Raw genomic sequence first — 54,065 nt, 5'->3', positions numbered from 1 at the left:
TGGTCTGCTTCGTGGCAGCTGGCTTCGGAATCCTCGGGCTCGGTGCCGCCATGCTGTTCACCGTCTTAGGCCAAGACGCCGCCCAGCTGGGATCCTTGCCTGTCGGCATGGGGCTGATCGGTTTGCTCGGGGTCTTCGCGCTTTCTGCCGGGTTGCTGGCCAGGGCCCTGCCCAGGGCAGAGCAAGAGGCCCTCGACGCCTGAGAGGCGATCGAGGGCCGCCTTGCCAGCCGGACTTAGCGGCCTACCGCCTTGGCGACCAGCGCGGCAAGCTTTTCCTCCAGCTGCTCATCAAGCGCGGTAATGGCGAATGACGTGGGCCAGAGCGTGCCCTCATCGAGCTGCGCGACATCGTTGAACCCGAAGGTCAGGTAGCGGGTGCCGAACTTCTTGGCATCCTGCATGAAGCACAAGATCTTGCCGTCCAGGGCGTAGGCGGGCATGCCGTACCAGGTTTTCGGTTCCAGTCCAGGAGCCGTGGAGGTGACGATCCGGTGCAGCTTCTCGGCGAGAACCTTATCGTTCCCCTCGAAGGAAGCAATCTTCTCTTCAACTTCCCTGCGCGCCTGCTCGGCCTTCTCGGCCTTGGTCATGCGCTTCTTCGGAGCTCGCACCTCGGCTGCGCGCTCTTTCATCGCGGCCTTCTCAGCGGCCGAAAAACCCTCTTGTTCCGTACTGCTCATGCTTCGGCTCCCTATGCTGATTGGTTGATGCGGACCATATTTCCCGAAGGGTCGCGGAATGCGCAATCGCGCGGACCCCACGGCTGGTCCATCGGCTCCTGCAGGACTTCAGCGCCCGAGGCGCTCACGGTCTCGAACACCTGATCCAGGTCGGTAGTGGAAAGCACCAGCGGACCGATGGTTCCCTTGGCTACCAGCTCGGCCAGGGTCTGCGCATCGGCGTCGGAGCGGCCGGCGCCCGGAGCCGAAAGCACCAAGCTGGTGCCGGTGCCATCGGAGCCCGCAAGCGAGACCCAGCGGAAGCCGCCGTTGGCGACATCTGAAATTACCGTGAAGCCCAGCGCATCGCGGTAGAACGCGAGCGCCTCATCTACATCGAGCACGGTCAACGGGACATGATTGATTGAAATATTTGCCATGGCTCCAGCCTAGGCAGTGCCGCGCAGCGCGCGCTTCTTCAAAACTGCTCAGAATCTCTCGGGACGCAAAAGGATCTTGGCAATGCAGGCAGGGATCTGCTCCGTGGCAGAATGATCCCGTTCCCGGTAGGCGGACGGGGTTTCCCCCACCACTTCGGTGAAGCGTGTGCTGAAGGACCCCAGCGAAGTCCAGCCCACTTGCATGCAGGCATCAGTGACCGAGACTGACGCGCGCAGCAGATGCATGGCACGCTCAATGCGGCGGGTAAGCAAATAGGAATGCGGCGTCTCGCCATAGGCCCGCTTGAACTCCCTGGAAAAGTGCGCAGGAGACATGGACGCCCGCTGGGCCAATGCCGGCACATCCAAAGGCTCGGCATAGTTCCGATCCATCAGGTCCTTGGCACGGCGCAAATGCGCCAGTGCCTTCAGCGCTTCGGCATCCACTGGCTAACCTCGATTCCTGGCCCGCAGCACCAGGATTGCACCGAGCGCAGTCGAGCACAGGTAGATCCCGATGACCGCGATCCAGCCCGCGGTGAATCCACCGGCCGATCCCACCAGCAGGCCCATGGCCAGCGGCCCGACGGTGAATCCGCCGAACTGGCCTGCCGAGACGATTCCGCTGGCGCTGCCCAAGCGGCTTGCCGGGATCGCACGTAACAGGCCCGCCATGAGCACCACCGAAACTCCCAGGGCCGAGGCGCCATGCAGGGCAACCGCCAGCCAGAGCAGCGTCACCGAATGCATTTGCTGGGCCAGCAGGAAGCTGGCTCCGCCCGCAGTGGCCAGCGATGCCAGCAGCAGCAGGAGCTTGGGCGCTGAAACCCCGCGGGCCATCATCTGCCCCCAGCCGACGCGGGCACTGACCCCAATGACTCCGGCCACCGCAGCGGTCAGGCCGCCGGCCACCAAGGAGAAATCCAGTTCGCGGACCGCAAAGAGCGCCAGATAGACATTGGTTGCCTGTACGCCGACGCCGTTGATGAAACCGAACAGGGCCAGCGCGAAAATGACGAACTTCGTCGAGGGGGCTGCCGCGGCGATCGGCTTGTCCGCATCCGTCTTCGGCTTTTTCGGTGCAGGCACGCTGAGCATGGGGGTGGCGCGGACTACTCGTACGGCGATGAGCGCGAGCACTGCGGCGAGCACGGCGCCAGCCAGCGACGCGCCATGCCAGCCGATGAACGCCGCCAGCAACGGGAACCCCACGCTGCCTACGAGCTGTGAAACCTGCACGCCTGACTGCTTGATGCCGGTCCAGGTGATGCGCTGGGCGCTGGGGACGCGCTGGGCAAGAATGCGGTTGGTGACCCCGTTGGGGAATGATTGCGCGAAGCCGGCCAGCCCGGATGCCACCAGCAGCAGGACGTAGCCGGCGGGAATTGCCGCCAAGCCCAGAGCCACCGCTGTGGTGCCGAAAATCAGCAGCATCAGCCTGGTATCCGGTTGCCTGTCCGAGAACTTCCCGAAGACGGCGTTGCCCAGTGCAGCGCAGCCAAAGCAGGCCGTTGCCAGCAGGCCGAACTGGGATTCGGTGATTCCCAAATCCCTGATGACCAGGTCGCTGGTGGCGCTCAACCCGTAATTAAGCAGGGGAGCGATGCCCACTGCGGAGAGCAGGATGGCAAGCAACCCGAATCCGGGGCGTGCTGTTCTAGCTGGCATCCTCATCCTTGCTCCCGGGGCTTCAATGTTCAAGCTTATTGTGGCAGTTCTGCGTGCAGGATGTTCCTTCCATGACATATCCAGCGACTTCTTCGATTCTGCAAACTGGGAGGCATAGGATCTAAACGTGAACTCTTTTACCGTCCGCTCAGCCAAAACCAGTGATGTCAACGCAATCCGCAATCTTGTGCGTCCGCTGGCCGAGGAACGAATCCTGCTGGATAAGGAAGCGGTCACCTACTACGAGTCCATCCAGGAATTCCTGGTAGCCGAGGATCCGGAGGGCAACGTTGTCGGCTGCGGAGGGCTGCACGTCATCTGGGAAGACATCGCCGAAATCCGCACCCTCGCCACCTCCGATATGGTCCGCGGCATGGGGGTCGGGCACCTTTTGCTGGGAGAACTGCTCAAACGCGCCAAGGCTGTCGGGGTGTCGCGTGTTTTCTGCCTGACCTTCGAAGTTGCATTCTTCGAACGCCAAGGCTTCAAGGTGATGGCTGACCAGAGCGCCGTGGATCCCGCGGTGTACCAGGAGATCCTGCTCTCCCGGGATGAAGGCGTCGCTGAATTCTTGGACCTTGCACGGGTGAAGCCGAATACCCTGGGCAATACCCGCATGATCATTACGCTGGACTGATATTCCTACTCCATCCGGTCATAGCGGGCGCGGAACATCAGGAAGACCGCGTAGCAAACCAGGCCAGCACCGATGGCAATCAAGGCAACGGGCCCGAAGGGCTGGTCCTGGATGGCCTTCAACGCGCCATCGATGCCGCTGGCCTCTTCCGGGTCGCGCTGCACCGTGGCCACGATGAACAACAGGCCAACTGCACCCAGGACGGCGCCCTTTGCCGGGTAGCCGAGCATGCCTGAGAACTTCACCGCGCGGGAAACCTCCTTGTTTCCAGAACCCCGCAGATCCTCCAGGAACTTCTTGGCGGCTCCCTTGTAGATGTAATAGCCGGCCATGACCAGCATGCCGAGTCCGATGGCGATCAGCAAGGCCCGGCCAAGGCCTGTCTGCATCAGTTCGCCGCTGAAGCTGCTGGCGGTCTTTCCCGAATCGCTGGGATTCCCCGCGGCGAATCGTCCAAAGGTGAATCCGACAGCCAAGAACGATATCGAAGTAGCCGCGGACTTGAGCCTTTCCTTCAGCTTCTTCTCGGGCAAGAAGGCCTGCGCCATGGACCACAGGCCCAGCAGCAGGGCGCCGATTGCGCAGATCCACAGCAGAACCATGCCGAAGGGCTGGTTTGCCAGTGCGCCCATGGCTCCGCCCTGGTCGGCTTCCGCCTTGCGGCCGGCGGCGACAACAACTGCAAGGACTCCCAAGGTCGCATGGAGAATCCCGTTGGCGACGAATCCCAAGCGGGCGGCGCCCTCGAACCATGGATGCTCGGCTACGTGGCGAACCGTGCCGGCAGGGTCAACTGAAGCGTTCATGGGCTAAGCATAGGTACGCGCTGGCAGAGAAAGCCAGCAGGTACCCGCGTGTTCTTTGCCGGTCTCAGGAAGGCAGGCGGATGCCGTTATCCTCGGCGATCGCCAGGCCATCTTTCAGCAGCCCGGCCAGCGCGCGTTCACGCTGGTCCAGCGGAGACTGCAACCGTGCAAGTGCCACATATCCTGCGTGCGATTCCTGGGCCAGATCGGCCAGGAATGACTGCTGCGGCACCGCCTCCTCATGTTCGCGCAGAATCGCCATGATGGCCCCGCGGACCTGGCGATCGGTACCCTTCCAAGCTTGGCCTTTCGGGGTGTAGTGCGGTGCCGGCTGCCCGCCGGCAACCCATGCGCACTGCTCGAACACCGGGCATTGCCCGCACTTCGGGCTGCGTGCAGTGCATACCAGCGCGCCGAGCTCCATCACGGAGACATTCCACAGATTCGCCGTCCGGTCATCTTCGGGCTGGACTTCCCTGGCCCGGGCGAACTCGCTGGCGCGCGGGCTTGGTTCGGGCAATGCCATGCCGCCAAAGAGCCGGGCATGCACGCGGCGGATATTCGTGTCCACGACGACGGTGCGCTCGCCGAAGGCGAAGCAGGCAATGGCGGCTGCGGTGTAGCCGCCGATGCCGGGCAAGGCCAACAGCTGCGCTTCGGTGCGCGGGACTTCGCCGTTGTATTCGGTGGTGATCTCCACGGCGGCGGCATGCAAGCGCTGCGCGCGCCGTGGATAGCCAAGCCGTCCCCAGGCTTTCAAAGCCTCGGACAGCGGTTCCGCGGCCAGATCCTGCGGCCGCGGCCAGCGGCGCATCCATTCTTCCCACACCGGCAGGACACGAACCACGGGGGTCTGCTGGAGCATGAACTCGCTGACCATGACTTCCCATCCGCTCACGCCAGGACGGCGCCAAGGCAGGTCGCGGGCGTTCTCTAGGTACCAGTCGTTGATGGTGTCGTGGATTTGCTGCACCCCACCACTCTAGGCCAGCGCACGGAAGACCCGGAATCCGAGGGAAAGCAGTGGGGAACGCGATGCACCTCGGATCCTACGCCATTACCGGGTTCGGGCGGTGCAATGAATTAGCCTTAATCCATGAGCAACGCATCAGGGGGGAAACCATCGGCCAGCGTCTACCGGCGCCGGCGGATTACCGTGGCAGTACTTGCCCTGGTGCTCATCGGCCTGATCGTCTGGGGCGTCGTTGCCCTGGTGGGGGTCTTTGCCCCCGATGAGCAGGAAACTGCGGGCAATGAACCGACCGCCCAGCAGACACAGCCGGTCCCTTCGCCATCGTCCGAACCGGAAGAGGATGAAGATTCGGGCAAGATGTGCAGCGGCGACGAGATCGAGGTTACCGCGACGACCGATGCGAAAAGCTACGCCTCGGACAAGAAGCCGACATTGATTCTCGGCATCGAGAATGTCTCCAAGCGCGAATGCGAGGTGAACGTCGGAAGCACGCAGCAGGAGTTCCTGGTTTCCAGCGGTTCTGACCGCATCTTCTCCACCGTCGACTGCCTCGAGAATGCAGAGGACGTAATCCTGGCCTTCAAGCCCGGGCAGAAGGAGAACTCGCGCTTCACCTGGAACCGCGAGCGTTCGGCTCCCGGCTGCAAAGCTGTCAGCGTGCAGCCGCGTCCGGGAACCTACAAGTTCACCGCGGCTGTCGGCGACTTCGTCTCCGAGCCGGTGACCTTCACCCTGGAGTGAGCGCCTAGATGTAGCGGTCCAGCAGCGAGGACTCGGCCATACGTGCGAGCCCTTCACGGATGGAGCGTGCACGCTGCTCGCCGACGCCTTCAATTTCCATAAGCTGGCTGGTGGACGCGGACATGAGCAGCTGCAAGTTGTCGAACGCCGCCACCAGGCGATCCCCGACCACCTTGGGAACCGTGCGGATTTGCGAGAGCAGGCGATATCCCTTGGGGGTCAGCTGGTCGTCCTGGCCAATGCTGGAGTGCGGGAACAGGATCTTGGTCAGCCCGTCGAGCTCGACCAGCTGCGCGTCGGACACTTCATGCAGCGTCTCCAAGGCGTGCTCGATATCCAGCTCCTGGCCCTCGGCGTCGGAGTAGTCCCGCAGCAGCAGCTCGTTATCTGCCTGGATGCCGGAGAGCAATTCGGCATGCTGGGCTGCCAGCAGGCGCCCGTCGATGCCCAGCTCCAGCACGTAGCGGGAGATTTCCTCGCTGGTGCGGCGCAGCATCTCGGTGCGCTGCAGCACTGCCAGCACCTCCCGCGCAGTGGCGACATCCTCGATCTCCGCCGCTGACAGGGCGCTGGTGACCTGGTCCAAGCGGTGGCGGTAGCGTTCCAGGGTGGCAATGGCCTGGTTGCCGCGGGCCAGCAGGCGCTCGGCAGGTTCGAGCACATGGCGCTCGCCGTCGGCATAGAGGGTGATGGTCTGCATTGACTGCGACACCGAAATCGTCGGGAACCCGGATTGCGCGGCCACGCGTTCCGCGGTGCGGTGGCGGGTGCCGGATTCCTGGGTTTCAATCTGCGCATCCGGCATCAGCTGCACGCCTGCCTGCAGGATCTGGCGGCCGGTTCCGTCCAGGATGATCGCACCGTCCATCTTGGCCAGTTCGCGGATGCGGGTCGGCGTGTATTCGGTGTTGATCCGGAAGCCGCCGGAGCTGATCGACTCGACGAGCTTGTCGTGGCCGAGCACGATGAGGGCTCCGGTGCGGCCGCGCTGGATCCGCTCCAGGCCCTGGGCGAGTTCGGTACCCGGGGCAATCTGGGCCAGAACGGCAAGGAATCCGGGGGTGGGGTGCGCTTTCAACTGGCGTCCTTTCGGCGGGCGGCAATAATCAAGTTTATCGCGTTGGCTTCTGCCGCTGGTTGAAGGCGATATCCAGGGCCTGGGCGATATTCTCCACCTGGAACACGCGGATGCCCTCGGGGATGTTCTTCAACGGTTCCGGGGTAGCCGGGGCCATTGCGAAGGAGAATCCCAGGCGCTGGGCTTCGGTGATGCGCCGCGAGATCTCGGGCACTTGCCTCACCTCGCCGGCCAAGCCGACCTCGCCGAAGGCCACGAAGTCCTGCGGCAGCGGGAACTCGTTCATCGACGAGGCCAGGGCCAGCGCGCAGGCCAGATCCGATGCCGGTTCGGCGATCTTGACGCCGCCCACCGTGGCGATATAGGAGTCCATGGACGACAGATCCATATGCGCGCGGGCCTGCAGCACCGCCACGACCATCTGCGCCCGTGCCGCATCCAGGCCGCTGGTGGCCCTGCGGGCGGCCGGGGCATTGCTGCGGGAGAGCAGGGTCTGCACCTCAGCGACCAGCGGCCGGCGGCCTTCGAGGGTGACGGTGATGCAGGTGCCCGGAACCGGGTTGCGGGTTCTCGTGACGAACAGCTTGGAAGGATCGGTCAGCGATTCAATGCCGTCCTCATTAAGGTCGAAGCAGCCCACCTCATCGGTGGCGCCATAGCGGTTCTTCAGCGCGCGCAGGATGCGCAGCCGCGAATGCTTCTCGCCATCGAATTGGCAGACCACATCCACCAGGTGCTCGAGCAGCCGCGGGCCGGCGACCGACCCTTCCTTGGTGACGTGGCCGACCATGATGGTGGACATGGCCCGGGTCTTGGCCGCGTTGATGATCGACGCGGCGACTTCGCGCACCTGGGACACGCCGCCGGCCGCGCCGTCCACCTCTGCCGAGGAGAAGGTCTGCACCGAGTCCAGGATCAGCAGCTGCGGATCGATCTCCTGGATCTGCCCCAGCGCCAGGGCCAGGTCGGTTTCGGCGGCCAGGAACAGCGTATCGGCGATGGCGTTGATGCGTTCGGCGCGGGACTTGACCTGCGCGGCCGATTCCTCGCCGGTCAGGTAGAGCACGCGCAGGCCGGTCTGCGCCGCTTTCGCTGCGACGTCCAGGAGCAGCGTGGACTTGCCTACGCCGGGTTCTCCGGCGAGCAGGATCGCGGCTGCCGGGACCAGTCCGCCACCGAGCACGCGGTCCAGCTCGGACACCCCGCTGGGGCGGAAGGCGGCTTCGGAGCCGTCGATCTGCGCGATCGGCTTCGCCGGGTGGGCGACTTTGGCCGCGGCCACGGTGCGGGCGGAAACGACACCCACTTCTTCGACGGTGCCCCAGGCCTGGCATTCGCCGCAGCGGCCCACCCATTTGATCGTGGTCCATCCGCATTCGGAGCATTTGAACGATGCGCTGGATTTGCTGCGGGTGGAAGTTTTGGCCATGGCTCAATGCTATCGAGCCATGCGGACATTTTTGTTCAGGAGAGCTTGGGCAGCACTTCGATGGCTTCCTCGTGCACGCGGCCGGCTGCCTCGAGCAGATCCACCACCATCGGGCGCAGCAGCAGGACAAGGCCTTCGCCCTGGAGCCCTTCGACTCCCAGTGCGCGCGGATCCAGCTGGGCGGCGACTCCTTCCAGCTGCTGCTGGGCGGACTTCTCGTATTTGCGCTGGCCCGCCACCGTGGTCTCGCGCACCGAGTGCGCCAAGGTGTTGACCGCCTCGGACAGCTCGCGCATCAGCGGAGCCAGGGTTTGCGCGCCTTCCGGGGTCAGTGCGCTGTTACTGAGCACGGAAGCCAGCCGCCGGGCGAAAACCCGCGTGTTGCGGGCGGCCCAGTCGTAGTGGTTGAAGCGCTTGGACAGCCGGTTCAGCTCGTGGCGGTGGCGCCGCCCGGCGGGGGAAATCGTGGCGATTTCCTTGGACGCGCTGAAGGCGGCTGGCAGCTTGTCCAGATGCTTCTGGGTGCCGCGTGCCTTGATCAGCGCGTGGAATGCGGAGCGCCGGTCATCGTCGCGGATGGCCCAGGAGCATTCCAAAAGCGCTTCGGAAAGCTCCTTGAACAAATCCGATAATGCGGAAACCGGACTGCGCCTCGGGTCGGTAGGCCAGAAAATAATGACCAGCAGGGCGAGCAGGGAACCGGTCAGGGCATCGATGGAACGGGCAAATGGGCCGTCGGCGCTGATCGGCAGCAGCACCACCAGTGCCGATTGCATACCCAGCTGGGTGGAGAAGATTGCACCTGAATCCAGGTAGCGGGCTATGACCAGGCTGAGCGACATCACCAGCGCGGCCTGCCAGATACCCTGCCCGAACCAGTGCATGAGGGTATCGCCCAGGGCCACGCCCAGGGTGCATCCCAGGGCGACCTCGGCGGTTTTGCGCACCGTGGTGGAGGCGCCGAAGCCCAGCGAAACCAGCGCGCTGGTGGCCGCGAAAATCGGCTGGGAGTGCCCCCAGATGCTTTCGGCGATCCAGAATGCGCCAATGGCGCCCAGGGTCATGCGCAGGATTCTGGGCAGGGAATTGCGCGAGCGTATCAGCCCGGCGCGATTGCGCTGCGCCAAGAATCCGAATAGTTGCGCTGGCATGCGCTTTACTTTCCGCCCAGTTGCCATGGCTTCAGTCTTCCATGGGTTGGGCGGGCGGCGGCAGAAGCTGCCGGGATATTGCGCTGGTGAGCAGGATCACCTGCCTGTGGACAAGTTGTTAACCTTCTGTTCACCTTCGCCGGGGGAGCTGGTTACTTTCGATCTTTAACGTCGTAGATGAAGCGGAGAGAAGCCGCTGAAAGTTTTACATCGATCTACCAACATGGGGAGTAAATCTCGTGAAGCTCAACCGCTTTGGCAGCGCAGCTGCCGTTCTTTCCGTCGCAGCACTCGCACTGACCGCCTGCGGCTCGGATAACCCAACCGCCGCTGCCGGTTCCGAAGGCGCAGAGACCTCTGCTGCATCCGGTGTCACCGGTACCCTGACTGGCATCGGCGCATCCAGCCAGAACTCGGCCATGGAAGCATGGGCCACCGGCTTCAAGGCTGCCAACCCGGACGCCAACGTGCAGTACTCGCCAGACGGCTCCGGCGCAGGCCGCGAAGCATTCCTGGCAGGCGGCGCGCAGTTCGCCGGCTCGGATGCCTACCTGAAGGAAGACGAGGCCGCCAAGGCCAAGGAAGTTTGCGGCCCAGAAGGCGCATTCAACATCCCGGCTTACGTCTCGCCGATCGCGATCGCCTTCAACCTCGAAGGCGTTGAAGAGATCAACATGGACGCAGCCACCATCGCCAAGGTGTTCAAGAAGGAAATCACCAAGTGGAACGATGAGGCAATTGCCAAGCAGAACCCGGACGTGGAGCTGCCTGATACCGCAATCACCGTTGTGCACCGCAACGACGAGTCCGGCACCACCGAGAACTTCGTCGAGTACCTGAAGGCCGCAGCCGCCGATGTCTGGACCTACGATGTCTCCGGCGACTGGCCAAGCGACATCCAGTCGGAAAACGCCAAGGGCACCTCCGGCGTGGTTTCGACCACCACTTCGACCAACGGCGCCATCACCTACGCTGACTTCTCCGCAGTGGGCAACCTGTCCACCGTGAACGTCAAGGTTGGCGATGAGTACACCAAGATCTCCGCCGAGGCAGCTGCCAAGGCCCTCGAGACCGCAACCCCGGTTGAAGGTGCGGCCGAGAACGACCTGGCCCTGGATCTGGAGCGCGACACCACCGAAGCGGGCACTTACCCAATCGTCCTGGTTTCGTACCACATCTTCTGCAGCAGCTACAAGGACCAGGCAACCGCTGATCTGGTCAAGGCCTTCGGCAACTACGTCATCTCCGAAGACGGCCAGAAGACCGCCCAGGCTTCGGCAGGCAACGCCCCAATCTCGGCATCCATCGCCGAGAAGGCCAAGAAGTCGATCGACGGCATCACCGTCGCCGAGTAGTACCCCGCCGGGCAACCGGCAACAGGTGCGGGTGGCCGAACTCAACCACCCGCACCAGCAGTACCCCTCCACCCCCGCAGTGAAAACTGCATCACCCCCGTTTCGTAAAGGCTCTAGCCATGACTACCAATGCTTTGACAAGCAAGTCATCGACTTCCGGCCGCGCTGGTGACAAGGTCTTCTCCGGCGCCGCACTGGCTGCCGGTGTCCTGATCCTGATCACGCTCTTCGCGGTCGCGGTCTTCTTGCTGATCCAAGCCCTGCCGACGTTCTTAGCCGATCCGGCTGAGATTTCCGGTGGCGAAGGATTCTTCGCCTACATCTGGCCGATTGTCATCGGCACCGTTATCGCAGCGGCTATCGCGCTGCTGATCGCCACCCCGATCGGCATCGGCGTGGCACTATTCATCTCGCACTTCGCTCCACGCAAGGTCGCAGGCCCGCTGGGCTACCTGATCGACCTGCTCGCCGCGATCCCCTCGGTGATCTACGGCGCGTGGGGCTACATGGTGCTCGCTCCGGCTCTGGTTCCAGGCTACGAATGGCTGGCCAAGAACCTGGGTTTCATCCCGCTCTTCGAAGGCCCGGCCAGCCAGACCGGCAAGACCATGCTCACCGCCGGCATCGTGCTGGCAGTGATGGTGCTGCCGATCATCACCTCGCTGAGCCGCGAAATCTTCCTGCAGACTCCGAAGCTGCACGAAGAGGCCGCTCTCGCCCTGGGTGCAACCCGCTGGGAAATGATCACCACCGCGGTGATCCCCTTCGCCCGCCCGGGCATTATCTCCGCCGTCATGCTGGGCCTGGGCCGCGCCCTGGGCGAAACCATGGCCGTCGCGCTGGTGCTGTCCACCGGCAACCTGATCCCGTCGCTGATCAAGACCGGCAACCAGACGATCGCCGCGGAAATCGCCTTGAACTTCCCTGAGGCCTTCGGCCTGCGCCTGGCAGAGCTGATCGCCGCCGGCCTGGTCCTGTTCCTGATCACTCTGGTCGTGAACATGATCGCTCGTGGAATCATCGCCCGCCACAAGGAATTCTCGGGAGCCAACTGATGAGCACCATGACAACCAACCAGAACAGCACCTCGGGCAACCTGACTCCTCCGGTGCGCAAGCGCAACTCCCTGGCCAAGGGCAAGCTGCCGAAATGGGCCATCTGGGCCATCGCCGCAGGCTCCATTATCATCGGGGCGGCAGCGTCCACGCTGACCGGCTTCAACGTGGCCTCCTTCGCCATCTACTCCGCGATCATTTTCCTGGTGGCCGCCTCGGTAATCACCACCGTTGCCGAAGGCAAGCGCCGCGGCAAGAACGCGATGTGGACCTACCTGATCTACGCCGCCTTCATCGTGGCAGTGATCCCGCTGGTATCCGTGCTCTACACGGTGCTGGAAAAGGGCATGCCGGGCATGAACAGCCACTTCCTGTTCAGCTCCATGAACGGCGTGACCGGCGCGGTGGACAACGAAACCGTCGCCAACGGCACCCCGGTGGTCGGCGGCGCGTACCACGCGGTGATGGGCACCTTGCTGATCACCCTGTGGGCTACCCTGATCTCCGTTCCGGTTGGCATGCTGACCGCTGTCTACCTGGTGGAATACGGCCAGGGCAAGGCGCTGTCCAAGGCGATCACCTTCTTCGTCGACGTGATGACCGGCATTCCCTCGATCGTCGCCGGCCTGTTCGCGGCGGCATTCTTCGGCATGATCCTGGGCCCGAACGCCCGCATGGGCATTGTCGCAGCGGTCGCGTTGAGCGTGCTGATGATCCCGACGGTGGTCCGCTCCACCGAGGAAATGCTCAAGATCGTCCCGAACGAGCTGCGCGAGGCATCCTACGCACTGGGCGTGCGCCGCTGGCGCACCATCTTGAAGGTGGTCATCCCGACCGCGATCTCCGGCATCGCCTCCGGTGTCACCCTGGCCATCGCCCGCGTGATCGGCGAGACCGCACCGATCCTGGTCACCGCCGGCATCGCAAGCAACATCAACCTGAACGTCTTCGCGAACTGGATGTCCACGCTGCCGACCTTCATCTACTACCAGATCCTGACCCCGACCAGCCCGACGAACATCGACCCGTCGGTGCAGCGCGCCTGGGCCGCAGCCCTGCTGCTGATCCTCATGGTGATGGCGTTGAACCTCCTCGCCCGCCTGGTCGCTTCGATCTTCGCCCCAAAGAAGGGCCGTTGAGCCTAGGCTCCGGTCCGGACAAACCCAAACTTTTTCAAGGATTACATCATGGCAAAACGCATCGACGTCAATGACCTGAACGTCTACTACTCCAAGTTCCTCGCCGTTGAAGGCGTCTCGATCAACATCGAGCCGAAGTCGGTTACCGCATTCATCGGCCCATCGGGTTGCGGCAAGTCCACCTTCCTGCGCACCCTGAACCGCATGCACGAGGTCATCCCCGGAGGCCGCGTCGAGGGCCAGGTCCTGCTGGACGGCGACGACCTGTACGGCGCGGGCGTGGACCCGGTGACCGTGCGCAGCCAGATCGGCATGGTCTTCCAGCGCCCCAACCCGTTCCCGACCATGTCCATCAAGGACAACGTGCTGGCCGGCGTGAAGCTGAACGGCAAGAAGATCTCCAAGTCCGACGCCGACGCGCTGGTGGAGAAGTCGCTGCGCGGCGCAAACCTCTGGAATGAGGTCAAGGACCGCCTGGACAAGCCGGGCTCGGGCCTTTCCGGCGGCCAGCAGCAGCGCCTGTGCATTGCCCGCACCATTGCGGTCAAGCCCGACGTGATCCTGATGGACGAGCCGTGCTCGGCACTGGACCCGATATCCACCCTGGCCATCGAGGACCTGATCAACGAGCTGAAGAACGACTACACCGTGGTGATCGTGACCCACAACATGCAGCAGGCCGCCCGCGTGAGCGACAAGACCGCATTCTTCAACATCGCCGGCACCGGCAAGCCGGGCAAGCTCATCGAGTACAACGACACCGCAGCCATCTTCTCCAACCCGGAGCAGAAGGCCACCGAGGATTACGTCTCCGGACGCTTCGGATAAAGATTTCGGCTACCGCCGCTCCTTGAGCGGATGGTAGACGGACCGGAAGGGGGGTCTTCCGGGGATCCTGGAGGGGATCACCGCCAGCGGCGCACCGATTGCGGTGCGCCGCTGCACTTTAACCATTCACGTAAAGCTCCCTTGACTGTAAAGCGACCTTGTCAGTAAAGTGAGGTTTACATTTATCGGAAAGGGGGCAGTGGTGGATTCAAAAGAGTCAGTTGGCCAAAGCAAATGGGGTCGTTCGCGATTCGGCGGATCGACAGCCCTGCTGATCATCCTGTCACTGCTCGGGGGGCTGGTGCTCTGCGCTGCCATGGCGCTGATCTGGTGGACATTCGGCCCCGAAGCCGATCAGCAGCGCAAGATGCTGTCCGGACTGGTCTTTGCACTGCTGATGCTGCCCGCTGCGTCCGCCTTGTGCTGGGTATTCATGCTGGACAGGGATACTCTGGCCGGAGCCGTGCGGGATCCGGAATCATCCATCGAGGGAAAATGGTACGAAAAGGCGGCTTTCGGAGCATTTCATGATCTGATCGCCCTGTGCGGATTGGGCGCCATGGCGCTGGGTTTGCTGCGCATTGACGTAGAACCGGTGATGCTGCTTGTCGGGGTCGTTCTGCTGGCTGCCGTAGACGTGCTCGTGCGCTACCTGGTGATCAAGAAGGTGGAAGGCTGATGCACAAGCGCGATTCCGATTCCCGCGCCGTAGCATCGGCCCGCTCGCGCTTTGTGCAACCGAGTAAGCGAGCCGAAAGCTAATGGAGAACAATCTCAGTGAATACCGCAGGGAACGCGGGTTCTCCCAGCAGGCATTGGCGGACCTGCTCGGCGTCTCGCGCCAAACTGTCATCTCGCTCGAAAAGGGCCGCTACGATCCGTCCTTGCCGCTGGCCTTCAAGCTATCTGCGGTCTTCGGCTGCAGGATCGAAGACCTCTTCGTTCCGGGCGAAAACTAGGCGTTGCCCAGCAGCGGATGCACCGCCAGCGTGAGGATCGCGCCGCAGGCAACGCAGACCACCGGGGTCAGCACCCAGTGCAGCAGCACCTTGGTGACATTGCGCCACACCACCGATTCGAAAGCCTGGTTATTGCCGGCGCCGACGATGCCGCTGGTGACCGCCTGCGTGGTGGACAGCGGCAGGTGCAGGACCAGCGAGCCGAGGAACAGCATGGCCGCGGCCACGCCTTGGGCGATCATGCCGCGCAGCGGATCGAAGTTCACCAGCCGGCGGCCGAGCGTGTAGGTGATGCGCCATCCGCCTAGGAGCACGCCGAGGCCCAGCGCCGTGCCGGCGGCCAGCTGGATGGCCCAGGTCACGGGTCCCGGGTCCATCGCATGCCCGGTGATCAGCACCAGTGCGATCATCGCGCCGGTGCGCTGGCCATCTTGCAGCCCCAGCCCCAGCGCTACCGCACAGGCGGCAATGGCTTGGCCTGCGCGCGAGCCGTTGTTGACCGAACCCGAGGAATTATGGCGCATCAGCCAGGTCGCCGGAATCACCAGCACGTAGGACAGCAGGTAGGCAATCACCGGGGTGATCAGCAACGGCAGAAGCACCGAGCCGAGCAGCAGCCCCCAGGCACCGGACATCGGCAGGTCGCCCATGAAGGCCGAGGCGCCGCTGGCGCCCACCAGTCCGGAGAACAACGCGTGGGTGGAACTGACCGGCAAGCCGCGCCACCAGCAATACAGTCCCCAGGCGCCGGCGGTCAGCAGGCCGCAGATCAGCAGCTTCAAGCCGACGACGCCATCGGGGACGTTGAAGTTCAGCTTGTCCACCAGCGCCACGCTCAGCCCCGAGGTGGCTAGGGTGCCGAGGAAGGCGAATACTGCCGCCACGGAGACCGCTATGGCCGGGCGCAGCGCCCTGGTGCGCACCGAGGCCGCAACCGCGGTGGAGGCATCCCTGAAGCCGTTGAGCACGCCATAGCCCAGCGTGAGGACGATCGCGATTCCGGTGAGGACCGAAAGGATGGTCATGTCCCTAGGACTCCTTCACCAGCACGCGACCGAGGTGGTCGGCAAACTGGCGCAGGGTGTTGGCCGTGAGCATCAGGTGGTCGGCCACGCGCTGGTGGCGGTGGATCGTGCCTGCCTTGGCGAACTTCGAGATCTCGTTGACCCACACCAGGTGGGTGCGCGCCGCGCGCTTGGAGAACTGCAGCATCTGCAGCCAGTTGTCTTCCAGGTCATCGAGGTTGTGCAGGCGCTGGACCGAATCGGAGGCCAGTTCGGCCAGCTGCGAAATGAGTTCAAGCTGCTCCGAGGAACGCTCGGAGAGCGGGGTGGAGCCAACGGTCATGATCAGCTCGCCGGTGCCGCGCAGGTGTTCCATGGTCTCGTGCAGCAAACGCGAGAGGGTGTACATGTCTTCGCGGGGAAGCGGACTGATATAGCTGGTGCGCAGGTGGGTGAGCACCGCGTGCACCAGGTCGGAGGCCTCGGCTTCCGCGGCAGCCAAATCCCGCAGCTGATCTGCACGGGTGTCGGGTGAGCCGATCATCTCGGCGACATTGGCAACGGAGGTGCGAATGGTCGTGGCCAACCCGCACAGCAACTCGATGCCGCGCGAGGCGGAGGGAAAGATCTGGAACTTCACTTTTCGGCGCACCATTCGATTCGACTGTTATTGGTACCAACGCAGAACAGTTTACGACGCGGAAGTTAACGCCGGGTACGTGATGGTGCCGGACTGGGAACGCCTCTCGGCGGAAGGCCGCTCGAAGCGGCAGAATTTTGGAGCCCGGGGTTACCAGCAGCCCGGCACCGTTATCTAGTGTTCTCGCCTGACCGGTGCGCTGTCAACCGCCAGGGCGGTGCTCGTGCGGTTTATCACGCTACCGGCGCAGGCTCTTTTCGGCTCCGCTCAAGCAGAGCAGTGCGCAGCAGAACCAGATCGCGCCAGCGGGACCCAACCCAGCAGCGACAGTACTTGAGATAATCGGCAAAGCTACTTGTCCGACCCGGTTTCCCATGAGCCTGACGGCTAATGCCGCGCCGCGGTCCACCGCCGGCACCGACGTGGAAATCATCGTCATGGTCATCGGCTGGCCCAGGCCCAGGAAGAAGCCGCCGACCAGCAGCGCCACCCCGGCAGCCCAGAGCGAATCGATGAACACCGGCGCCAGGGCGATGGCAACGCCCGAAGCCCACAAGCTGGTGACCAGCAGGTGGTTGCGTTCGAAGTGGGCCGAGAGCTTCGGGATGAACAGCCGCGAAATAACCGAAGCGAAACCTCGAATGGCCAAAAGCACACCAACATCTTCCGGTGTGACGCCATGTTTCTCCGCCACCAGCGGCAAAAATGCGGTGAGGATGTCCAGCATCGCCAGCAGGGTCATCGAAGCGAACATGTGCGAGGCCATGCCCTTGATGCGCAGGACCGAGGGAATGGAGGCCTTGGACTTCGGCGGCCGGGTCTGCGACGCCGTTTTGGAGATCTTCGGTTGCCAGCTCGGAAGCAGGAAGGGGACAGCCAGCAGCGAGCACCCGGCGGCAATCCACAGCGACAGGCTGATATCGGCAACACGCTCGGCGGAGAGCGCGTCGGTGCCGGAGCCGAGCACCATTCCGCCGATCAGCGGCCCGATGAATTGCCCAGCGGCATAGGCGGCAGTGAACCAGCCGAAGCCCTTGTCCAGATCGCTGTCGGGGAAGAACCGGGCAATGGACGATTGCCCGCCAATGGTGAACATCAAATGCCCAAGCCCCAGCACGGCACTGGACAGGGCAACGGTCAGCGCATTCGGCGAGAAATTGATGCCGATGCCGCCAGCGGCCAGGAGGGCGACGCCGGCAACCATCAGGAAGCGGATCCTGCGGATGCGCGAACTGACCCGGCCCAGCATCATCGCGGTGAACAACGGAAGGATTGCATAGGCGGCAGTCACCACGCCGACGGTAAACGCGCCGGAGCCAAAGGAGATGAGCTTGTAAGTGGTGACCGGCCGGATGAGGTTCAGCGCCGTTTGGGACAGCAGCGCCGTTGCGATCAAGATCAGCAACCAGCGTACGAGTCCTGAAGAGTCGGTCCTCGATGCGGCGCCCACACCCACCTGCCTAGAATTGAGGGGTAACTTCCTCAATCCATCCTAATGGCGCGGGAGCGCCTTTCAGTCCAATGCGTCCTGGCGCCACAACCGGGCGCAGACTTCCAGATCAGCGGCCGTAGCCGTCAGCGCCTTGGCCTGCTGCGTCAGCTTCGTTCCCCGGTCGCTGTTGGAGAAATCTGCGGCATCGGCATGCTCGGTCATGCCCAGGGCCACGACCCGGCAATAGGCGGCAGTGCGTTCCAGGGCGTGGGCGAAGTCTCCGTTGAAGGCGCCGGAGAGAATCGACCCGGTCATCTTCTTCATTTCTTCGGCGGTCGGCGGTTCGGCCACCCCGGCGACGATGCGTTCGACCTGGGCACGGTGGGCTCCGGCCTGGAACCGTGCCGCGTGCACTTCCGGCTTGCCCATGGTGGCCGCGCGTACCGCATACAGGCGCCACAGCGCGCCGGGCAGGGAGTGGGCGGGAGCTTCGCTCCACAGCTCAGCGAGCACCTCCAAGCCCTCTTCCTCGGCAACGGCGATCAGCCGGCGTGAAACTTCGGGGTCGTTGTTGGCAATGCCTCGTTGCACGAAAGCCTGGGCAGACAGATGAGCGGCCTCGGAGACGCGCGCCGGGTCAGCGCCTCCTTCATAGGGCTCGAAATCTGCCGGGGCGAAGGGGCGTGGCTTGTGATGGCGGAACCCCGCATCCTGGGCTACTTTTGATCCTGCACGTGCACCTCTCATGCGCTCCAGAATACTCGCTGAACCTGAGTTCTCAGCCAACAAGGTGATTTAGCTTGCAAACCCCAAGATCAAGCGGGAATTACGGGATGCCACGGTGCGGAATACGCCGATTAATGATCATGCCGGTCCATCAGGTAGTATGGATTTTGGCCTTGTGCCGTGCGCCTTTAGCTCAGCTGGTAGAGCACTGGACTTTTAATCCATTGGTCGCGGGTTCGATCCCCGCAGGGCGCACAGAGTGAACCGGACCCGGCTTGCAGACGCAAGCCGGGTCCGGTTTTTCAATTCATTGTCCAGCATGGAACCGCCGGGCTGCCCCTCCTGCTAAACGTAGCGCTCCAGGAATTTGATGATGCGCTCCATCACCAATGCGCGGGCTTCCGGGTCATGCGAGCGCAGCGAGCTGTCGGTGAACAGGTGCTTGTCGCCAGGGTAGGTGAACAGCTCGGCGAGCCCTGCGCCCTCATTGCTGACGAAGCGTTGCGCTGCTTCCAGATCGCCTTCCTTCGCGAAGAACGGATCCTGGTCCATGCCGTGGATCTGCACCGGCACGCCTTCCGGCCACGGCCCGAAGCTCCACTCGGCTTCCAAGTCCACAAAGGATTCCAGCAGGACCGCGGCGACGGCGCCGGGGCGTTGCTGCGCGCACTGCTGGGCCAGCGCGGCACCCCACGAAGTGCCGATGTATACCAGCTCTTCGGGCAGCTTGGCGAAGAGCTTGTCGACGCGTTCCTGGATCTTGTCCTCGGTCATCTTGCCCGCCATGCGCATGCCCGTGTCGAAATCCTTGGGCAGCTTGCCGGCGTACAGGTCCACCGGGTGCACCGTGTGGCCGGCCGCGCGCAATTCAGCGGCCATCTGCTGCACCCCAGGGGTCAGGCCCTGGACGTGATGGAAAAGAACGATCGTAGCCATGGGTGCTCCTATTGGTTGCTAGCGTTCGTCGACCAGGTTCTCAATGCGCCGCGGCAGGTGCTCAATGGCCACGTCCCAGCCGGGCATCTGGCTATTGATTTCCACGCTGTAACCCTCAACCAGCATGAATTCTGCGCAGGTGAGCGCCTCCTGGCCGGAACCCGTTTCATAGATGAAGGCTCGTTTGATGTCCTGCCAGAGCAGGGTCGCGGACTGGTCGATCACGAGGCCGGTGTTGACGACTTCGACGGTGCGCTGGGGATAGGACATGTTCAACTTGCTTTCGGGGTCCTCGGCGGTGTGCTTTGAACAAGTCTAGACCGGCAGCGCACCGCCGTGGGGTTATCGAACCGGATCCGGATAGGATTTCGCCAAGGTTCCCCCGGGACCGGTTTCCAGCAAATAGTCCAGATCCAGCTGCGACAGGAAATGCTGATCGTGGCTGACTACCAGCAACGCACCCTTGTAGGCACCGAGCGCCTCGCTGAGCTGGCGCACGCTGTCCACATCCAGATTATTCGTGGGCTCGTCGAGGATCAGCAGCTGCGGTGTGGGTTCCGCGAGCAGCAGCGTCGCCAGGTAGACCCTGAAGCGCTCGCCGCCCGAGAGCGCCGCCAAGGGACGGTCGGCGCTGGCCCCGCGCAGCAGCAGCCGGGCAAGCATCTGGCGCACGTCGTTCGCGGTTGCCGTTGGAGCCACCGACGCCACATTCTCCATGGCGCTCAGCTGGCCGTCCAGGCCTTCCAGGCGCTGTGGCAGATACCCGACCCGGTCCACGAAAAGCTTTCCGCCCAAACCGCTGCCCGGAGCAACGCCTGCGAGCATCTGCCTGAGCAGCGTGGTTTTCCCCGAACCGTTGGGTCCGACAAGTCCTACGCGTTCGGCTCCCTGGATGATGAACGGGTCTTGCGCTGAACCCAGCACGGCAACCTGCTTGCCGGCGGGCAGCTTCGGATCTGGCAACTCGATATTGATGTGCTCGACCTGGCGTACCCGCTGATCGGCTTCGTCGAGCCGTGCTTGGGCGGAATCGACCTTGCCATCCAGGTGCGATCGCATCTTCCCGGCGTTTGCCTCTGATTTCTGGCGAAGATGGTTCGCCAGGATCTTCGGCATGCCCCCGGAAAGCTGGGTGGCCCGCCCCTTACGCTTGGCACGGGCCAACTTGGTTTCGGCTTCGACGCGCTGGCGCTTTTCCACCTTCAGCGAGGCCTGGGCGGTTCTGGCTGCCTGCTCGGCTGCCAGCTGCTCGGTTTCCAGCTGCTCGCGATATGCGCTGTAGGGCCCTCCGTAAACGCTGAGCTTCCCGTCGTAGAGCTCCACCGTGTGCTCCATGAGCTCGAGCAGCTCGATATCGTGGCTCACCACGACCAGCGTGCCCTTCCACGTGAGGACCAGCTCGTAGAGCAATTCGCGGGTGGGACGATCGAGGTTATTCGTCGGCTCGTCGAGCAAGGTGATGGGTGAATCGGCGATGCGCAGCCCGGTCACTGCCAGCAGCATCGCTTCGCCGCCCGATAGCGTGGATGCCTTCCGGCCCAGATCCAGGCCGCCGAATCCCAGCGGCTCCAGTTCGGCGCGGACCCGGGCTTCCACATCCCAGTTGGCACCCACCGCGTCGAAATGCGCTGGGTCCACACTGCCGGACTCGATGGCTTCCAAGGCTGCAAGGATCCGCTGTATCCCGAGCAGCTCGGCGACAGTAGCGTCCTGTTCCAAAGCCAGCGTTTGCGGAAGGTAGCTCAGCGGTGCGCTCGATTCCGCCGTTCCGCTGGTTGGGTGCAGCTGCCCGGCGATCAGTTTCAGCAACGTCGATTTGCCGCTGCCATTGGCGCCGATCAGCCCGGTCCGCCCGGAGGGAAAAGTGCCGTCCAAGTTGGCCAGGGCGATTTCTCCCGAGGGCCAGGCGAAGCTGAGATGGTTCAGGGTAATGGGTGGTGTCAAAGGCATGCAGGTTCCTCCCGCTAATGCGAAGGGGCTGCCGACTTGGGGGATCACAGAAATGGCTCAACCTCGAAGAGGGGCCGGAAAAGAAAAGGATACCGAAGCCGGTAGCCGAAATGAACAAGTTGCACCGTACAGAATCGGTGCAGGGTCATTGGCTGGCTTAGTAGGTATCCATGCCAAAGAGTGTAGCAGGGAGGAAAACAGGAATTAACCCCTCAGCGCAAGAAGACTGGCATCCACTCCTGGTTGTGCGCGTGGACCAGCGTTAGGAACAGGGCAAGGTCGACGGTAGGGAACAGGCCCCAAAGTTCTAGATCTCAAACGTTCGGATCACCCTGTCGCTGAGCAAGACCTGGTAGGGCATCTGCTTCAATGTTGCAGCATCAATATCGATACCACGTCGTTGGGCGGCAGCGGCAATTTCGTCCCACGGATGATCCCCGGACCTTTCCGGGTCATCGATCCGCACCAAATCAAGAATCTCGGCAATCAGCTCATCTGACGACCGCCTCCACCTGGCGGGCCCGGGCCCATGGGATATGGCTGTGAAGCCACGATCCAGATCCAAACTGATCATCGACCCATCGCTCATCAAAATGCATTGCGTGATTTTCACGCTGATGCTTGGCCTCAAATTGTCCGTCAGGGTCTCATCCATGTCGCAGACCGCTGCAATCGACATTGCATTCAGAGTGCTAACCATCGTATGCGGCAGCACGGGAAAAGTTCCAGACTCGTACTCGCCGTGCAGCGGCGCGTAGTGGAATCCCTTTTCGTCGAAATCACTCATAGCCGATCCGCCCTTAGAGGTCCTGGGCGCCTATTGGCTGCCAGCAGTTTCCCGTGGATCGTGCAACGCGGCGATCCGCTCGTGGTCTGGCTCACGGTCGCAGGGGAGCCGGAATAAGGATACCGAAGCCGGTAGCCGAAATGAACAAGCTGCGCCGTTCAGAATCGGCGCAGGGGCATTGGCTGGCTTGGCAGGTGTCCATGCCAATGAGGGTAGCAGGGCGGAAAACAGGAATTAGCCCCTCAGTACATGAAGACCGGGAGCCATTCCCGGTTGTGCGCGTGGACCAGCGCGAGGAACAGGACAAGGTCGAAGATCAGATGCACACTTACGACATAGGACAAGGACTTCGTCAGCTTGAAGGTATAGCCCTGCAGCAGGGCGAAGGGGAAGGTCAGCAACGGGCCCCAGGATTGGTAGCCGATCTCCCACAGGAAAGAGGAGAAGATCACCGCTTGCAGGATATTGGCCTGCCAGTCGGGAAAGTGCTTGCGCAGCAAGGCGAATGCCGTGCAGATGAAGAACAGCTCGTCCCAGATGCCCACTGAGTTGACTCCGATGAAGAGCCGCCAGAAGATCGCTGGGTCCGAGGCGTCTGGCCAGTTCTGATAGACGCCGGTGCTGATCAGATACACCGGCAGAACGAGGAAGCCCAGCGCCACCACTGCCAGCAGATACAGTTTCGCTGCCAACGGCCACTTGCGACCGGTGTTCACAGGGAACTTGATAATTTGCTCCCGCAAGGCGAATCGCGAAATCAGCCAGGGCAGCAGGACCGCCGCTGCCAGCGCCGTGCCCATCTGCGCCATGTGGCCCAGGCTCAGGTCCGCGTTGAGCGGAACCAGGCTGATGATCACCAGCCCTGCCGCGATCATTGACAGATGCTGGGCGAGCCTGCGGTCGATGAGAGCTGCGCACAGCAGGCTCAGCGCCAGCAAGCCGTAGCCAACAAGAGCGTTGCCGGTGCCGAAGAGCAGCGCTGCGGAAGCCGAGAGCATGGCGGCAGGCAGCAGCTTCCAGCTCATCGTGCAACGCTGCGATTCGGTCGAGGTCTGGCTCACGGACACAAGCATGCCAGCTGAGCTGGAAGAATAACACCGTCCAGGTTCGCGCATGAGCCGCTTAAAGTCGTTTGGCCCGCATCCGATGGATGCAGGCCAAAAGAAAACTTTGCAGAAACTCTACTTCCAAGCGCGGTGAACGGCGACGATGCCGCCGGTCAGGTTCCGGTATTCCACGTTCTTCCAGCCGACGTTGACGAACTTGGCGCCCAGCTTTTCCTGGTCTGGCCAGGCGGCAATGGACTCAGCCAAGTAGGCATAGGCGGAAGGGTTAGGCGACACCAAGTAGCCCAGCGCAGGGATGACGCGCGGCAGGAACTGCTGGTAGGCCACCTTGACCGGGGTGACGGTCGGGGTGGAGAACTCGGCGACGACGATGCGGCCGCCGGGCTTGGTCACGCGGCGCATTTCCGACAGCGCCTTCTCGGTGTCATCGATATTGCGCAGGCCATAGGAAATGGTCACAGCGTCAAAGGTGTCATCTTCGAAAGGAAGCTCATGGGCGTCGCCGTACACGAAGTCCAGCTGCGGGTAGCGCTTGCGGCCCTCGGCGAGCATGCCGTTGGACATGTCGCAGGCGGTCACTTTTGCGCCGGCTTCGGCCAGCGGGACCGAGGAGGTGCCGGTACCTGCAGCCAGGTCGAGAATGCGCTCGCCGGGCTTCGGCGCGATCGCCTCGGTGGTGATCTTGCGCCAGTAGTTCACGATGCCGCCGGTCATCAAGGTATTGAGCAAGTCGTAGCGAGGAGCCAGCTTGTCAAACATGTCCTGAACCTGATCGGCCTGCTTATCCAGGCCTGCGCGCGCATTCTGAGAACTCATGGGTCTAAGTCTTTCATATATGCGCGCGCCAAGGCGCCGGATGTGGGGCGAATCGCTTAGAGAATCGATTCCAGCCGGGCGTAGCTGGCTTCCATGCCATCGGCCATTCCGGTGGCGAGCATCGTGTCGCGAGCGGCCTTGTCGCGGTAGGTGATCAAGGTGGTCACCAAGGTGCCGCCGGTGGTGCTGGTGAACGTCAGCTGGTTGACGGATCCGGGTACGCCGGAACCGAGCATTTCCTCTCCGCCTTCGAGCTGCTCGGTGCTCGCTTCGTAGTGGCCCTCAACGCGTTCGAGGATCTTTCCGCTGAATCCGAATCCCTTGCTGCCATCGTCAGGGGCCCACCACAGCAGGTAGCTCTCGCCGACGCCGGGAGCCAGCTCGCATTTGGTCATCTTCCAGCCATCGGGTCCGTATTGCCAGCGCTTGACCAGTTCCGGGTCGTGGTGGGCGTCCCAGACCTGCTGGCGGGTGCCGCGGACCAGGCGGCTGACGCGAACCTGCGTGTCGTTGAGCAGTTCGGCTTCGGTGGCGAAGTTCTGCGCGTAGTCCCGCAGGTCGATGAGCACCTGCTCGATCTGGCTCATGGCCGAGCGTGTTCCGTCGATCATTCCCATTGCGACGACCTGTTCCAGGTCCGCCGCCGAATCATAGGTTCCGGTGACCGTGAGCTTCGTGCCTTCGGGCAGCGGGTCGAAGGTGAAAACCAGCCGCGAAGTGGGCAACTTGGCGTTCGGGCTGCCGTCATTGTGCGCGAAACCATCGATGACCTCGAAGAATTTCTGGTCGACCACTTCCTGCCAGTGCCAGTATCCGTGGAACTGTTCGCCTTCGGGCGAGGTCATGTGATAGTTCGAGTAGCCTCCGGCGGCGGCGTCGTGGCGAGTGAAGGTGGCCGGGTACTCTACCGGGCCCCAGAACTTGTCAATCTGGCGCGGGTCGAGGTAGGCGTCCCAGAGCCGGGCCACGCTGACCGGGAATTCTGCGTGGACGGTGAGCGTCAAGGACTGGACATCTTTATCAATGGACGTGACGGGCATGGGAATGCTCCTTAGGTGTCCTCGGAGGCAAGGAAATCGTCGAGCCGGCTGATGCGCTGGCGCCAGATTTCCTCCAAGGAAGAAAGTAGTTCTTGTGCGTGCCGGATGGTGTCCGGCTGGCCGCGGACTATGCGTTCGCGGCCACGTGCGATTTTCCTGACCAGGCCTGCGGCTTCCAGGGCGGCAACGTGCTTCTGCACTGCTGCAAAAGACATGTCGTAGCTTGCCGCCAGATCCGAAATGCTGATCTCGGCGTGAAGCGTCCGCCGCACGATGTCCCTTCGTGTGGCATCTGCCAAGGCGCGGAAGACCTTGTTTACCTGTTCTTCGCTCAGCTCATATACAACCATTTGGTTGTATATTACTCTCTCCCTCGCAGCAGGTAAAGGGGCATTCGGGAAAAGATGGAAAACATTCTGGTTGACTTTTCACCCCCTTTTCCAGTCAATAAGGTGAATTGTCCACTATCAATCTTTGTGCGGCAGCGGGGACTCTTCTCAAGGCACCGCCCGTCGCCTAGGCTTGTGGGAACGGCGGAAATCGAGCCTTGCTAGCGAGGAGATTGCATGAGTGGGTTCTCCATTGATTGGCCTGGCGCATCGCGTCGCGCCCAGCATGCTCATGAGCTCTTGGGCTCCAGCGGAGCCGGCGTTGCCGATCTCCCATTGCGTCAGGATGTGCGGGATTCCTGGAAGCGATCATTGGAAAGCTCCGCTGACCTGCGTGTCCCGTCGGTACTGAGCGATGACCATTTGCGTCTGGCGCGCGAACGAAGCGAACTCCAGCGGATCTGGCCAGTTTTCGAAAAACTCCTGGTCCCGTCCGCCATGGACGCCAATCTCCTGGTCGCCCTTGCTGATGCAGGTGGAACCTTGCTGTGGGTAGCGGGTGGAAATGGGGCCATGAGCCAAGCCGAAGGCGTGGGATTCATGGCAGGTGCCGACTGGGCCGAGAAGAGCGTGGGCACGTCCGCGCCGGGGATGGCGCTGGCAACGGGCGCCGGTTCGCAAGTCTCTGGTGCTGAGCACCTCTACGAGCAGGCCCACCGCTTCAGCTGCTCTGCGGTGCCGATTCGCGATCCGCGCACGGGCCAGGTCATTGGCGCAATAGACCTGACCGGCGGCCCGGAGGCCATTGCCACGCACTCGCTGCCGCTGCTGCAAGCCGCGGTCATGGCCGCGGAAACGCAGCTGCTCCTGCCCGGCGCCGGCGTCGTGGCCGACCCCGACTACCTGGACTTGGGGCGCAGTGACGGGGCCCACCTCGGCTCGACGCCCGTATCCCTGCGTCATGCGGAGATCCTGACGCTGCTGGCGCATTACCGCGAAGGCCTGAGCACCGCGCAGCTGGTCGAGGAGCTGTTCGAGCGCCCGGATGCCGCGGCCGAAGGCACCGTCCGCGCCGAAATCGTCAGGCTGCGCAAGGTGCTTGCGGGTTCCCCGGGCCGCAACCTGACCTCGCGCCCCTACCGCCTGCAATGGGACCTGCAGACGACCTTGGGCCGGCTCAGGCAAGCACTGGAAGCCGGCGAACTCGAAGCCGCCCTGCCGTTGTACTCGCCGGGACTGCTGGCCCGCTCCCAAGCACCTGGCATCGTGGCACTGCTGCACCGGATGGAAGCGGCGCTGCGCGAAATGGCGCTGGACCGCGGCACCGCCCGGCAGCTGCTGAACCTGGGTCGCCAGCTGGCCGACTCGGACCTGTTGCGGGCAGCCCTGCGCGAGCTTCCTGCGCAGTCGCCGGCGCGCTCGTTGATCGTTGCCGAGGTCCAGGAACTCGAATCCTGAGGTCCCGGATTATCGCAGTTCGCGCATCTTCTGCAGCACCAGGGCCAGTGCCGGCCACGCGCTGCGTCCGGCACGCGTCCGGGCGAAGGCCCGCAGCCGCAAATCTGGCCGGTGCAGCGGCAGGATTGACAGCCCTTCGCGTGCGGGACGGTTCTCGGGCAGCAGCCCTACCCCCATCCCGGCGAGGACCAGGTCCTCGACCAGGTCGAGGCTGTCGGCGTGGTGGCGCACCCGCGGGCTGAAGCCGGTCATCGAAGACAGCAGGCGCAGCACCGTCTCGTCGGCGATATTGCGCGAGTTGCCGATCCAATCCCGTTCCCGGAAGGCTGCCAGCACGCCAGCCGCTTCCGGCAGCGCTCCTGCGCCCAGGCGCGCTGCATCGGCCGCGGGAACACCCAGTCCCCAGGGGGTGCTCCACAGCTGAAGGGTGTCGACTTCCGGGCCGATCGTGTCCGGGGCCAGGTTGTAGTCGTAGGTCAGGGCCAGATCGATGTCGTCGGCGGCCAGCCGTTGGAGCGCCTCGGCAGGTTCCAGCTCAAGCACCACGATCTGCACCGCCGGGTGGTCGCTGGCCAGCTGCTGGATGATCGGCATCAAGGTGGTGCGGATGGCCGTGGCGAAACCCGCAACCCGCACCGTGCCCGACGGCGCAGCCTCGGGATCCAGATCCAGCCGGGCGGCATCCACTGCACCGAGGATGCCGCGGGCATGCTCGGCGAGCCGGCGGCCGGCTGGTGTCAACCGCACCCCGCGGCCGTCGGGTGCCAGCAGCTTGACGCCGACCTCCCGGGAGAGCTGTGCGATTTGCTGGGAGACCGTTGAGGTGGTGGTGCCCAGCACGTCCGCCACCGCCCGCATCGAACCGGTGCGGGACAGCTCGTACAGGTATTGCAGGCGGCGGGTTTCCATGGAGAACATTGTCCATGAATCTTGAACGATATGTCGATAATTCTCGCGTGGACATGGATGGCCTGGGTGGTCTCTACTGGATCCATGACTTCAACCCCTGTGCGCGCCGTGAATTCAGCTGGTGCCGGATCGCTGATGGCCGTGGCCTCGATGAGCTGCGTCCAGCTCGGGCTGGCTGCCTCCATCGGCCTGGCCGCAACTCTGGGCTCCGACGGCGTGGCATGGCTGCGGCTGGCCTGGGCCGCGGTGATCCTCGTGGCCTTCGCCCGGCCCTGGCGGCTGCGCTTCAGCCGCTCCACGCTGGTGATGTGCGCGCTGCTGGGGCTGGCTACCGCAGGCATGACGCTCTCCTTCATGCGTGCCGTCGAGACGATCCCGCTGGGCACCGCCAGCGCCCTGGAATTCACCGGGCCGCTGGCCGTGGCGCTGGTCCAGGGGAGGGGTGCCGGGCGCTGGTGGGCCTTGGCCGCGGCGGCCGGGGTGCTGGGCCTGACCGAACCCTGGAGCGGATCGGCCGACCTGGTCGGCGTGCTCTATGCCCTGGGCGGGGCCGTCTGCTGGGCGGCATATGTGCTGCTGACCCAGCGCGCCGGAGATGCGGTGGACGGGGTCGGGGCCCTGTCGGTATCGATGCCAGCCGCGGCCCTGGCCGCCACCCTGGTGGTTGGCCCAGGGGTAGCGGGGCGGCTGGACCTGCCGGTGCTGGCCATCGGCCTGGGCTTGGCCCTGCTGCTTCCCGTCGTGCCCTTCTGCCTGGAGCTGCTGGCCCTGCGCCGCCTGGCCGCCTCGGCTTTCGGCACCCTGATGTGCCTGGAACCGGCAATCGCCGCCACCGTCGGTGTGGTCTTCCTGCACCAGGTGCCAAGCATTGCGGCACTCGCCGGGCTTGTGCTGGTGATCGCCGCAGGCATCGGAGCGGCGCGGACCGGGCGGCGCGACCCGGCTGGCGCCGAGCGCGAACTGCAGCCGGCAGCGCCGGCTCGCCAGCCCGGCTGAGGCCCGTTCCGCCGGCCCGGAACGCTGCAACCTTCCTGCAACCTTTGGGTGACTAGAGTCACATTCAAGGTTCCGCGATGAGGCAATCGCGGCCAGGACATCCGATGAAGGAGACGTGGAGCAATGGCGGTTTACGCAAATCCGAATACCGATGGGGCGCTGGTAGATTTCAAGCCACGCTACGAGAACTACATCGGCGGCGAATGGGTGGCCCCGATCAAGGGCATGTACTTCGAGAACATCACCCCGGTCACCGGCAAGGTCTTCTGCGAGGTGGCCCGATCCACCGCAGAAGATGTCGAAGTCGCGCTGGACGCGGCGCATGCGGCGGCACCGGCCTGGGGCAAGACCAGCCCGGCAGAACGCGCAGTCATCCTGAACAAGATCGCCGACCGCATCGAGGAGAACCTCGAAAAGCTTGCCGTCGCCGAAACCTGGGATAACGGCAAGGCGATCCGCGAGTGCCTGAACGCCGACCTGCCGCTGGCGGTCGACCACTTCCGCTACTTCGCCGGCGCCATCCGCGCCCAGGAAGGCAGCCTCTCCCAGCTTGACGACAACACCACCGCCTACCACTTCCACGAGCCGCTGGGCGTGGTCGGGCAGATCATACCGTGGAACTTCCCGCTGCTCATGGCAGTCTGGAAGCTCGCACCGGCCCTGGCCGCCGGCAACGCGATCGTGCTCAAGCCAGCCGAGCAGACCCCGGCCAGCATCCTGGTGCTGATGGAACTGATCGGCGACCTGCTGCCGGCCGGCGTGCTGAACGTCATCAACGGCTTCGGCGTGGAATGCGGCAAGCCGCTGGCCTCCAACAAGCGCATCCGCAAGATCGCCTTCACCGGCGAAACCACCACCGGCCGGCTGATCATGCAGTACGCCTCGGAAAACCTGATCCCGGTCACCCTGGAACTGGGCGGCAAGTCCCCGAACATCTTCTTCGAGGACATCGCCGCCAAGGACGACGCCTTCTACGACAAGGCGCAGGAAGGATTCACCCTGTTCGCGCTGAACCAGGGCGAAGTGTGCACCTGCCCATCGCGTGCGCTGGTCCAGGAAAGCATCTACGACCGCTTCATGGGGGACGTCGTGGCCCGCACCAAGGCCATCAAGCAGGGCAACCCGCTGGACACCGGCACCATGATGGGTGCCCAGGCATCCAACGACCAGCTGGAGAAGATCCTCTCCTACATGGACATCGGCAAGTCCGAGGGGGCCAAGGTGCTGCTCGGCGGCGGGCGCGCGGATCTGGGCGGGGAACTCTCGGGCGGCTACTATGTGCAGCCGACCATCTTCGAAGGCACCAACGACATGCGCATCTTCCAGGAGGAGATTTTCGGGCCGGTGGTCGCGGTGACCAAGTTCAAGGACTACGACGACGCGATCTCCATCGCCAATGACACGCTGTACGGCCTGGGATCGGGCGTGTGGAGCCGCAACGGCAACGTGGCCTACCGCGCCGGCCGAGCCATCCAGGCAGGCCGCGTGTGGGTCAACCAGTACCACGCCTACCCGGCGCACTCCGCCTTCGGAGGATACAAGTCCTCGGGCATCGGACGGGAAAACCACCTGATGATGCTGGACCACTACCAGCAAACCAAGAACCTGCTGGTCTCCTACTCGGAGGACAAGCTCGGCTTCTTCTAAGCCGGGGAAGCACCATTCCACCCGAACCGCCCGGTTCGGAAATCCATCCCACGAACTTCAAAGGCGCGCGGTCCGCCCAGGACCGCGTCCGGGGCACGATTGGCCTCATTTCCCGGACCCGCAAGGGTGTCGCGCGCCTTTGAAGCCATGCAAAGGACAACGTACATGAGTACCATGAAAGCCGCAATAGTCGAGAACTTCAGCGATGAACTGACGGTCGGGGATACCCCGATCCCGCAGCCCGGACCGGGCCAGGCCCTGGTCAAGCTCATCGCCTCCGGCGTCTGCCACACCGACCTGCACGCCGCAGAGGGCGACTGGCCGGTCAAGCCGAAGCTTCCGCTGATCCCCGGGCACGAGGGCGTGGGCACCGTCGTCGCCGTCGGCGAGGGCGTCACCGAGGTCGAAGAGGGCGATGTGGTCGGCAACGCCTGGCTGGCCAGCGCCTGCGGCAGCTGCGAATACTGCCGCACCGGCTGGGAGACGCTGTGCGAATCCCAGTCCAACGGCGGCTACTCGATGGACGGCTCCTTCGGCCAGTACATGCTGGTGGACGCGAAATTCGCCGCCCGCATTCCCGAGGGCTCCGACCCGCACGAGATCGCCCCGGTGCTCTGCGCGGGGGTGACCGTCTACAAGGGGTTGAAGATGACCGGGGTGCGCCCGGGCCAGTGGGTCGCGATCTCCGGCATCGGCGGGCTGGGGCACATCGCGGTGCAGTATGCGGTGGCCATGGGCATGCGCGTGGTCGCGATCGACGTGGCCGACGACAAGCTCGCGCTGGCCACCAAGCACGGGGCGGAGCTGACGGTGAACGCGTTCGCGCAGGACCCTGCCGCGGTGATCCAGGAGAAGATCGGCGGGACCCACGGGGTGCTGGTCACAGCGGTGCACCCGGCAGCATTCGGGCAGGCCATTGGCATGACCCGGCGCGGGGGAACGATCGTGTTCAACGGCCTTCCCGCCGGCGACTTCCCGGCACCGATCTTCGACATCGTGCTCAAGGGCCTGACCATCCGCGGCTCGATCGTCGGCACCCGCCAGGACATGATCGAGGCACTGGACTTCTATGCGGCCGGCAAGATCAAGCCGACCTTCCACACCCGTCCGCTGGAGGACATCAACGCCGTATTCGACGAGATGCGCCACGCCAAGATCGACGGGCGCGTCGTCATCGACTACACTGCATAGCCCGGTGCGCGGCCCGGCGGGAGCTTCCGGCCGGGCCGCGCGCAGCGGCCCACCATGAACAGGAGCAGGCCATGAGCACCGTCACCGAAACGCGCGCCGCCATCGAGGGAGAGGATTTCTCCCGGGTGGCTTTCACCTCCGACGCCCTTCAGCTGCTGCGCAAGCTGTGGGGGATCCATGGCCCGCTGATGTTCCACCAGTCCGGCGGCTGCTGCGACGGGTCCTCGCCGATGTGCTATCCGGCCGGCGAATTCCGCACCGGCGGATCGGACATCCTGCTCGGGGTGCTCTCCCTGGACGATGCCGAGGGCACCGCTTTGGGCGAGATCGACTTCTGGATGTCCAAGGAGCAGTTCGAATACTGGAAGCACACCAAGCTGACCGTCGACGTGGTCAACGGCCGGGGCTCCGGCTTCTCCGTGGAGGCGCCGGAAGGCAAGCGCTTCTTGATCCGCAGCGAGATCATCGAATTCCCTGCCGGCTAGCACTGGCACTAGTCTGGGCCTATGCGCCTCTGGTCCCTGCACCCCTCACTGCTCGACGCCAAAGGGCTCGTCGCCTGCTGGCGTGAAACCCTGCTGGCGCAGAAGGCGCTGGCGGGCCAGACCAAGGGGTACACGGAGCACCCGCAGCTGCTGCGGTTCAAGGCGCAGCCCGCTCCGCTGGTGCATCTGGGCGGCTACCTGCAGGGCTTGCTAGACGAGGCCGATGCCCGGGGCTATCGCTTCGACGCCGCCAAGATCCTGCATCCGGCAGCCCCCGCGCAGCTGCAGAAGATCCCGGTCACCGGCGGGCAGGTGCGCTTCGAGCGCGAACACCTGCTGCGCAAGCTGACCGTCCGGGATCCTGCGCGCATCGTCCGCCTGGAACCAGCCGGCCAGCTGGCCCTGCATCCGCTGTTCGTGCAGGTCCCGGGACCGGTGGAGTCCTGGGAGAAGGACCCGCTGGCCGCTTCCTAGAGCAGTTCCGCGCGCAGCTGCGCCGCCGACTTCGGCGAGAGCAGCCCCGGGGCCACATCGTAGACAGTCTGTGCGCCGGTGATCCCGGCCTGGTTCATGCGGTGCACGGCGCGGGCGTAGGCCACCAGCACGCTGGAAGTGAACTCGGGGTTCGAGCCCAGCGCCAGGGAATACTCGATGACCTGCTTCTGCGCATCGCTGGTGTTGCCCGAGCGGATCACGAAACCGCCGTGCGGCATCGCCGAATGCTCGGCCGCCAGGGTCTGCTCGTCGATGAATTCAACCGTGGTGTCGTACTGGTCGAAGTAGTGCTCCATGGTGACGATCGCTTCGCGCACCGCCTCGGCGTCCGCGCCGTCCTCGAGTACCACGAAGCATTCGCGCTGGTGCTTTTCGCGGGTGCCCAGGGCCGGGCGCTCGCCGGCCCGCACGCGGTCGATCGCTTCCTGGCTGGGCATCGTGTACTGCACGCCGGCGGCGACACCCGGCACGCGGCGCACCGCATCCGAGTGCCCCTGGCTCAGGCCGCGGCCCCAGAAGGTGTAGGTCTCCCCGTCGGGCAGCAGCGTCTCGCCGTACACGCGGTTGATCGAGAACATTCCCGGATCCCAGCCCGAGGAAATCAGCGCGGTCTTGCCGGCGGCCTTGGCCGGGACGTCCACGGTTTCGAAGTACTCGGGTATGCGCGCGTGGGTGTCGAAGCTGTCCACCGTGTTGTACAGCGCCGCGTACTTCGGGCCCTGCTCCGGCAGGTCCGACTTCGAGCCGCCGCACAGGATGAGGACGTCGATCTGGCCGGTGTGCTGCTGAAGATCGGCGATGGCGAAACGCGGTGCCGGGCTGGCCAGCTGCAGGTCCTGCGGGTCGCGTCGGGTGTAGACGCCGACCAGCTCCATGTCCGGGTTCTTCGCGATCGCGGCCTGCACGCCGCGGCCGAGGTTGCCGTAGCCGGCAATGCCAATACGGATTTTAGAGGTCATGATGATGGGATTCCTTTGGGGTCAGCCGGAGCGCGGTGCCGGATGCCTCGCTGACCCGCGGAGCATCCGATCTGCAGCACGCGCATGGTCATTACCTCGGATTATTCCAAAGAACTCTGACACTGGGTAAATGCGAGCTGACTATGTCGCCTGGGTATCCTGAACGGGCAGGCAACTGCCACGGCTCATCGTTGCCACAATGGTTGGCTTATCGGAACCATTGTGTGAACAACGCGAGCTGCTGCGGCCCCCGCGCAGGCATCTGTGGTGGATGGGCGGGGGCGAAGGCAGGTTCTAGCGGCCGAACAGGCGGCTGAAGAAGCCGGTTTTCTGCTCGTTCTCGTGGCCCTGGCAGCGGTCGCGGGCGGGAACGCCGCGCATGACCGAATCAACGTGCTGGCCGCAACCGGCCCATGTGGTCTTGCCGCATTTCTTGCAGGAAACCTGTCGGCACATCGGGTGCCTCCTTTTCTGGCGTGATAGCCGTAGATCTATGAAAGTGAAAGGAAGAGCTTTTCCAGCTCCTCGATGGTCAAGCCGTCTTCGGCTTCGGCGGTCTGCTCCGGATCAACCAGGCAGTGCTGCATGGCCGAGGAAACGATGGCGAATCCTGCGCGGTCCAGCGCGGTGGATACGGCGGAAAGCTGGGTCACCACATCGCGGCATTTGCCGTCGCCCTCCACCGAGTTGATGACGGCATCTAGCTGGCCGCGGGCCCGCTTCAGGCGGTTCAGGATTCGCTTGCGTGTGGCTTCATCCGCATTGCGCATGATGTGCTCCATTTCGAAAAGACCGTGGGGCGGACCCCGGGGTTATGGCTCGGACGTCTGAGCGGCGGCCAGTTCGGCGTGCACGGCGTCCATGTCCAGGTTCTTCAGCGAGACGACCAATTCTTCCAGGCCTCGGGAATCCAGTGCGCCGGGCTGGGAGTAAACCAGCACGCCGTCCTTGAATGCCATCAGCGTCGGGATGGAAGTGATCTGGGCGGCGGCCGCCAAGTCCTGCTGCGTCTCGGTGTTGACCTTGCCGAAGACCACGTCCTCGTGCAGGCCGGCCGCGGTGTCGAAGACGGGCGCGAAGTTGCGGCACGGGCCGCACCAGGCTGCCCAGAAGTCGACCAGCAGCATCTGGGAGGACTTGACGGTTTCAGCGAAGTTCGTCTCGGTCAATTCTAGCGGTTTCATGGGTATTCCTATGGGTAGATGCGAGCTAGCCCGCAGTCGGGGCCGGGCCAGCGGGGGCTTTGCGCCAGGGGCAGATGACGGCCAGCGCCGGGACCTTGGTGCACAGCACCCAGGCAACGGCGACGACCGTGGCGGCACTGGCAAGGACGAGTCCTGCCGGATTCGGCAGTTCCTGGGACAGGACGAAGATGCCCATGGCCAGGACGAAATAGCCGAATCCCCGGCGCAGCTTCTGCTCCGGGACCCGGGCGGTCAGCCGTGCCCCGACCAGCGAGCCGATGATCGCCGCCGCGGTAATGGACAGCGCCAACGGCCAGTTGACCGAAGTGGAATTCAGGTGCCCCAGCATTCCGGAGGCCGAATTCAGCGAGATGACCAGCAAGGACGTGCCGACCGCGTGCTTCATCTGCACCCCTGCCAGCAGCACCAGGGCCGGAACGATGAGGAATCCGCCGCCGGCCCCCACCAATCCGGTAACCATGCCGACTGCCAGTCCGACGGGAATGTACAGCAGCAGCGACCGCCCCTTGGCCGCGGCATCGTTGTCCTTCTTCCGTCCGCGGATCATGTTCCGGGCGCTGGCCAGCATGATGATGGCGAAGGCCGCCATCAGAACGCCACCGGGAATGGCGGCGCTGGCCAGGCCGCCGAGCAGCGCGCCGCTCATGCTCGAAGCGGCGAAGACCAGGCCTGCGGCCCAGCGGACATTGCGGGCCCGCGCATGCGGCAGCAGGCTGGCCAGCGAGGTCGCGCCCACCACGAACAGCGAGGTGGTGATGGCCTGCTTGGCGTCCATCCCCGCCACGTAGGTGAGCAGTGGAACCATCAGGATGGAACCGCCGCCACCGAGCAGGCCCAGGGCAAGGCCGACGACGACTGACAGGGCCAGGACCAGAATCAAAAGTGGTTCCACTGCCCGCGCCTACTTGCCGTGCGGGTTCAGCTGCTGCCCGGCATTGGGGATCTGCGCCAGCGGGTTGGCCTTGCCATTGGTGCTTGCCTTGTTCCACGGCATCTTGGACAGCACGCTGGCCATGGCGCAGGAGTTGCTGGCCGCGGAGTAGACCAGGCCCGCTCCGATGCCCGCGGACAGGTAGCCGAGCTTGGGGCTGGCCAGCTTGGAGCCGATGAAGCCCAGCAGCACCAGCGAGCCTGCGGTCATGCGAACCTGGCGGTCCATGGCCCAGCGCTGGGTGCTGCGCACCACCTCGCCGCCGGACTTCTCCCAGGCGGAGATGCCGCCATCCAGCACGCTGCCGGATTCGATCTGGAGGTCGGCCAGCTTCTGCTGCGCCTGCCCGGCGCGGGTGCCCGACTGGCAGACCAGCACGATCTGCTTGGCCAGCTTGCGGGTCACGTCGTAGGCATGTTCCGCTACCAAGTCCAGCGGCAGGTTGTACGAGCCGGGGATGTGCACGGATTCGAATTCCGCAGGGGTGCGCACATCCAGGACTGCGACGGCCGAATCCTCGGCGGCCAGCAGGTTCTCCAGGGTCGCGGCGTCCATGACGTTGATGGGGGTGCTCATATTTCGGGTGCTTCCTTGGGGTTCGGGATGGGTCAGGCGTTGGTCTTGTGCATGGCTGCGGCCCAGCCGGCATAGCTTCCGGCCAGCTCGATTACGTCGTATCCGGCGTCGCGCAGGGCGCTGGCGACGATCGAGTTTCGCAGTCCGCTCTGGCAGTAGGTGACGATCTTGCCCTCGGCCGGCAGTACGTCGAGGGACCACAGGGCGCGCCCGCCCGAGATGTGCTTGGCGTTCGGGATGGCGCCGGCGGCGAACTCGCTGCGGTTGCGCACGTCCAGCAGCAGTGCGTGCTCGAAGTGCTCCAGCTCGGCCGGGGCCACGCTTGGCGGGGTGAAGGCCGGCAGCCCCTCGAGGCTGGTGGTGTAGCCGGACACCGCGTCGATGCCCACGCGCATCAGGTGATCGCGCATCTGCCGCGCTGCGTGAAGGTCCTCGGCGAACAGGATCAGCTGGCGATCATCGGCTTCCGGGTCGAAGGCCCAAGCTCCGAAGTTCGCCATCTTGGCGATGGCGGGGATGGCCAGCGCGCCGGCGACGGTACCCTCAGCCACTGCCAGGTGTCCGCGGGTGTCGACGAAGACCGCGTCATTCGAGGCGGTCTGCTCGATGATCTGCTCCGCCGTGAACTCGACGAGCTCGGGCAGGGGGCCGAGCACCTTGGCGCCATCGCGGTTCTGGCGCTTCATGCGGGCGAAGTAGGCGTGGGCGTCGGGCTGGCCGTCGAGCAGCTCGGCGATGAAGCCTGCCTCGTCGTTGCTCGCCAGGTAGCTGCCCCACCAGGCGAAGTTGCGTTCGTAGCCCACGGTGGTGGAGGGCACGGCGCCCAGCGCCTTGCCGCAGGCGCTGCCCGAACCGTGGCCCGGGTAGACCTGGATGTGGTCGGGCAGCTGCAGGAAGACGTTCTTCAGCGAGGCGAAGAGCTGCTTGGCCCCGGCGAAGCGGGTGTCCACGCCGCCGGCCGCCTCGTCCAGCAGGTCCGGGCGGCCCAGGTCGCCGGCGAAGATGAAGTCGCCGGAGAGCATGTAGCCGGGCTGGTCGCTGAAGGCGCCGTCGGTGATGAGGAACGAGAGGTGCTCCGGGGTGTGGCCCGGGGTGTGGCGCGCGGTCACGGTGATATTGCCCAGGGCGATGGTGTCCTTGTCCATCAGGCGTTCGGCCTCGAAACCGTACTGCCAGTCGGCCCCGCCCTCGCCCGAGACGTAGGTGGCCGCTCCGGTGGCGGCGGCCAGTTCGCGGGTGCCGGAGAGGTAGTCGGCGTGGATGTGCGTTTCGGTCACCGCAACAATGCGCATCCCGTGCTTGGCGGCCAGCGCCAGGTACTCGGAGATGTCGCGGCGGGCATCGACGACGATCGCCTCGCCCTTGGCCTGGCAGCCGATGAAGTAGCTGGCCTGCGCCAGGTCTTCGTCGTAGAAGCGTTCCAGAAGCATGGGATGTCCTTTCGTGGGGGTGTCTGGAACTACCCTAAACTATACCCCCGGGGGTATGTCAAAAATAGGGGTGGGGGTATGCGTGAAGGCGTGTCGAATGACTGTGCTGATGGTGGTGGAATCTGGTGGAAAATGCCGCGTCAGGAGGTGGTATGCAGAGCGGAGCCTTCCTGCGGGCCGGGGAAGGGCGCTACAGCCTCGGGAAGGTGCGCATCCACCGGTCCAGCTGCCCCAGCTGCACCGGGTCCAGGGTGGCAAGAAGCTGAAGATTTCCGTCCTCGCCGGGATGCAGGATGCCCGCGTGATCTTCGGGAACGCCGGCCAGCGCTCCGCCGGCTGCGGAATCCGCCGGAGCGCTCGCCGGGGTGGAGATGAAGAACAGTGCGGGCGAGCCGGTCCAGGTTTCATGCACCGACAGCGTGCCCTCGGTGAAGCGCAGGGTTTCTTCAAGCTCCAGCCAGCCGGTCAGCCCGCACGTAGTCAGGTCGATGCCCGGTTTGGGAGTGGTCTTCCTCCAGCCGGCTGCGAGCGTGTGCGCCGAGAACTTCACCGCGCCCAGTTGCAGATCCGGGATCCGCGACAGGAGCGAGTCGATCTGATCGAAGCTGACCTGCGGCTTCCGGCTGAACAGTCCCATGCCTACAGGCTCTCCAAATGCTCGGCCAGCTTGTTGCTGGCGGTGCGCAGGTGTTCTTCCAGCACCTTCGCGGCGGCGGCCGTCTCGCCCTCGGAGATCAGCTGCAGCAGCCGTGCGTGCTCGGCGGCAATGTCCTTGGTGGACAGCAGCGTGGCATCCTGCACGTGGGTCATGCACAGGCGGATCTCGTCGGTCAGCTGCGCGTAGATTGCGCTGGTGCGCCGCGAGCCGAGCGCCTGGACCAGGGCGGCATGGAAGCGGATGTCGGGATCGATGATGTCGATCGGCGAGGCGCCGACCAGTTCGGTGATTTCCGCATTGGCTTCCCGCGCCTCGGACGGGACCTCGCGTAGGGCGGCCAGCAGGCGCACGGCCTCTGCTTCGATGATGGCGCGGGTGCGGTAGATATCGAGCGCATCGCGCGCGGAGAGCAGCGTGACCCTTGCGGTCTGGTGCGCATTGCGGGTCAGCAGGCCGCTTGCGACAAGGTTCTCCAGTGCGGCCTTGGCGGTTGGACGGGCAACTTCGTATTGCGCGGCGACATCGACCTCGGCCAGCGGGGTGCCGGGTGCCAGTTCGCCGCTGAAAATCCGGGCGCGCAGTGACCGGATGACCGCCTGGACTACGGAAACGACACCTAAACGGGCTGCCACAAGGGTCCTTTCGAGCCGCGAAAAATATCCCTAACAAGTATCCCACGAATCGTACTACTATGGCATGTGTACTTGTAAGACAATTTCCGTATTCGGCAAGTTCTGCTTGCCAACTGCACAGGAGCGCACCATGGCATTGAGCACGCCAGCACTCGGAGAAACGACGGTTTCATCCGGAATCCTCGACTTGGTCGGCGACCAGGACCGTGTCAAGACCCGATCCATCGATCGCGTCGCCTATGCCTCGGATGCCTCGCACTACCTGTACACCCCGCAAGCTGTCGTGCTGGCCAAGGATGCCGCGGAAGTCTCCGCGCTGCTTGCAGCGGCCGCGCGGAACAACCAGCCGGTCACCCTGCGCTCCGGCGGCACCTCATTGGCCGGACAGGCCAGCGGCGACGGCCTGATGATCGACGTGCGCCGCAACTTCCGCGGCATTACCGTGCTCGACAACGGAGCACGCGTGCGCGTGCAGCCAGGCGCCACCGTCCGCCAGGTCAACGCCCGCCTGGCCGTCTATGGCAGCAAGCTCGGGCCGGATCCGGCCAGCGAGGCGGCCTGCACCATCGGCGGCGTGATCGCGAACAACTCCTCGGGCATGGCCTGCGGAACCGAGTTCAACACCTACCGCACCCTGGAATCCATGACGTTCGTCCTGCCTTCGGGCACCATGATCGACACCGCGGATCCCGAGGCCGACCGCAAGCTGGCCGCCGCCGAGCCGCAGCTGGTCGCCACCCTGGACAAGCTGGTCAAGCGCGTGCGCAGCAACCCTGCATCGGTGGCCAAGATCGAGAAGCACTTCGGGTTGAAGAACACCATGGGCTACGGCATCAACGCCTTCCTGGACTACGACACCCCGGCCGAGCTGCTGGCCCACCTGATCATCGGCTCCGAGGGCACCCTGGCCTTCGTTGCGGAGGCGGTTTTCCGCACCGTGCCGATCCGCAAGCTGGCCATCGCCACCCTGGCGGTCTTCGACAACCTGGATCTGGCCACCCGCGCACTGCCCGAACTCGTGGATTCCGGCGCAGCTACGCTGGAGCTGATGGACTCCACCTCGCTGCGCGTGGGCCAGTCGCTGCCCGGCGTGCCCGAAGCCATCATGGGCTTCGAGGTCGACCAGCAGGCCGCCTTGCTGGTCGAATACCATGCGGACTCAGAAGAGGAGCTGGCAGGGCTGCGCACAGCTGGCCAGTCGCTGCTGGACGCAGCCGCATTGCGCGCCCCGGCGATCCTCTCCCCGGATGCCAAGAACCGCCAGGCCGCCTGGAAATTCCGCAAGGGACTGTATGCATCGGTGGCCGGCGCCCGCGCCACCGGTACCACCGCGCTGCTCGAAGACGTCGTCGTCCCGGTCGAGACCTTGGCTGAAACCTGCGGCAGCCTGCAGGAGCTGTTCACCGAGTACGGCTACGAGGATTCGGTGATCTTCGGCCACGCCAAGGATGGCAACATCCACTTCATGCTAACCGACCGCTTCGAAGGCGATACAGCGCTGAACCGCTACAACTCCTTCAACGACAAGATGGTCCAGCTGATCCTGGACAAGGACGGCAACCTTAAGGCGGAGCACGGTACCGGTCGCGCCATGGCGCCATTCGTCCGCGCGCAGTACGGCGATGAGCTCTACGAGGTGCACCTGGAACTGAAGGCAGCCTGCGATCCGCGCCTGATGATGAACCCCGGGGTGATCATCGACGAGGACCATGCCGCGCACATCCGCAATATCAAGCTCAACGAGACCATCGAGGTCGAGGCCGACCATTGCGTGGAATGCGGCTACTGCGAGCCGGTCTGCCCGTCCAAAGACCTGACCTTGACCCCGCGCCAGCGCATCGTCGTGCGCCGGGCCATCGCCAAGGCCGAAGCCGAGGGCAACACCGAGCTGGCTGCCGAGCTTGAGCGCGACTACGCGTACAACGGCGTGCAGACCTGCGCCGTTGACGGCATGTGCGTCACCGCTTGCCCGGTCGGCATCAACACCGGCCTGCTGGTCAAGCGCCTGCGCCGCGAAGACGCGCACCCTGTGCTGGAAGCCGGCTTCAAGGCCGCGGCCAAGGGCTGGGGCGGGGCCACCCGGGCTGGTTCGCTGGCCCTGAGCGTCGCCGACAAGTTCCCGACGTCGCTGGTCCGCGGCGTTACCGATGCTGCCCGCAAGGTGGTCAGCACCGACGTCATGCCGCGCTACGACGCTGAACTGCCTGCCGGCGGCAAGGCGCGCAAGCCGATGGCCGGGAACCTAGGTGCCGCGGGCACCGAGCCGCTGGCCATCTACCTGCCTGCCTGCGTGAACTCGATGTTCGGCCCGGCCGGCGACGGGGAAGGTGTTGCATCGTCGTTCACCAAGCTGCTGCACGCCGCCGGAGTCTCGGTTTATGTTCCGGAGGGCATCGAATCCACCTGCTGCGGCACTCCATGGACTTCCAAGGGCTACGCGCAGGGCCATGAAGTCATGGGCCAGCGCGTGCTGGAAGAAGTCCGCGCCGCCATGCCTGGCAAGAACCTGCCAATCATCTCGGACGCCTCCAGCTGCACCGAAGGGTTTGCGCATACCCTGGCCGAGCACGGCTATGACGTGGTTGACCTGCTGGCATTCACTTCGCAGCACCTGCTGGACAAGCTGCCAGAGCTGCACAAGATCTCCTCGGTCACCTTGCACCCGACCTGCTCCTCCACGCAGATGGGCCTGAATCCGGACATGCAGAAGATCGCCGAGGCTGTGGCAGATACCGTGAACACCCCGGTGAACTGGGGCTGCTGCGGTTATGCTGGCGACCGTGGAATGCTGCATCCGGAGCTGACCGAGTCGGCTACCGCTCGCGAGGCAGCTGAGGTCCGTGAACTGGATGCGCAGGAACACGCTTCATGCAACCGCACCTGCGAACTGGGCATGACCCGGGCGACGGGCAAGGAATACCGGCACATCGTTGAACTGCTGGCAGAAGCCGCCGGCAAGTAGAGTCCGGAACCAAGCCGCCTGGGAGGCAACTTCCAGGCGGCTTCGCCATATCCTGCGGTCCGAAGCCAGCGGTTTCAACCGGATTGCTAGCCAAGAGAGTGCGCAGTAGTTGCCTGCCGCCTATCAGGCGGCGACACATTCGGGGTCATCAGGCGGCCTCAGCCGTTCTTTGAGTTTTTGCAGCCAGGTGCCGTCGCGCATCAGTTGCGGGAATGGCTTGTGCGCGTACCCGGTGGCTGGTGGTGCGGTGGATTTGTAGGACATGGCCGAGCCGGGGCAAATGGTGATGCTGTGCCCGTTGCCGTAGGTGGTGTATTCGTACCATCCGGCGGCTTGCTTGGCCTTGTTGCAGGCCGCGCAGCGGCCATCGCCGTTGGACACGGTGGTTTTGCCGCCGCGGGCGTATTGCTTGACGTGGTCTATTTCTTCAACGATGCCGTCGCAGAACGGGGTTCGGCAGTGCCGGTCGCGTACGGCGATGAACTTCTTGAGCTTCTCCGGGAAGAGCCGCGCCTTGGAGTCCATGGAAATGAGTTCCTGGTCGCCCGGCGCGGTGTAGAAGCGGGCGAGTTCGGTGCGCACTTCGATTTGCTCGATGTTTTCGCGGGTGACTTTCGCTTCCATCTGCTCGAAGGTCAGGTCATTGGGGATCTGGTGCCCGCCGATCCATTCACGCACGCTCTGGGCAGGGATGTAGCCGTAGCCTTCCAATAGCGCTGGTTTGCGTTCGCCGGCGAACAGGGACCGATCGGTCATGATCACCCCGATGTTCAGGGCGACGGGCATTTTGGAGGGTTCGCCGATCATCATGTAGCTGAAGAGCAAATCGGCGCGGATCTGGGTGCGGGTGCGCGGGTCGCCTTTCTTGCGCAGGGTCTTGGATTCCTCGTCCAGGTAGCGCTTGAGGCACATGCCGGGCAGCAGGGGGTACTCGCCGCGAATCTTGATGCAGCCGCGCTGCTGGTCGATTTCCAGGGTGAGGTTGCGGTCTTCCTCGACGGTTTTCTGCTTGATGGATTCCTGATCAGAGGTGTAGGAAAGGACGAATTTGCGCACGGTTTGCGTGATTTGGCGGGTGCCCATGGACTCGAACATGTCGGGGTTCTGGGCAAAATACTGGTCGAATTCGGTGCGGCGCTGGGCTCTGAGGTCCTGGAGCGGGGTCAGGATGGCCTGGGCTTGCGCTTCGGTGAATTCTCCGCGGGAACAGGCGGCGGCCAGGTGAGGGGTGTCTTCGAAGAGGATGCGGCAGTTGACCAGGTAGTTGCGCATGCCGTGCGGGGATTGCTTGCGGGCCAGTGCAACGCAGGCGGCGGCGCCACGGGTTTGGTCATCCATGTGGACGCCGCGTTCCTCGTGGTCGCGCACGAAGTCCTTCTCGATCTGGTGGGAGAGGCAGGCCTGCCGGTAGCGGATATAGGAGGCTAGTGCTTCGAGGCCTTCGATGGCGTGGGCGCATTCGGCTTTGGTGCCGTGTTCTTCGAGCTGGACGAGGTCGTCGTTCAGCTGGTCCAGATGCAGGTCGAAGGCATCTGGGGGTGCTGGTGGGGTCAGGCCGTTTCCGTGCGCCTTTGCTTCGGACATGTTCTAATTGTACTTCTATTGCTCGAATATGTCTTCTAATATTGTGGAAAACCTCGGTGGTTTTCGATGTGCGCAGGGAGGATCGGGGCGCCTGCGGTGCGGGTGGCGTGCGGCGATTTGTGCATAATTATGCACTCCAGATAATGAATTCCATCTCAGTGCACGGATTCCGCATGGACCAAGATTTCGGTTAAACCCCAAGAAGAGGGCACAATTGGCGAAAAATTGTTGGATTCTGGAACAGCTGGGACGGATCGGGCCGTGACATGATATTCCAGTTCAGAACTTCCACGCGCAGCGCCCGTCCGCATCCTGGGACGGGGCGCGGCGGCAATACCACCCCATTGAGGATCCGCGATGAATCGCAAACCATCCGTGAGCGCCGGCCCGGCCACCTTGCTGGGCGCGCAGCTGCGCCGCCGCAAGTCGATCACGAATATGATCGCCGAGGCAGAAACCAATGCAGGAGCAGGCCAACTGCGCCGCACCCTGGGCATGTGGCAGCTGACCATGATCAGCGTCGGCGCCACCATGGGCACCGGAATCCTGGTGATCCTTGGCGATACCGTGCCGATCGCCGGTCCGGCCATCTGGATCTCGTTCGTGATCGCCGGCATCACCGCGCTGCTTTCGGCGATGTCCTACGCCGAAATGGCCGGCATGGTCCCGGTGTCCGGCTCCAGCTACTCCTATTCCTATGCGACCATGGGCGAAGGCATCGCCTGGATCTGCGGCTGGTGCCTGGTGCTCGAATACGCCGTGTCCGTGGCCGCGGTGGCCGTCGGCGCGGGCCAGTACGTGAATGAAACGCTGCGCACCTTCGGCATGGAGCTGCCTGCGGCGCTGGCTGGAGGCCCGGCCGAGGGCGGGGCGGTGAACCTGCCGGCGCTGATCGTCGTCGTGCTGGCCACCGTGCTGCTGGTGCGCGGGGCGCGCGAATCGGCCATCGTGAACTCGATCGTCGTGGCCATCAAGGCAGGCATCCTGATCTTCTTCTCGGTCGTCGCCTTCAGCGCCTTCAACGCGGGCAACTTCGAGCCGCTGCTGCCGATGGGCGCGGCCGGCGTGACCGCGGCGGCATCGAGCGTGTTCTTCTCCTATATCGGCTTCGACGCCGCCTCGACGGCCGGCGAGGAAGCGAAGAACCCGAAGCGCGATCTGCCCCGGGCCATCATGCTCTCGATGCTGATCGTGACCATCACCTACGTGCTGGTGGCAGTTTCGGCGATCGGCGCGCGCGAATGGAACTGGTTCGAAGGCGCCCAGGCGCCGCTGGTGCAGATCGTCGGCGAACTGACCGGCCAGCCGATCTTCGTGCTGGCCTTCGCCGTGGCCGCCGTGCTGGCCATCGCATCGGTGGTGCTGACCGTGCTCTACGGCCAGACCCGCATCCTCCTGGCCATGTCGCGCGACGGGCTGGTGCCGCCGGTGTTCGGCAAGGTGTCGAACCGCACCGGCACCCCGGTCGCCGGCACCTGGATCACCGGCATCCTGGTGGCGATCACCGCCGGGTTCATCCCGCTGGGCGCGCTGGCCGACGCCACCAGCATCGGCACGCTGTTCGCCTTCGCGCTGGTTGGCGCCTCGGTGATCTACCTGCGCCGCAAGCAGCCGCAGGCCCCGCGGACGTTCAAGCTGCCGCTGTATCCGGTCACCCCGATCCTGGGCATCTTCGCCTGCCTGTTCCTGATGAGCCAGCTGGGCTGGCACACCTGGCTGGTGTTCATCATCTGGATGATCGTCGGCGTGGCGCTCTACCTGGGCTACGGACGGCGCCGTTCGCGCCTGGGGCAGCTCAGCGCGCAGGACTACGCGGCCAGCCACGCAAACGCGCGGTAGCCGCGCAGCACGCTTCATTACCTAGTAGCTGAGCCCGAAACCGTACTCGAACAGCGCGCCGTCGGCGGTTTGCGCATAGCCAGGCAAGTCGCTGAACTGCTCGGTGATCGACTCGCGGGTGCCGGCCAGCGCGAACGGCATGCGTCCCTGCGGGGCGAACTTGCCCGAGAGGCTATCCATCAGCGCGGTGTCGGACATGCCGAAGCCGACGACGATGGCGCCTGCATCGCGCAGGCCGCTGGCCTCGTCCATGACGAATGGCATCGGAAGTACACGTGCAGCACGACCTTGCTCGAGTCATCGACCTCGCTCATGACCTGCTTGATGGTATTCAGCGAGGAGCCGATCTCCCAGGACTCGGACGGCCATCCCGGAGAAGTCTAGGATGCTCGATTCCCATGGCAGCGAGTCGCCGAAGCGCAGGCCGTCTTCGGTGGGCTTCGCCGCCCAGCTGCACGTGGGCCTGGCCATCCACAACTACGGCATCCAGGAGTACATGCAGCACTCGGACGCCACCAACACCGTTTTCGAGCAGTCGATGACCTTCAAGGACGGCTACCTGCACCCTGGCGACAAGCCTGGCCTGGGCGTCGAGTTCAACGAGGAAGCCGCGCTGTCCTACCCGTACCAGCAGGCCTACCTGCCGTACAACCGCCTGGTTGACGGCACGGTGCACGACTGGTGAGCGAGGCGATCATGGACAAGCCGCTGTCGGCGCCATCGGGCACCGGGGCCGGACGCATCGTGGTCATGGGGGTCTCCGGCTGCGGCAAATCCACCGTGGGCGAGCTGCTGGGCCAGCGGATCGCCTCGGAGTTCCTCGACGGGGATTCCCTGCATCCGCAGGCGAATATCGCGAAGATGTCTGCCGGCATCCCGCTGGATGATGCAGACCGCGAACCGTGACTCGGCGAAATCGGCAGGCGGCTGGCCGCCGAGGATGGCAAGCCGCTGATCATTGCGTGCTCTGCGCTCAAGCGCAAGTACCGCGACCAGATCAGGGCGCAGGCGCCGGATACGGTGTTCATCCATTTGAACGGCAGCTTCGAGCTGCTGTCCCAGCGCATGGCCGAGCGCACCGGGCACTTCATGCCGGTGGAGCTGCTGAAATCCCAGTTCGAGACGCTTGACGAGCTGCAGGCTGACGAGCGCGGCGTGGTGCTGGATATTTCGGCCTCGCCTCAGCAGCTGGTCAACGACGCCGCCGATTGGCTGGGCAACGCCTAGCCGGTTGGCGCGAAGCTGGGGGAAGATACGGGTTGCCCGTATCTTCCCCCAGCTTTTTTGCGCCTAGATGCCGCCAGCTTCGGCCGGCTGGTTGCTGATCATCGAGCGCTCGGCCACCAGGGTGCTGATGAGCAGCAGGGCCGCGGCGGCAAGCCAGGGAACATAAGGCAGGGAGTGCTCGGGCGGCAGGCCCGAGAGCAGCCAGCGGGCGGCCAGGAACGCGGCCGATGCCAGCACCAGCGACACGGCGAAGGCGATGCCCCGGTGCTTGCGGTCCACGCCCTGCCATGCGCGGACTTTGCCGCTGGCCGATGCGCCAGTGGTGATCCCGAAGAACTTCAGCATGCGTTCCCTCTCGATAAGGTTCGATGGTTGCCTTATAAGGTTCAAGTCAACTAAGAGTTATCTTGATCTTATCGAGAATGGAGATTGCTGTACATGGTACTTTTGGAGGAGTTTGCCTCCCTGGCTTTCCGGGTCGCGGTCACCGGCTCCTAGCGCCGAGCAGGATCCCTGCATTATCATCAGTGAGTCAGGAACACGGCTCCAGCTGGTTCCGGCGCTCTCAAAAGGGGCGATACCCGTTGCGGTGAAGCAACCGGTAACGGCAGACATATATGGAATTTCTTCAGCACGATTTCTTGAAAAGAGTCCATAATGTCCAGCGTTTCAGCTGCCATTGCCCATGCCCTCAAGCCCCTGGCCCCGCGAATTTTCGGATTGATGGGCAACGGCAACGCCCACTTCCTCGACGCCGCGGTGCGTGCAGGCTTCGACTACACCGCAGTGCGCCATGAGTCGGCCGCCGTTTCGGCCGCCGACGCGTACTTCCGCATCTCCAACAAGCTGGCCATCGCCTCCACCACCTACGGTGCCGGCTACACCAACACCACCACTGCCCTGGCCGAGGCCGCCGCGGCGCGGACCCCGCTGCTGTTCGTCACCGGCGACGCGCCGACGTCGGGCCTGCGCGGCTGGGACGTGGACCAGGCCGCGATCGATGCCGCGGTGCGGGCGCCCCGCTACGTCGTCGACCGCAGCACCCCGGGTGCGACCGCCCTTGAGGCGGCGGCCCATGCGCTGCGCGAGCAGCTGCCGGTGGTCCTGGCCATTCCCTACGACCTGGCAGCGCTGGATTCCCTCGAAGAGCAGCTTCCCGATTTCGCCTCCCTGCGCAGCACCCCGCCGGCGCCGCAGTTGAACTCCACCCAGCTGGAGCAGATCGCTGCCAAGCTCAACGCCTCGCAGCGCACCCACATCCTCTATGGCCGCGGCGCAATTGATGCCGCCGAGCAGGTCCAGGCGCTGGCTCAGAAGCTGGGGGCCACCACCTCGGGCACGCTGCTGGCCCGCGACCTGCTGGACTACGAGTTCGACCTGGGCATCACCGGAGGGTTCTCCACGGAGGCCAACGCCGCGATCATCGCGCAGGCAGATACCGTACTGGTGCTCGGCGCCTCGCTGAACCAGTTCACCATGCGCTTCGGCGAGCTAGTGGCAGACGATGCCACCCTGATCCAGATCGATCTGGGATGCGCGGCCACCAATCCACGCGTCGACTACTTCGCCACCGGCGATGCGGCCCTGGCTGCCGCGGACCTGCTCGGTGCCGTGGAGCAAGCCGATGACGCATGGCGCGCAGGCCTTGACCTGTCCGAGCTGCGCAGCCGCCCCGCCGGCGACGACCAGGCCTCCGACGGGCAGCTGGATCCGCGCCGCGTGGCCAGCGAGCTGCAGGATATCCTGCCGGCCAACCGCGTGCTGGTGCAGGATGGCGGGCACTTCATCGGCTGGGGTCCGATGTACTGGTCGACTTCCGGTGCGCGCTCCCTGGCCTGTGTGGGAACCGCCTACCAGTCCATCGGCCTGGGCATCGCCTCCATGGTGGGTGCGGCCCCGGCGGCGGAAGGCCGCACGGTCGTGCTGGCCGCCGGAGATGGCGGATTCCTGATGGGCCTGGCAGACCTCGAATCGATCGTGCGCACCGTGGAAAGCGGCGTCATCGTCATCTACAACGACTCCGCCTATGGTGCGGAAATCCACCAGTACGGATCCGTCGGCCTGCACGAAGACCCGATGCTGATCCCTACCGTGGATTTTGCCGGCATTGCCAACTCCATGGGAGCGACCGGAATCCGCGTTGGCACGCTGGAAGACCTCGCCGCCGTGCAGCAGTGGGTTGATGCAGGCGCCCGCGGCGTATGCCTGGTGGACGCCCGGGTATCCACGCATGTGCGTGCCCCGTATATGGAAGAAGTCCTTTCCGCGAACAAGAAGGCCGCTGCGGCTGCGGCATTACAATCCGGTAAAGGTGCTGGAAAGCGGTAGCTGAACGTCGTAGGGTGGATGGGTGCGCAAGTTATTAGTCGGAACAGCGAGCCTGGGTTTAGGGGCACTTCTGATGCTCCCCGCAACCGGCGCACTTGCCGCACCCACCGGACCCGGCGACCCAGCAGGCGCCAATGCCGCGCAGCTTTCGGAGACCTCGCTGCGCGTGGCAACCATCCAGGCAAATCTCACCGGCGAAACCCCCGAAGAGCTGCCCGCGGCCCTGATGCGCGGAACCGACCGGCAGGCAGCCCAGGTTGCGGACAAGATCAGCAGCGCCAACGCGGACGTGGTGGTGCTGACGGATATGGACGCCACCCAAGAGGCAGTTGACGCGCTCAATGAGAACTATCTGAACAATCTGGGCGACGACCGCGCCGACGTGGACTACGGGTATTCCTATCTGGCGGTGGGCTCCAAAGGCCTGCAAAGCGGCGCCGACTTGAACGCCGACGGCGTGATCGGCAGCGCCGAGGACGCGTGGGGCCAGGCCGCATTCGCGGAGCAGGGGTCGATCGTCGTGCTGTCGAAGTACCCGATCGCCCAAGAGCAGGTCGCCAGCGTTTCCCAGCTCAAGTGGCAACACGTTGCCAACGACATGCTGCACCACACCGACTTATCCGGCGTGCTGGCAGCGTCCATCCCCGTGATGAGCACCGGCCTATGGGACATTCCCATCCAGTACCGTGGCGAGCCGGTGCATATCCTGGCGACGCAAACCCAGCCGGATGCGCAGGATGAGGAATTCGCCAAGGCACGCCAGATGGACGAGCTGAAGGTCATCGACGGCTATCTCTCCGGCGAGAACTATGTTCGCACCGACGAGGGCGAACATGCAGAAGGCGTGGGCGAAGACCGCTTTGTCATTGCCGGTGCACTGGGCCTGCAAGATGGCTCCGCTGATCGCGTTGACCCTTTCCTCAAGGAACTCAAGCACGCGAACGCTGTCAATGATTCGGGCAGCTACCTGGTGCCGAGCGAAACCTGGCAGGTATTGGGCCAGGGCCGCATCAAGGAGAACCAGCCGAGCACTTCCCAGGCGTTGCCGGGAACAGTCCCCGACTTCGCGAAGGAATCAAGCCCGCTGATCTGGGCCGACATCCAATTCTAGGCGCCGAGCAAGCTGCGCAGATACGGATTGAGGAATCTGCCCTCCGGATCGGCAGCCTGGCGAACCCGCGTGAAATCGCTGAACTTCGGGTAGAGCTGAGCCAATTCCCCAGCCTGAAGCGTATGCTCCTTGCCCCAGTGCGGCCGGCCGCCCAGGGAGCGGAAGATCTCTTCCATGGCTGCAAAGTATCCCGGAGCCTGATCGCGAATGTAGCGGTGCACGGCTATATATGCAGTTTGCCGGCCGCTGGCAGTTCCCAGCCAGGTGGAATCCTCGGCCGCGGTGCGCACCTCGACAGGGAAGAAGACCCCGGTTCCCGAACGCTTGAAGTACGCCCGCACCCTGGCGAAAGCCTCATCGAAGTTGGCCAGCGGGAGCGCATATTCCATTTCGGTGAAACGCACCCGCCGCGCACTGGTGAACACTTCGTTCCACGGTGCGATGCGGCTGCTTTCGGGCAACGCTGCGCACGCCACCTTGGCCAAGGCTGGCGTGGTCTTCGGCAGCGCCGCGCTCACCGAGCTGAGCAGCTGCAATGCGCCATTGGAGACAACTTCATCATTCAGCCAGCGGGCTGCCGCCGGCGGCTGCTCGGTCGGGACTTGGCCGTCGAGGCGGGTATTGATCTTCACCTGGGCTTTGCCGGTGCCCGGGAACCAGAAGAATTCCAGATGGTCTTCTTCCCGTGCGCGCTCGACGAAGCTTTCGGCGATCAGCCCGATGGGTTCGATGATTTCCTCCGCACGCATCATGTAGTGCGGGACGCAGCGCAGCCGCACGTGGGTGAGCACCCCCAGCGCTCCCAGGCCAAGCCGGGAGGCCTCGAATAGTTCGGTGTTCTCCTGAGAGTTGGCACGCAGGTGGGTGCCATCGGCCAGCAGGAGCTGCACCCCGGTGACCGTTCCGCTGAATCCGCTGAATCGCAGGCCGGTGCCGTGGGTGCCGGTGCTGATGGCTCCGGCTACAGATTGCCTGTCGATATCGCCCATATTCTCCAACGCGAGATTGAAGGGCTTGAGCAGTGCGGGGATCTGCCATAGCCGGGTCCCGGCGCGGAAGGTCACCTCGTGGGTGAGGGCGTCGACTTCCTCGATTCCCTGGAAGCCATCCAGGTTCAGCAAGATGCCGTCGGTAGCCGCCAGCGGCGTGAAGGAATGGCCTGCGCCGATCGCACGCACCGGCTGCTCCAGGTCGGCGGCCTGTTCCAGGACCTGCGCCAATTCCGCGATGCTGCGCGGGGAACGGATGGCTGCCGGGTGCGCGACAACGGTGCGCGCGAAGTTCTTGAAGGTGCTCACAGGAATGCTTTGCCTTCCCCGCGGTAGGTGGGCCACTGCTCGATGATCTTGCCCTTGGAATACACCGCCACCTTATTAACCCGTTCCGCAGGTTCGCCGGCCTTGGAATGGCGCAGCCAGACCGTTTCGCCAATGGCGATGCGGTGTGCGCTGGGGCCGGTGAGCGGGGTCTGCACCTCGCCGGCTCCTTCCATGGACAGATAGCGCAGCTTCTTTGGGTGCTCGATTCTTGGCAGCCGGTCCTTGCCGGCTGGACCCGATGCGGTCCAACCGCCTCCGAGGATGGTGACTGTTCGCTCATCGGGACGGCGGACCACAGGGAAGCCCAGATACAGGGCAGGGGCGGGTCGGAATGCGCGATAGGAATCGAACAGCGCGGGCGCGAACAGCCCTGAACCCGCGGCAATCTCGGTGATAGCGGGTTCTTGGACAGCGCTTTCCACCGAACCTGTGCCGCCGGCATTCACGAAACGCAGCTCGCCCAGCTCCCGGACCAATTCCACGGTTTCGGCCCGGCGCTCGGCCAGTTCGGCGGCGCTGGCTTGGCGCAGCTTGCGCGCGATCAGCGCCTTGGGGCTGAACCCTCCATCGGGAACCGAAGCGATCTGGGATTCGTAGCCCATCAACCCGTCCAGGATGAAGTTGCGGCGACGGTGCACCTCGGCGGCCAGCGCCGCGACCTGTTCCGGCCGGCTCAGCGGCGAACGTGCGGCGCCGATGCGGATATTGCCGCTGGGGTAATAGGCGGCATCCAGTTCCAAGGCGACCTTCAATGCCGGGTGCCCCGGCGCGATTCTGTCGATCAGGTCCAGCTGCTCTTCGGTATCCACCATGAGGGTGACAGCTTCGCAGGCCTGCTCGCTGGCCGCCCACCGGCTGATCGCTTCGGCATCCGTTTGCGGGTACGCAACCACCAAGTCCTTCAAACCGTGGCTGGCCAGCCATAATGCTTCGGCCAACGTGAAGCAGAGAACGCCCCGGAAGCCTGGCTCGTCGAGCGCCCGCTCCAACGCCTTGCGTACACGCAGGGACTTGGAAGCGATGCGGATCGGCACGCCGCCGGCCCGTTCGCGTAGGGCGATCACGTTTGAATCGAAGGCATCGAGATCGAGCAAAGCGACCGGGTGCTCCGAGATCCCGGCGCTTTTCAAGGCATGGTTATACCGTTTGGCCTGAGCGTTCTTCATAAGCCAACTCTTTCACCAGCATCGGGGAGTTTCAAGGAATTTTTCAAGACGCTTGTGTGAAGGCAGAGCGCTCACGGCAACTCTCAGGGTCTTGCGGATAAGCTGGAGCCATCATGAAAAACGATCCGATTTCAATGACGTTGCTTGGCAAGGATGGAAAGCCGCGCTCCGGCGTGCAGGATGCCATCATGAAGGGCATCGGCGTGCAGCGCCCGCTGGTGCTTGCCTACATTAAGCGGCTGCGCAAGAAGCACCCGGAAGCCACGGCAGCCGAGCTGGCAGCCATTGTCGAGCGCGATTACCTGCGTGTGGTTACCGGCACCGGTGCAGCCGTGGGTGGAACCGCAGCCGTTCCTGCTGTCGGCACCGGCGTGGCGCTGGGCCTTTCCGTTGCTGCAACGCTGGGCTTCCTGGAAGCTTCTGCGCTGTATGCGCAGAGCCTGGCAGAACTGCACGGCATTGCCATCGAAGACCCGGATCGGTCACGAGTGCTGGTTATGGGCATCATGATGGGCGAGGAAGGCAGCACAATGATTGCCGGCTTGACTGCCCAAGCCGCAGGCCGCGGCGGAGGACCGGTCCAGGGCTGGGCCAAGTCCTTCGGTGCCGGCAAGTCCACGAGCATCTACTCCGCCATGCAGCGCACCATGCAGAAGAAGTTCTTGCGCAAGATCATCGGCACCCAGGCTGCCAGCACCATGGGCCGACTGGTTCCGTTTGGCGTTGGCGCGGCCATCGGCGGTGTCGGCAATCGGTACATGGCCAAGCGCGTGATCGAGAATGCCGCGGTTGCCTTCGAGGGAATCCCTACGGTGGTGCCCAGCTCGTTGCCGCTGGATGATCCACGGGTCATCGACGCTGAGATCCTCGAAGACTAGCTGTACAGGGATTGCCGACCACCTTGGTGGTCGGCTTCCGTTTTTAAGATGTCTTTTCGTGCGTTGCATGAAATGTTTTCGGGTACCGATCCGCTAGAACTCGCGCTTTAATCGGCGTTGCGAAATTAAGTGTGCACGGTCACCCGCCAAAACCACCCACCCGATTTGCAGCACCCCGCAAACCCGTGTATAGTTTTTCCTTGTCGCCGAGAACAAAACGGAAGAAATAACCGGATGTGAAACGGCGGCAGAACCCCAGAAAATCAAGGTTTTTCCACAGTCTTGTGGATAAGGAATTGAAAAGAATGGGAACCAAGAATACTGGTTCAAATCACAAACAATGGATTTGACTTTCAGGAATTCGAAGTTATAGAATATGAATATAACGCTGGACGAAATTACCGCCTGGAATGGTGGGTAAAGAACCGGTAA

General features: G+C 64.1%; 59 protein-coding genes, 1 tRNA gene and 1 pseudogene (1 of these 61 running past the window's edge). 24 read left to right on the top strand and 37 right to left on the bottom strand.

Annotation, left to right across the window (positions count from 1 at the left end; genetic code table 11):
- Positions 1–203, top strand: the end of a protein-coding gene (locus ANI01nite_RS14330) for a hypothetical protein (protein WP_141358754.1). 265 nt of this gene lie to the left of the window's left edge; the window shows 203 of its 468 coding nt (coding positions 266–468); its start codon lies off the left edge, out of view; its stop codon occupies positions 201–203.
- Positions 204–235: 32 nt separating this feature from the next.
- On the opposite strand, the gene ANI01nite_RS14325 is transcribed toward ANI01nite_RS14330, so the two are convergent.
- From ANI01nite_RS14325 to ANI01nite_RS14310, 4 genes are read right to left on the bottom strand one after another with little or no spacing between them, the layout of a single operon-like run.
- Entirely contained in the window at positions 236–682 is a 447-nt protein-coding gene (locus tag ANI01nite_RS14325; protein ID WP_066144536.1) for an iron chaperone, read from the bottom strand.
- An 11-nt stretch (positions 683–693) separates the two neighbouring features.
- The gene (locus ANI01nite_RS14320; protein ID WP_073707950.1) at positions 694–1,101 is read right to left on the bottom strand and encodes a VOC family protein; all 408 of its coding nucleotides are present in this window, start codon (positions 1,099–1,101) and stop codon (positions 694–696) included.
- A gap of 48 nt (positions 1,102–1,149) precedes the next feature.
- Positions 1,150–1,494: a helix-turn-helix domain-containing protein gene (locus ANI01nite_RS14315; RefSeq protein ID WP_052254094.1), complete on the bottom strand. Its 345-nt coding sequence runs from the start codon at positions 1,492–1,494 to the stop codon at positions 1,150–1,152.
- 57 nt (positions 1,495–1,551) lie between these two features.
- Entirely contained in the window at positions 1,552–2,769 is a 1,218-nt protein-coding gene (locus tag ANI01nite_RS14310) for an MFS transporter (RefSeq protein WP_170214661.1), read from the bottom strand.
- Positions 2,770–2,896: 127 nt separating this feature from the next.
- On the opposite strand from ANI01nite_RS14310, the gene ANI01nite_RS14305 reads away from it, so the two are divergent.
- On the top strand, positions 2,897–3,406 hold the full coding sequence (locus tag ANI01nite_RS14305; protein ID WP_141358750.1) for an amino-acid N-acetyltransferase: 510 nt from the start codon (positions 2,897–2,899) through the stop codon (positions 3,404–3,406).
- A 5-nt stretch (positions 3,407–3,411) separates the two neighbouring features.
- On the opposite strand, the gene ANI01nite_RS14300 is transcribed toward ANI01nite_RS14305, so the two are convergent.
- Together ANI01nite_RS14300 and ANI01nite_RS14295 are read right to left on the bottom strand one after the other, a co-directional pair.
- Entirely contained in the window at positions 3,412–4,212 is an 801-nt protein-coding gene (locus ANI01nite_RS14300) for a DUF1206 domain-containing protein (RefSeq protein WP_038993590.1), read from the bottom strand.
- A gap of 64 nt (positions 4,213–4,276) precedes the next feature.
- The gene (locus ANI01nite_RS14295) at positions 4,277–5,185 is read right to left on the bottom strand and encodes an iron-sulfur binding domain-containing protein (RefSeq protein WP_141358748.1); all 909 of its coding nucleotides are present in this window, start codon (positions 5,183–5,185) and stop codon (positions 4,277–4,279) included.
- Positions 5,186–5,308: 123 nt separating this feature from the next.
- Between ANI01nite_RS14295 and ANI01nite_RS14290 the strand changes: the two genes are divergently transcribed.
- Positions 5,309–5,926 (top strand): hypothetical protein, encoded by a 618-nt coding sequence (locus tag ANI01nite_RS14290; RefSeq protein WP_066144550.1) that lies wholly within the window; start codon positions 5,309–5,311, stop codon positions 5,924–5,926.
- Between the two features lie 4 nt (positions 5,927–5,930).
- Here ANI01nite_RS14290 and disA read toward each other — a convergent pair whose 3' ends face one another.
- Genes disA through ANI01nite_RS14275 form a run of 3 tightly spaced genes read right to left on the bottom strand, consistent with a single transcriptional unit; the run spans position 5,931 to position 9,584 of the window.
- A complete protein-coding gene (disA, locus tag ANI01nite_RS14285) occupies positions 5,931–7,004 on the bottom strand; it encodes a DNA integrity scanning diadenylate cyclase DisA (protein ID WP_038993593.1) in 1,074 nt (357 codons plus the stop codon).
- Positions 7,005–7,038: 34 nt separating this feature from the next.
- On the bottom strand, positions 7,039–8,433 hold the full coding sequence (radA, locus tag ANI01nite_RS14280; protein ID WP_038993595.1) for a DNA repair protein RadA: 1,395 nt from the start codon (positions 8,431–8,433) through the stop codon (positions 7,039–7,041).
- A gap of 35 nt (positions 8,434–8,468) precedes the next feature.
- The gene (locus ANI01nite_RS14275; protein ID WP_255314554.1) at positions 8,469–9,584 is read right to left on the bottom strand and encodes an FUSC family protein; all 1,116 of its coding nucleotides are present in this window, start codon (positions 9,582–9,584) and stop codon (positions 8,469–8,471) included.
- Between the two features lie 239 nt (positions 9,585–9,823).
- Between ANI01nite_RS14275 and pstS the strand changes: the two genes are divergently transcribed.
- From pstS to ANI01nite_RS14245, 6 genes are all read left to right on the top strand, one after another.
- Positions 9,824–10,939, top strand: a complete 1,116-nt coding sequence (gene pstS, locus ANI01nite_RS14270) for a phosphate ABC transporter substrate-binding protein PstS (RefSeq protein ID WP_038993596.1) — start codon at positions 9,824–9,826, stop codon at positions 10,937–10,939.
- 119 nt (positions 10,940–11,058) lie between these two features.
- Positions 11,059–11,994 (top strand): phosphate ABC transporter permease subunit PstC, encoded by a 936-nt coding sequence (gene pstC / locus ANI01nite_RS14265; RefSeq protein WP_038993597.1) that lies wholly within the window; start codon positions 11,059–11,061, stop codon positions 11,992–11,994.
- The gene (gene pstA, locus ANI01nite_RS14260; protein ID WP_073707955.1) at positions 11,994–13,133 is read left to right on the top strand and encodes a phosphate ABC transporter permease PstA; all 1,140 of its coding nucleotides are present in this window, start codon (positions 11,994–11,996) and stop codon (positions 13,131–13,133) included. The genes pstC and pstA overlap by 1 nt, the downstream gene beginning before the upstream one ends.
- A gap of 48 nt (positions 13,134–13,181) precedes the next feature.
- The gene (pstB, locus tag ANI01nite_RS14255; RefSeq protein WP_038993599.1) at positions 13,182–13,961 is read left to right on the top strand and encodes a phosphate ABC transporter ATP-binding protein PstB; all 780 of its coding nucleotides are present in this window, start codon (positions 13,182–13,184) and stop codon (positions 13,959–13,961) included.
- A 202-nt stretch (positions 13,962–14,163) separates the two neighbouring features.
- Positions 14,164–14,640 (top strand): hypothetical protein, encoded by a 477-nt coding sequence (locus tag ANI01nite_RS14250; protein ID WP_141358744.1) that lies wholly within the window; start codon positions 14,164–14,166, stop codon positions 14,638–14,640.
- A gap of 82 nt (positions 14,641–14,722) precedes the next feature.
- Positions 14,723–14,920 (top strand): helix-turn-helix transcriptional regulator, encoded by a 198-nt coding sequence (locus ANI01nite_RS14245; RefSeq protein ID WP_038993600.1) that lies wholly within the window; start codon positions 14,723–14,725, stop codon positions 14,918–14,920.
- Here the strand turns inward: ANI01nite_RS14245 and ANI01nite_RS14240 are convergent.
- From ANI01nite_RS14240 to ANI01nite_RS14225, 4 genes are all read right to left on the bottom strand, one after another.
- Complete coding sequence (locus tag ANI01nite_RS14240; RefSeq protein WP_141358742.1) at positions 14,917–15,945, bottom strand: inorganic phosphate transporter; 1,029 nt, start codon at positions 15,943–15,945, stop codon at positions 14,917–14,919. The two genes, ANI01nite_RS14245 and ANI01nite_RS14240, sit on opposite strands and share 4 nt — an antisense overlap.
- 4 nt (positions 15,946–15,949) lie before the next feature.
- The gene (locus ANI01nite_RS14235; RefSeq protein WP_255314553.1) at positions 15,950–16,564 is read right to left on the bottom strand and encodes a hypothetical protein; all 615 of its coding nucleotides are present in this window, start codon (positions 16,562–16,564) and stop codon (positions 15,950–15,952) included.
- 238 nt (positions 16,565–16,802) lie between these two features.
- Positions 16,803–17,969, bottom strand: a complete 1,167-nt coding sequence (locus tag ANI01nite_RS14230) for an MFS transporter (RefSeq protein WP_255314552.1) — start codon at positions 17,967–17,969, stop codon at positions 16,803–16,805.
- Positions 17,970–18,077: 108 nt separating this feature from the next.
- On the bottom strand, positions 18,078–18,743 hold the full coding sequence (locus ANI01nite_RS14225) for a hypothetical protein (protein ID WP_073707958.1): 666 nt from the start codon (positions 18,741–18,743) through the stop codon (positions 18,078–18,080).
- Positions 18,744–18,904: 161 nt separating this feature from the next.
- On the opposite strand from ANI01nite_RS14225, the gene ANI01nite_RS14220 reads away from it, so the two are divergent.
- A tRNA-Lys gene (locus tag ANI01nite_RS14220) sits at positions 18,905–18,977 on the top strand.
- 90 nt (positions 18,978–19,067) lie between these two features.
- On the opposite strand, the gene ANI01nite_RS14215 is transcribed toward ANI01nite_RS14220, so the two are convergent.
- The 8 genes from ANI01nite_RS14215 to ANI01nite_RS14180 all read right to left on the bottom strand — a co-directional run bounded on the left by ANI01nite_RS14215 (position 19,068) and on the right by ANI01nite_RS14180 (position 25,668).
- Positions 19,068–19,658, bottom strand: coding sequence for a dienelactone hydrolase family protein (locus ANI01nite_RS14215; protein ID WP_141358736.1), 591 nt, complete (start codon positions 19,656–19,658; stop codon positions 19,068–19,070).
- 18 nt (positions 19,659–19,676) lie between these two features.
- Entirely contained in the window at positions 19,677–19,928 is a 252-nt protein-coding gene (locus tag ANI01nite_RS14210; protein WP_038993609.1) for a hypothetical protein, read from the bottom strand.
- 72 nt (positions 19,929–20,000) lie between these two features.
- A complete protein-coding gene (locus ANI01nite_RS14205) occupies positions 20,001–21,608 on the bottom strand; it encodes an ABC-F family ATP-binding cassette domain-containing protein (RefSeq protein WP_141358734.1) in 1,608 nt (535 codons plus the stop codon).
- Between the two features lie 307 nt (positions 21,609–21,915).
- Positions 21,916–22,395, bottom strand: a complete 480-nt coding sequence (locus tag ANI01nite_RS14200; protein ID WP_141358732.1) for a hypothetical protein — start codon at positions 22,393–22,395, stop codon at positions 21,916–21,918.
- Positions 22,396–22,637: 242 nt separating this feature from the next.
- Positions 22,638–23,420 (bottom strand): CPBP family intramembrane glutamic endopeptidase, encoded by a 783-nt coding sequence (locus ANI01nite_RS14195; protein WP_141358766.1) that lies wholly within the window; start codon positions 23,418–23,420, stop codon positions 22,638–22,640.
- A gap of 156 nt (positions 23,421–23,576) precedes the next feature.
- Complete coding sequence (locus ANI01nite_RS14190; RefSeq protein WP_038993613.1) at positions 23,577–24,278, bottom strand: demethylmenaquinone methyltransferase; 702 nt, start codon at positions 24,276–24,278, stop codon at positions 23,577–23,579.
- Positions 24,279–24,334: 56 nt separating this feature from the next.
- Entirely contained in the window at positions 24,335–25,318 is a 984-nt protein-coding gene (locus ANI01nite_RS14185) for an SRPBCC family protein (RefSeq protein WP_141358730.1), read from the bottom strand.
- Positions 25,319–25,329: 11 nt separating this feature from the next.
- Positions 25,330–25,668 (bottom strand): ArsR/SmtB family transcription factor, encoded by a 339-nt coding sequence (locus tag ANI01nite_RS14180; protein ID WP_038993615.1) that lies wholly within the window; start codon positions 25,666–25,668, stop codon positions 25,330–25,332.
- Positions 25,669–25,884: 216 nt separating this feature from the next.
- On the opposite strand from ANI01nite_RS14180, the gene ANI01nite_RS14175 reads away from it, so the two are divergent.
- Positions 25,885–27,105 (top strand): GAF domain-containing protein, encoded by a 1,221-nt coding sequence (locus ANI01nite_RS14175; protein WP_141358728.1) that lies wholly within the window; start codon positions 25,885–25,887, stop codon positions 27,103–27,105.
- Positions 27,106–27,114: 9 nt separating this feature from the next.
- Here ANI01nite_RS14175 and ANI01nite_RS14170 read toward each other — a convergent pair whose 3' ends face one another.
- The gene (locus ANI01nite_RS14170) at positions 27,115–28,014 is read right to left on the bottom strand and encodes a LysR family transcriptional regulator (protein WP_162989145.1); all 900 of its coding nucleotides are present in this window, start codon (positions 28,012–28,014) and stop codon (positions 27,115–27,117) included.
- A gap of 84 nt (positions 28,015–28,098) precedes the next feature.
- Here ANI01nite_RS14170 and ANI01nite_RS14165 point away from each other — a divergent pair, with 84 nt between their 5' ends.
- From ANI01nite_RS14165 to ANI01nite_RS14145, 5 genes are all read left to right on the top strand, one after another.
- Positions 28,099–29,010, top strand: coding sequence for an EamA family transporter (locus ANI01nite_RS14165; RefSeq protein WP_255314550.1), 912 nt, complete (start codon positions 28,099–28,101; stop codon positions 29,008–29,010).
- Between the two features lie 123 nt (positions 29,011–29,133).
- Entirely contained in the window at positions 29,134–30,657 is a 1,524-nt protein-coding gene (adh, locus tag ANI01nite_RS14160; protein ID WP_141358726.1) for an aldehyde dehydrogenase, read from the top strand.
- Between the two features lie 165 nt (positions 30,658–30,822).
- Positions 30,823–31,848, top strand: a complete 1,026-nt coding sequence (gene adhP / locus ANI01nite_RS14155) for an alcohol dehydrogenase AdhP (RefSeq protein WP_066144596.1) — start codon at positions 30,823–30,825, stop codon at positions 31,846–31,848.
- 71 nt (positions 31,849–31,919) lie between these two features.
- Positions 31,920–32,333 carry a DUF779 domain-containing protein gene (locus ANI01nite_RS14150; protein WP_121865931.1) on the top strand — a complete coding sequence of 138 codons (414 nt, stop codon included), beginning with the start codon at positions 31,920–31,922 and terminating at the stop codon, positions 32,331–32,333.
- A 21-nt stretch (positions 32,334–32,354) separates the two neighbouring features.
- A complete protein-coding gene (locus ANI01nite_RS14145) occupies positions 32,355–32,807 on the top strand; it encodes a pyrimidine dimer DNA glycosylase/endonuclease V (RefSeq protein WP_066144603.1) in 453 nt (150 codons plus the stop codon).
- Here the strand turns inward: ANI01nite_RS14145 and ANI01nite_RS14140 are convergent.
- The 9 genes from ANI01nite_RS14140 to ANI01nite_RS14105 all read right to left on the bottom strand — a co-directional run bounded on the left by ANI01nite_RS14140 (position 32,804) and on the right by ANI01nite_RS14105 (position 39,219).
- Positions 32,804–33,787 carry a diaminopimelate dehydrogenase gene (locus ANI01nite_RS14140; protein WP_141358724.1) on the bottom strand — a complete coding sequence of 328 codons (984 nt, stop codon included), beginning with the start codon at positions 33,785–33,787 and terminating at the stop codon, positions 32,804–32,806. The genes ANI01nite_RS14145 and ANI01nite_RS14140 overlap by 4 nt on opposite strands.
- Positions 33,788–34,081: 294 nt before the next feature.
- On the bottom strand, positions 34,082–34,243 hold the full coding sequence (locus tag ANI01nite_RS16770; protein WP_162989147.1) for a DUF8730 family Cys-rich protein: 162 nt from the start codon (positions 34,241–34,243) through the stop codon (positions 34,082–34,084).
- Between the two features lie 35 nt (positions 34,244–34,278).
- Positions 34,279–34,557 (bottom strand): metal-sensitive transcriptional regulator, encoded by a 279-nt coding sequence (locus ANI01nite_RS14135; protein ID WP_038993621.1) that lies wholly within the window; start codon positions 34,555–34,557, stop codon positions 34,279–34,281.
- 42 nt (positions 34,558–34,599) lie between these two features.
- Positions 34,600–34,971, bottom strand: a complete 372-nt coding sequence (gene trxA / locus ANI01nite_RS14130) for a thioredoxin (RefSeq protein ID WP_038993623.1) — start codon at positions 34,969–34,971, stop codon at positions 34,600–34,602.
- Between the two features lie 25 nt (positions 34,972–34,996).
- Entirely contained in the window at positions 34,997–35,884 is an 888-nt protein-coding gene (locus ANI01nite_RS14125) for a sulfite exporter TauE/SafE family protein (protein ID WP_141358722.1), read from the bottom strand.
- A gap of 9 nt (positions 35,885–35,893) precedes the next feature.
- Positions 35,894–36,499: a rhodanese-like domain-containing protein gene (locus ANI01nite_RS14120; RefSeq protein ID WP_141358720.1), complete on the bottom strand. Its 606-nt coding sequence runs from the start codon at positions 36,497–36,499 to the stop codon at positions 35,894–35,896.
- Between the two features lie 32 nt (positions 36,500–36,531).
- On the bottom strand, positions 36,532–37,929 hold the full coding sequence (locus ANI01nite_RS14115; protein ID WP_141358718.1) for an MBL fold metallo-hydrolase: 1,398 nt from the start codon (positions 37,927–37,929) through the stop codon (positions 36,532–36,534).
- A gap of 190 nt (positions 37,930–38,119) precedes the next feature.
- Positions 38,120–38,566, bottom strand: a complete 447-nt coding sequence (locus tag ANI01nite_RS14110; RefSeq protein ID WP_141358716.1) for a hypothetical protein — start codon at positions 38,564–38,566, stop codon at positions 38,120–38,122.
- Between the two features lie 2 nt (positions 38,567–38,568).
- A complete protein-coding gene (locus tag ANI01nite_RS14105; RefSeq protein ID WP_141358714.1) occupies positions 38,569–39,219 on the bottom strand; it encodes a GntR family transcriptional regulator in 651 nt (216 codons plus the stop codon).
- Positions 39,220–39,349: 130 nt separating this feature from the next.
- On the opposite strand from ANI01nite_RS14105, the gene ANI01nite_RS14100 reads away from it, so the two are divergent.
- On the top strand, positions 39,350–42,181 hold the full coding sequence (locus tag ANI01nite_RS14100; protein WP_174787694.1) for an FAD-binding and (Fe-S)-binding domain-containing protein: 2,832 nt from the start codon (positions 39,350–39,352) through the stop codon (positions 42,179–42,181).
- Positions 42,182–42,304: 123 nt separating this feature from the next.
- Here the strand turns inward: ANI01nite_RS14100 and ANI01nite_RS14095 are convergent, their stop codons facing one another.
- Positions 42,305–43,765: an HNH endonuclease gene (locus ANI01nite_RS14095; RefSeq protein ID WP_141358712.1), complete on the bottom strand. Its 1,461-nt coding sequence runs from the start codon at positions 43,763–43,765 to the stop codon at positions 42,305–42,307.
- Between the two features lie 357 nt (positions 43,766–44,122).
- Here ANI01nite_RS14095 and ANI01nite_RS14090 point away from each other — a divergent pair, with 357 nt between their 5' ends.
- A complete protein-coding gene (locus ANI01nite_RS14090) occupies positions 44,123–45,604 on the top strand; it encodes an amino acid permease (protein ID WP_141358710.1) in 1,482 nt (493 codons plus the stop codon).
- A gap of 21 nt (positions 45,605–45,625) precedes the next feature.
- On the opposite strand, the gene ANI01nite_RS16865 is transcribed toward ANI01nite_RS14090, so the two are convergent.
- Positions 45,626–45,868, bottom strand: a complete 243-nt coding sequence (locus tag ANI01nite_RS16865; protein WP_174787693.1) for a glycoside hydrolase family 3 protein — start codon at positions 45,866–45,868, stop codon at positions 45,626–45,628.
- A gap of 163 nt (positions 45,869–46,031) precedes the next feature.
- Between ANI01nite_RS16865 and ANI01nite_RS14080 the strand changes: the two are divergent.
- The 3 genes and pseudogenes from ANI01nite_RS14080 to ANI01nite_RS17170 all read left to right on the top strand — a co-directional run.
- A pseudogene (locus ANI01nite_RS14080) lies at positions 46,032–46,289 on the top strand (enolase C-terminal domain-like protein); the annotation flags it as partial.
- Positions 46,286–46,510: a shikimate kinase gene (locus tag ANI01nite_RS17175; protein WP_307723214.1), complete on the top strand. Its 225-nt coding sequence runs from the start codon at positions 46,286–46,288 to the stop codon at positions 46,508–46,510. The pseudogene ANI01nite_RS14080 and the gene ANI01nite_RS17175, both read left to right, overlap by 4 nt.
- A 114-nt stretch (positions 46,511–46,624) precedes the next feature.
- On the top strand, positions 46,625–46,831 hold the full coding sequence (locus ANI01nite_RS17170; RefSeq protein ID WP_307723213.1) for a hypothetical protein: 207 nt from the start codon (positions 46,625–46,627) through the stop codon (positions 46,829–46,831).
- A gap of 63 nt (positions 46,832–46,894) precedes the next feature.
- On the opposite strand, the gene ANI01nite_RS14070 is transcribed toward ANI01nite_RS17170, so the two are convergent.
- Positions 46,895–47,176, bottom strand: a complete 282-nt coding sequence (locus ANI01nite_RS14070; protein ID WP_141358708.1) for a hypothetical protein — start codon at positions 47,174–47,176, stop codon at positions 46,895–46,897.
- Between the two features lie 312 nt (positions 47,177–47,488).
- Here ANI01nite_RS14070 and ANI01nite_RS14065 point away from each other — a divergent pair, with 312 nt between their 5' ends.
- Both ANI01nite_RS14065 and ANI01nite_RS14060 read left to right on the top strand, forming a co-directional pair.
- Complete coding sequence (locus ANI01nite_RS14065) at positions 47,489–49,159, top strand: thiamine pyrophosphate-binding protein (protein WP_141358706.1); 1,671 nt, start codon at positions 47,489–47,491, stop codon at positions 49,157–49,159.
- 73 nt (positions 49,160–49,232) lie between these two features.
- Positions 49,233–50,270, top strand: a complete 1,038-nt coding sequence (locus ANI01nite_RS14060) for an endonuclease/exonuclease/phosphatase family protein (RefSeq protein WP_141358704.1) — start codon at positions 49,233–49,235, stop codon at positions 50,268–50,270.
- On the opposite strand, the gene ANI01nite_RS14055 is transcribed toward ANI01nite_RS14060, so the two are convergent.
- Positions 50,267–51,568 carry a D-arabinono-1,4-lactone oxidase gene (locus ANI01nite_RS14055; RefSeq protein WP_255314549.1) on the bottom strand — a complete coding sequence of 434 codons (1,302 nt, stop codon included), beginning with the start codon at positions 51,566–51,568 and terminating at the stop codon, positions 50,267–50,269. The genes ANI01nite_RS14060 and ANI01nite_RS14055 overlap by 4 nt on opposite strands.
- On the bottom strand, positions 51,565–52,755 hold the full coding sequence (locus ANI01nite_RS14050) for an alanine racemase (RefSeq protein WP_141358702.1): 1,191 nt from the start codon (positions 52,753–52,755) through the stop codon (positions 51,565–51,567). Before ANI01nite_RS14050 ends, ANI01nite_RS14055 begins: the two co-directional genes overlap by 4 nt.
- 113 nt (positions 52,756–52,868) lie before the next feature.
- Between ANI01nite_RS14050 and ANI01nite_RS14045 the strand changes: the two genes are divergently transcribed.
- Positions 52,869–53,633, top strand: coding sequence for a hypothetical protein (locus ANI01nite_RS14045; protein WP_141358701.1), 765 nt, complete (start codon positions 52,869–52,871; stop codon positions 53,631–53,633).
- Positions 53,634–53,726: 93 nt separating this feature from the next.
- Here the strand turns inward: ANI01nite_RS14045 and ANI01nite_RS16905 are convergent.
- Positions 53,727–54,065, bottom strand: a 339-nt coding sequence (locus ANI01nite_RS16905; protein ID WP_218024325.1) for a hypothetical protein, incomplete at its 5' end; no start/stop codon positions are given.

It is taken from the genome of Glutamicibacter nicotianae, from assembly GCF_006539525.1.
GTDB classification, from domain to species: Bacteria; Actinomycetota; Actinomycetes; order Actinomycetales; family Micrococcaceae; genus Glutamicibacter; species Glutamicibacter nicotianae.
The sequence above is the reverse complement of the archived record's forward strand: the minus strand, read 5'-3'. Positions and strand labels throughout refer to the sequence as shown.

What these genes read in the sequence shown, in the direction of transcription:
- ANI01nite_RS14325 (WP_066144536.1), bottom strand. Translation starts at nt 682, where the DNA reads ATGAGCAGTACGGAACAAGAGGGTTTTTCGGCCGCTGAGAAGGCCGCG.
- ANI01nite_RS14145 (WP_066144603.1), top strand. Translation starts at nt 32,355, where the DNA reads ATGCGCCTCTGGTCCCTGCACCCCTCACTGCTCGACGCCAAAGGGCTC.
- pstA (WP_073707955.1), top strand. Translation starts at nt 11,994, where the DNA reads ATGAGCACCATGACAACCAACCAGAACAGCACCTCGGGCAACCTGACT.
- ANI01nite_RS14100 (WP_174787694.1), top strand. Translation starts at nt 39,350, where the DNA reads ATGGCATTGAGCACGCCAGCACTCGGAGAAACGACGGTTTCATCCGGA.
- ANI01nite_RS14045 (WP_141358701.1), top strand. Translation starts at nt 52,869, where the DNA reads ATGAAAAACGATCCGATTTCAATGACGTTGCTTGGCAAGGATGGAAAG.
- ANI01nite_RS14290 (WP_066144550.1), top strand. Translation starts at nt 5,309, where the DNA reads ATGAGCAACGCATCAGGGGGGAAACCATCGGCCAGCGTCTACCGGCGC.
- ANI01nite_RS14135 (WP_038993621.1), bottom strand. Translation starts at nt 34,557, where the DNA reads ATGCGCAATGCGGATGAAGCCACACGCAAGCGAATCCTGAACCGCCTG.
- ANI01nite_RS14185 (WP_141358730.1), bottom strand. Translation starts at nt 25,318, where the DNA reads ATGCCCGTCACGTCCATTGATAAAGATGTCCAGTCCTTGACGCTCACC.
- ANI01nite_RS14095 (WP_141358712.1), bottom strand. Translation starts at nt 43,765, where the DNA reads ATGTCCGAAGCAAAGGCGCACGGAAACGGCCTGACCCCACCAGCACCC.
- ANI01nite_RS14315 (WP_052254094.1), bottom strand. Translation starts at nt 1,494, where the DNA reads ATGGATCGGAACTATGCCGAGCCTTTGGATGTGCCGGCATTGGCCCAG.
- ANI01nite_RS14175 (WP_141358728.1), top strand. Translation starts at nt 25,885, where the DNA reads ATGAGTGGGTTCTCCATTGATTGGCCTGGCGCATCGCGTCGCGCCCAG.
- ANI01nite_RS16865 (WP_174787693.1), bottom strand. Translation starts at nt 45,868, where the DNA reads ATGCCATTCGTCATGGACGAGGCCAGCGGCCTGCGCGATGCAGGCGCC.
- ANI01nite_RS14320 (WP_073707950.1), bottom strand. Translation starts at nt 1,101, where the DNA reads ATGGCAAATATTTCAATCAATCATGTCCCGTTGACCGTGCTCGATGTA.
- pstB (WP_038993599.1), top strand. Translation starts at nt 13,182, where the DNA reads ATGGCAAAACGCATCGACGTCAATGACCTGAACGTCTACTACTCCAAG.
- ANI01nite_RS16770 (WP_162989147.1), bottom strand. Translation starts at nt 34,243, where the DNA reads ATGTGCCGACAGGTTTCCTGCAAGAAATGCGGCAAGACCACATGGGCC.
- ANI01nite_RS14275 (WP_255314554.1), bottom strand. Translation starts at nt 9,584, where the DNA reads ATGCCAGCGCAACTATTCGGATTCTTGGCGCAGCGCAATCGCGCCGGG.
- ANI01nite_RS14150 (WP_121865931.1), top strand. Translation starts at nt 31,920, where the DNA reads ATGAGCACCGTCACCGAAACGCGCGCCGCCATCGAGGGAGAGGATTTC.
- ANI01nite_RS14210 (WP_038993609.1), bottom strand. Translation starts at nt 19,928, where the DNA reads ATGTCCTATCCCCAGCGCACCGTCGAAGTCGTCAACACCGGCCTCGTG.
- ANI01nite_RS14090 (WP_141358710.1), top strand. Translation starts at nt 44,123, where the DNA reads ATGAATCGCAAACCATCCGTGAGCGCCGGCCCGGCCACCTTGCTGGGC.
- ANI01nite_RS14245 (WP_038993600.1), top strand. Translation starts at nt 14,723, where the DNA reads ATGGAGAACAATCTCAGTGAATACCGCAGGGAACGCGGGTTCTCCCAG.
- ANI01nite_RS14070 (WP_141358708.1), bottom strand. Translation starts at nt 47,176, where the DNA reads ATGCTGAAGTTCTTCGGGATCACCACTGGCGCATCGGCCAGCGGCAAA.
- ANI01nite_RS14300 (WP_038993590.1), bottom strand. Translation starts at nt 4,212, where the DNA reads ATGAACGCTTCAGTTGACCCTGCCGGCACGGTTCGCCACGTAGCCGAG.
- ANI01nite_RS14140 (WP_141358724.1), bottom strand. Translation starts at nt 33,787, where the DNA reads ATGACCTCTAAAATCCGTATTGGCATTGCCGGCTACGGCAACCTCGGC.
- ANI01nite_RS14050 (WP_141358702.1), bottom strand. Translation starts at nt 52,755, where the DNA reads ATGAAGAACGCTCAGGCCAAACGGTATAACCATGCCTTGAAAAGCGCC.
- ANI01nite_RS14170 (WP_162989145.1), bottom strand. Translation starts at nt 28,014, where the DNA reads ATGGAAACCCGCCGCCTGCAATACCTGTACGAGCTGTCCCGCACCGGT.
- ANI01nite_RS14225 (WP_073707958.1), bottom strand. Translation starts at nt 18,743, where the DNA reads ATGAGAGGTGCACGTGCAGGATCAAAAGTAGCCCAGGATGCGGGGTTC.
- ANI01nite_RS14200 (WP_141358732.1), bottom strand. Translation starts at nt 22,395, where the DNA reads ATGAGTGATTTCGACGAAAAGGGATTCCACTACGCGCCGCTGCACGGC.
- ANI01nite_RS14215 (WP_141358736.1), bottom strand. Translation starts at nt 19,658, where the DNA reads ATGGCTACGATCGTTCTTTTCCATCACGTCCAGGGCCTGACCCCTGGG.
- ANI01nite_RS14115 (WP_141358718.1), bottom strand. Translation starts at nt 37,929, where the DNA reads ATGCTTCTGGAACGCTTCTACGACGAAGACCTGGCGCAGGCCAGCTAC.
- radA (WP_038993595.1), bottom strand. Translation starts at nt 8,433, where the DNA reads ATGGCCAAAACTTCCACCCGCAGCAAATCCAGCGCATCGTTCAAATGC.
- ANI01nite_RS14120 (WP_141358720.1), bottom strand. Translation starts at nt 36,499, where the DNA reads ATGAGCACCCCCATCAACGTCATGGACGCCGCGACCCTGGAGAACCTG.
- ANI01nite_RS14165 (WP_255314550.1), top strand. Translation starts at nt 28,099, where the DNA reads ATGACTTCAACCCCTGTGCGCGCCGTGAATTCAGCTGGTGCCGGATCG.
- ANI01nite_RS14065 (WP_141358706.1), top strand. Translation starts at nt 47,489, where the DNA reads ATGTCCAGCGTTTCAGCTGCCATTGCCCATGCCCTCAAGCCCCTGGCC.
- ANI01nite_RS14060 (WP_141358704.1), top strand. Translation starts at nt 49,233, where the DNA reads ATGCTCCCCGCAACCGGCGCACTTGCCGCACCCACCGGACCCGGCGAC.
- ANI01nite_RS14240 (WP_141358742.1), bottom strand. Translation starts at nt 15,945, where the DNA reads ATGACCATCCTTTCGGTCCTCACCGGAATCGCGATCGTCCTCACGCTG.
- ANI01nite_RS14190 (WP_038993613.1), bottom strand. Translation starts at nt 24,278, where the DNA reads ATGAGTTCTCAGAATGCGCGCGCAGGCCTGGATAAGCAGGCCGATCAG.
- adh (WP_141358726.1), top strand. Translation starts at nt 29,134, where the DNA reads ATGGCGGTTTACGCAAATCCGAATACCGATGGGGCGCTGGTAGATTTC.
- adhP (WP_066144596.1), top strand. Translation starts at nt 30,823, where the DNA reads ATGAGTACCATGAAAGCCGCAATAGTCGAGAACTTCAGCGATGAACTG.
- trxA (WP_038993623.1), bottom strand. Translation starts at nt 34,971, where the DNA reads ATGAAACCGCTAGAATTGACCGAGACGAACTTCGCTGAAACCGTCAAG.
- ANI01nite_RS14195 (WP_141358766.1), bottom strand. Translation starts at nt 23,420, where the DNA reads ATGAGCTGGAAGCTGCTGCCTGCCGCCATGCTCTCGGCTTCCGCAGCG.
- pstC (WP_038993597.1), top strand. Translation starts at nt 11,059, where the DNA reads ATGACTACCAATGCTTTGACAAGCAAGTCATCGACTTCCGGCCGCGCT.
- ANI01nite_RS14180 (WP_038993615.1), bottom strand. Translation starts at nt 25,668, where the DNA reads ATGGTTGTATATGAGCTGAGCGAAGAACAGGTAAACAAGGTCTTCCGC.
- ANI01nite_RS14110 (WP_141358716.1), bottom strand. Translation starts at nt 38,566, where the DNA reads ATGGGACTGTTCAGCCGGAAGCCGCAGGTCAGCTTCGATCAGATCGAC.
- ANI01nite_RS14205 (WP_141358734.1), bottom strand. Translation starts at nt 21,608, where the DNA reads ATGCCTTTGACACCACCCATTACCCTGAACCATCTCAGCTTCGCCTGG.
- ANI01nite_RS14310 (WP_170214661.1), bottom strand. Translation starts at nt 2,769, where the DNA reads ATGCCAGCTAGAACAGCACGCCCCGGATTCGGGTTGCTTGCCATCCTG.